The following is a 56607-nucleotide window of genomic DNA, read 5'->3' as shown; positions in this document are numbered from 1 at the left end:
AACTGGAACTGATCTGCCGCAAGCTCGGCATCGTCTCCGGCTCCCGGCTGCTGGACATCGGCTGCGGCTGGGGCTCGCTCACCCTGTACGCGGCCGAACAGCACGACTCGCAGGTCACCGCCGTCCCCCTGGCCCGCGAGCAGGCCATCCACGTACAGGAACAGGCACGCGAGCGGGGGCTGGAGCACCGGATCCAGGTCGTGAACCAGGACTACCGGGACATCACCGGAGGTCCCTACGACGCCGTCGCCACCGTCGAGATGGGCGAACATGTGGGGGACGCCGAGTACCCGGCCTTCGCCGCCGCCCTGTACCGGATGGTCCGGCCGCAGGGGCGGGTCCTGGTCCAGCAGATGTCCCGCGGAGCGAAGGCGCCCGGCGGCGGGGCGTTCATCGAGGCGTACATCGCCCCGGACATGCACATGCGCCCCCTGGGCGAGACCGTGGGCCTGCTGGAGGCTGCCGGCCTGGAAGTGCGCTCGGTGGAGTCGATGCGCGAGCACTATGTGCGCACCATCAACGCCTGGCACCGCACGCTGGAGGAGCGCTGGGACGACTTCGTACGGCTGGCCGGCGAGGAGACCGCCCGGGTGTGGCGGCTGTACCTGATCGGCGGGGCCCTGGCCTTCGAGGAGCGCCGGATGGGCGTCGACCAGCTGCTAGCCGTCCGCCCGACACCCCTGGGCGACAGCGGTCTGACACAGGCGCACACAGCCGACTGGTACCAGAAGCTGACAGTTCGGTGAACGCCTTCGCCTGGAGCGCCTTCGCCGCCAACCTCGGCTGGGCCGCGGCCACCGCTCTGGCCGTCATGCTCAGCACCTTCGCCGTGGCCCTCGCCCAGGGGATGCACCGGGTCGTCGACGTCGCCTGGGGAGCGGCCTTCGTCGCGGTGGCCCTGGTGACCTTCGTCCTCTCGGCCGGCCACGGCGATCCGGCAAGACGCGTGCTGGTGACCGGCCTCACCGTCGTATGGGGGCTACGGCTCGCAGCCCACATCGCCCGCCGGGGAAGCGGCCACGGTGAGGACCCGCGCTACGAGGCGATGACGGCCCGCGCGTCCGGGAACCGGAATCTCTACGCCCTGCGGATGATCTATCTGCTCCTGGGATCCCTGGTCTGGCTGGTGTCGCTGCCCGTACAGGCCGCCCAGTACACGCCCGCTCCTTTGTCGGCCCTGGCCTGGGCAGGAACGGGCGTGTGGGCCGTCGGGCTGTTCTTCGAGACCGTCGGGGATGCCCAGCTGGCACGGTTCAAAGCCGACCCTGCCCACCGCGGCCGGATCATGGACCGCGGGCTCTGGCGCTACACCCGGCACCCCAACTACTTCGGTGACTTCTGCGTCTGGTGGGGACTGTTCCTGGTCGCCTGCGACGCGGGATGGCAGCCCGCTGCCGCGTCGGTCCTCTCCCCGCTGGCCATGGGTCTGCTGCTGATCAAGGGCAGCGGGAAGCGGCTGTTGGAGCGGCACATGGCAACGCGGCCGGGCTGGCCCGCCTATGTGGCACGAACCAGCGGGTTCTTCCCCAGACCACCGCGTGGTCGAGGATGAGCAAGGTACCCACCGCAAGACGGGCCCCTCCCCACCTCACGCCCTCGTCGTCACAGCCGGCATGTCCAGCAGGGCGATCGGTGCCGAAGTCGGCTGCGGGGAACCACCGGCCGGCTCCACGGTGATGCCGACCCCCGATGCGCCGTCGACCGCCCCTTGCATCAGTACGGCCTGGCCGGTGCGGCCGAGGTCCATGAGGCCGGCGGAGCGCATCCGCCCTCCGTCGGCGAACCACAGCTGGTACACCTTTCCGTCGGGCGGCTCCGTCATCCGGGACACCACGAGAACGGCCTGGTCGCGGTCGGCGGAGACCACCAGCGTGCCCGTCCCGCCGGCCACCCGCGTCGAACGCGATCTGGCGTCGGGCGCGGCCAGTACCCCGGCGATGTCTTCGGCGTGTCGTTCCATCCGCGCCCCCTGCTGCCGGGCGTCCTGAGCGCGTTCGTACTGCCACCACGCCGTACCCCCGAACACGCCCGCGGCAGCCACACAGACAGCCAGGGCCCACCGGGTGACGGCCCGTCCGCGCGGCACTCCGAGGCGGACCCGCTCCAGCGGCGCGTCACCAGGCGGCACCTGGCGCACGGTGGCGATGCGGTGCAGGACGTGCTCCCGCAGCGCCGGGCGAGCCGCCACGGTGGAGGCCAGGGCCAGTCGGGCCGCAGTGGCCGAGAACTCCGCGACTTCCTGTTCGCACCCCTCACACTGCGCCAGGTGCCGCTCAAAGGCGACGCGTTCGCCGTCCGGCAGCGCGTGCAGCGCGTACGCGCCTGTCATGCTGTGCACATCGACGGCGGTCATGCGGTCACCCCCAGGCAGTCACGGAGCCGAATGAGACCGTCGCGCAACCGGGTCTTCACCGTGCCCAGCGGCAGCGCGAGCGACTCGGCGACCTGCCGGTAGGTCAGGCCGCGGTAATACGCCAGAGTGACCGACTGCCGCTGCAACTCGGTCAGCGTGCGCAGACAGCGCCGCACCTGCTCCTGCTCCAGCCTGGTTTCCACCTGCTCGGCCACCTGGTCGTACTCCGGCGCCCGCTCCAGCAGCGCGGCCTTCGTGTCGCGCGCCGCCGCGGCTTCCACCGAGCGGACCCGGTCCACCGCACGCCGGTGAGCCAGAGTGAGGATCCAGTTGATCGCCGTACCACGCTCGGGACGGTAGCGCGGGGCAGTGCGCCACACTTCCACCAGCACGTCCTGGGCCACTTCCTCCGACTGCGCATGGTCACGCAGCACGGCGCGGACGACACCGAGCACGGAGTCGGCCACCGCGTCGTAGAGCGCGGCGAAAACCTCCTGATCGCCCAGCGCCACCTCATGCAGCAGCTTCTGCAGATCAGGTTCGGTCGATGGATTTCTGCCGATATGTACTGCTTCCTTCACAAGGGTCCTCCCAAAGGCGCGACAGGCCGGAATCTCGCTGCGTAATCCGAGGCCACAACCCGTACGGATTGGTCGCGCCGCAGAAGCATCAGCCGCGCGAATGCGTACCGGCTGCCCGATGTCGCCCGTGCCCGGGGAACCATCTCACGGCATACGGGATCCGAACCCCACCCGTCCGCCGACAGCACGCCGTACCGCGTTCCCCCCCGTCGCAGACGCGATCGGCCGACTGCTTCCCGAAGTCGACCCGCCCGGGCGGGGCGCTGCCGGCCGGCTGTGCCGTCCGGATCCGGGGCTTGCTGGTGGGCACGCGATGAGCCACGCTCGGGCCACTGTTGTCGGGGACGGGGGAGATGGGATGTCTGTTCGGCCATTGGCGTGCGTTGTGGGGCGGCGCAACCTGCTGCGCTACCTCGCGGTCGGGGCCGGAGCCGTAGTCGTGTCCGCATGCAGCGGCAATGGCACAGGCGGGGGCCTGAGAGCCCAGGCGCTGAAGGCGTTCGCCGTCGGAACCTGGGGCTGGACGGCAAACAGGGACGGCGGCTCGGGCACGGTGACGATCGGGGACGGCACAGAGACGGTACGGTCGTCGATGAACTTGATGTCCGGAACCTGGACCTATGAGAACGGGACCGTTGACATCTCTGCCGAGGGCCTGTCCAGTTATCTGAAGATCCTGGACGTACCGGCAGACATCCCGAACGAGATCTCGAAGTTGCTTCGGTGCCGGGGCGAGTTGGGGAAAGGCGAGGCCAAGTGCAACGGCTCTCGACTCCGGCTCGCGTTCAACGACAACGATCTCGTACTGACGGGCCTTCGCTCGGGCTGATCCTCCGGCCCCGGGCTCTCCGCTGCGCGTGCGCCCCCGCCAGCCCCACGGAGCCCGGTGGATGAGCCGGAACCCGTGCTCGACGGGGCCACCCGGAGCGCGGGAGGGCCTGCCTCTGCTCGCCGAGTATGCCGGGGAGGCCGAGGGAATGGCGGACGGCCCAGGCCTCTGCTGGTCGGCCCGCCCCGGTGCCGGCCGGGCGCTCGTATCACCCATGCCGCCCGGAACTTCCCGTGCGGAGTACCTGAAAGCGCAGTACCCCACGTCCGGACGCGGCAGGCGCACCGGGACGCTCAAGCGCGATCACGACGGACCGTCGGCAGTTGCCGCGCCGGCTCGCGGGGGACACAGTTGAAGAGGAGCACACACGAGAACGGGATGGAGTGTGCCGCTGCCGTTCGATCCGGGCCCGGGGCGCGGGCGATCACGGTCTCCCGACGATGGAGCGACCGGAAGAACGACTGTGCAGTCGCTCGTGGCCACCGGTGGTCAGTCGGCCTGACCCATTGCCGGTTTCCGCTGGAGATGGTGACGGGGCATTGCATCTCCGGCAATTCCTCGATTCTCGGCAATCGGCGAGCGGAGGAGCAATGTCGACCGGAACTCTCATAGCGATCATTGTCGCGGTAGTGGTCGTCTTGCTGCTGTGCGCACTCGTGGCATGGCAGATCGCGCGCAGACGCCATCTGAAGAAGCAGTTCGGCCCGGAGTACGAGCGGCTCGTGGAGGAGAAGCAGAGCCGCCCGGCCGCGGAACACGAACTGCGGGAGCGGGAACAGCGTCATGACGCTCTGGAGATCAAGCCTCTCCCGGCGGCGGACCGGGAGAAGTACGCCCAGGGCTGGAGTCAGGCGCAGGAGCGGTTCGTCGACCACCCCGACGACGCGGTCCACGAAGCCGACCGGCTCGTGACCGCGCTGATGAGCGAGCGAGGCTATCCGACCAAGGGGTTCGAGCAGCAGGCCAGTGATCTGTCGGTCGAGCACGGCCGCACTCTGCAGAGCTACCGCACCGCCCATGAGGTCAGCGACCGCAGCAGCCGTCACCAGGCGACCACGGAAGAGCTACGGGGCGCGATGGTCCACTATCGGACTCTGTTCGACGAACTGCTTCACAACGGCGGGCGGCCGCGGGAGTAGCGGATGGAGGAAGCGCAATGGCGACGGGACACTCGGACCCGCTCGGGTCCGATGCAGGCAAACTGTCCACTGACGATCTACGCGGTGGGGCCGCCCCGACTCCGGGTGCCCGCGAGGCCCGGACCGAAGCTCCACCGACCTTTCCGGGCGAAGCCACGACGGCCGACCCCAGCCCCCTTCCGGGCGGCGAGCGCGAGACACAGCACGCACCGGCGCCCGATGCGGCCGCCACAGGCGTGGACGGGAATGAGCCTCTTCTCGGTGACGAACAGGATGCGTTCCGTAGCCGGTGGCAGCGGATACAGGGCGACTTCGTGGATGACCCCAGAGAAGCGGTCAGCGCTGCCGACACCCTGGTCGCGGAAGTGATGCAGGCACTCGCCCGGACCTTCTCCGACCACAAGCAAGGGCTTGAGGGGCAGTGGCAGCGCGGCGAGGAAGTGCCGACCGAGGAGCTGCGTGTCGCTCTGCAACGCTACCGGTCGTTCTTCAACCGGCTGCTGAACACCTGAGTGCGTAGTACCTACTGAGCGGAAGCCCTCACTCGGAAGAGCAGTGCGGGCTTCGGGCGAAGGTGTTGTGGAGGGCTCGCACGGCGGGCTCGCGAGGGTACTGGGCGAGGAACGGCTGATACGGGTGCGCGGCGCGGGCGGGGATGCGGACGGTGCAGCAGCCGCGCAGCATGGGCGGCCTCGTACAGCCACGGCGACGACGAAAACCTCGGAACCGCCTGCTACGACCACGACCTCGTCGTCCTCGAAGCCGTCGGCATCCACGAACCCGGGACCGTGCTCGACGAACCCCGCTTCATCGCATGGTGCGGCAGCCACGCCCACGGGCGGGGAGCCGACTGCGCCCGCACGGCCTGTGAGGCCGCCGCTGCAACGAACAGGTCTCACGGCAGGACGCGGCAGTGGCGTTGCCGGGCCGCCGGGCGGCGGTCGCGTCTCTGCGGCTGCGGCTGCCACCGATCGGGCCGGGAGGCGCCATCTCTGGGGGTAGCCCTACTTCCTCTCCCTCAGCCCGTCCAGCACCAAGTCCGTCAAGCGTTCCGGCAGGTCCGGCTCGATCGGGCGGTGGCCGAGCAGAGAGCGGGTCTGGAGTGGGGAGCAGAGCAGTTCCAGCGCCAGGGCCGCGTCCGTGTCGGCCGGGAGTTCCCCGCGTTCGACGGCGCGGCTGACGATGGTGCCGGCCTGATCGAGGCGGGACTGCCAGAAGGTCTGCCAAGCCGCGGCGAGGTCCGGGTCCTGGGAACTGAGCGAGGCCTCCCGGGCAACGGAGCGGCCGGTCGGGGTGGCCAGGTACTCGGCCAGTGCGCGGGCGAAGGCGGCCAGGTCGGTGCGGACGGCTCCGGTGTCGGGGACGGGGATGCCCTCGTCGCTGCCGACCAGCATGGCATCCAGTACGAGCTTCTCCCGACTGCCCCAACGCCGGTACACCGTGGTCTCGTTGACCCCGGCGCGGGCCGCGACCTCGGCGATGCTGAGCCGGGCGATGCCCTCCTCGGCCAGCACCTCCATGGCGGCTGCCAGAACGGCTTGGCGGACGCGCGCGGCGCGGCCGCCAGGGCGGCGGCGGATCGGCTCCGGTTCTTCCTCGGTCATGTGTTGATCACCTCGACCACCACCTTAACGCAGGATGGCTTGCATTAAGAGCCGCCCCGGCGCATAGTCACTAATGCAAGAGTTCCGGCTTTAAGTGCAGCAGGAGGCATCACCATGTCTTTCACCTGGCCCCTGGACCCTCAGGACCTGTTCGTCGAGCGCTACCCGCAGATGACCCTCGGTCTCCCCGCCGACGAGGTGGACGCGGTTCGCGCAGCCGTCACCGAGATGTGGCCCGACCGGCCCGGCAGCTGGGTGTACGAGTGGTCCGCCCTTGCCGCCCGGCACGCCGAGGCCGGGCGCCACCGCCTGGCCGCGCAGGCGTACGGCTGGGCCAAGTTCCCCTCACTGGCCGACGAACCGAAGCGCACCGCGCTCGCCCACCAGGTCGAGCAGTACGCCCTCGCCGCCCCCGGCTTCCCGGTGGAGTTCGAGCGCCGCACGCTCACCGTCCCGTACCGCGGCGGCGAGGCCACCCTGCCGGTCCACTTGATAGCCGCCCCCGGCCTGCCCGCCGACGCACCGGTCGTGCTGGCCAGCGGCGGGGTGGACTCCTGGAAGACCGACCTGCACGGGATGTGGGAGCAGCTCGCGCTCGCACTGCCGGTACGGCTGCTGCTGTTCGACATCGTCGGCACCGGCGAGACCGACCACCTGCCGATGACGCCGGACGGTGGGGCCGAGGTGATTGCCGGGCTGGTCTCCTTCGCCCGCAGGATCGGCAACGGAAAGGTCGGCCACTTCGGCATCTCGATGGGCGGTTACTACTCCGCCCGGACCGGACTGACCGGCGCGGTGGACGCCTCTGTGGTGCTCGGCGGCCCGGTGGAGCGTTCCTTCGCTCCGGGCCGCGGCTTCGCCTTCGGCATGGACGGCATCGTCGGCAACGCCCTCGGCTTCGACGCCATGCCGAGCACGGCCGAGCGCGAGGAGGCCTTCGCGGCCTTCGACCTGCGCCCGCTGCTGGACCAGAACGTCAATGGGCCGATGCTGGTGGTCAACGGCACCGAGGACGTCCACGTCCCACTGGACGACACCCTGGTGTTCGAGGGTCGACGGGACACCCGGGTCGAACTGATCCCGGACACCGGCCACTGCGCCATCTCTCGCTTCGGTGAGGCGATGGCCGTGATCAGCCCCTGGCTGAAGGGCACCCTGATCGGCTGATCCGGCAATCCAGCCGGGACACGCAGCCGCCAACTCGCGAGCGCCGCGCGTGGCGTCGCCGAGAGGAGACGTCCACTCACGGCGCTCGTGGGGCCCGCATCGATCCTGCGAAAGGCCAGTCAGTAGTGGTGTTCCACTTGGTGTTCCTCTTGGTGAGCGGGGTTGTTGCCCGGGCCGGGACCGAAGGAGCGTTGGAGGGCCGACAGCCTCGGCCCGGGTTGCACCGTCACCTGGCGCCGGCTTGTCCAGACCCTCACCGAAGTTCCCTGCGCCGCACGTGAGGGCAGGGGGTCGGAGCGGCCCCGCTCGGGGACCGGGGCGGCGATTGCGCGCGGCTTGAAATTGTCCTCGCCGACTCCTCGTCCACCAGCGCATCCCGAGCGCATCCAGGTCCGCACGCCGCTGTTCGGCGAGCCCGTCGGCGCCCTTCCGTATGTTGTCGAGCCATATGCCGAGCCCGACCACCGTACCCCTCAGCCCCGTTCTGACGGCCCGACGGGCTCGCCGTACCCTCCGCTGATCCCTCCAGGTGTTCGATGGTTTTCGGGGCGCTCCCAGGTGCACTTCGCGTGCCTGGTACTGCTGTGCGGATACCGGGCAGAGGGTCCATATGTCGTCCTGAGTCCGCTTCACCGGCCGCTGCTTCTCCTCCTGCCGCATCGATCCCGGGAGCGTTCTCCCATGGGCATTGCTGTCCGGGCAGGAGCTGTTCCCGCCCGTGCCACTGCGCGTTCACCCGGCGTCCGAGGTCTTCGCCCTGACGACATCGCCAGTGGGGCGTTCTTCGCCTGGGTGCGGTTCCGGACGAGGAGGCAGCAGCGCCGCCACCCGGTACCCCATGCCGGGTACCACCCCGGATCGGTCGAGTCCAGCTCATCCCGGCGTGCTTCGGTCGTCGCCCCGCTGCCGACGGGGCGTGGCGGCCGGCCGTGCGCGGCTCCTCGTTCTCCCGCGTCCTACGGGCCTCCCGGGCGTTCTTCGCACACATCCCGTCCGCCCAGGCCGTTTTCTGCCGTGTGCGCATGGCCAGGAAAGACAGTCCCGGTGCGGTAGTCGTCAAGGGGGCGAAAGGAGCCAGGAAAGAGCTGCGAGGTAGCGGAGGACTTGGCTGTACGCCGACAATATGGCCACCCTTCACCGCCCAGGGGTCACCGGACTCCCGGACCGAACAGAGAGGACCGACCATCACCATGCGCAAGCCTCTCCTCGCCACCCTCACCGCCGTTGCCCTCGGCGCCGCCGCCTTGACAGGCGCAACGGGCACGGCAACCGCAGCACCCAACCAGGTGAGCGGGGCGACCCCCACTGCCGCGACGGCCGCCGTGCGCCCTGTCGGTACGCCCGCCTCGGTGACAGCCTCCTCCTTCGCCGGCACCGTGGCGCTCAGCAACTGCTCAGGCTCCCTGATCCGCATGCCCAACTCGCAGGCGACGGACCCCGGACTGGTCATGACGAACGGCCATTGTCTCGAAACCGGCCTCCCGAGCGCAGGTCAGGTCATCACCAACCAGTCCTCCACCCGCAGCTTCACGCTGCTCAACGCCTCGGCCGGTACCGCCGGGACACTCAAGGCGAACAAAGTCGTCTACGCGACGATGACCGACACGGACGTCACTCTCTACCAACTGACCAAGACCTACGCCCAGATACAACAGTCCACGGGAATCGCGCCGTTGACACTGTCCGCGACCCACCCGGTGCAGGGTCACGCGATCGACGTGGTCTCCGGCTACTGGAAGCGCGTCTACTCCTGCTCCGTCGACGGATTCGCGTACCGTCTGAAGGAGGACCAGTGGACATGGAAGGACGCCGTCCGCTACACCCCGGAATGCCAGGTCATCGGGGGCACCTCGGGTTCCCCGGTCATCGACACAACGACCGGGCAGGTCACGGCGATCAACAACACCATCAACGAGAGCGGCGGAAGCTGCACCCTTGACAACCCCTGCGAGGTGAACGAGCAGGGCGCCGTCACCATCCGCCGGGGAACCGGATACGCCCAGGAGACCTACGGCATCCCTGCCTGCTTCACGACGGGCAACAAGCTCAACCTTTCGGCCACAGGCTGCACGCTCGCGAAGCCGACAGCAATAGCGGCACACTGAGTTGACACCTGAGGGGGCAAGCCGATCTGGCCCACGGCCGGTCGGGCCACTGCTTCGTCTGCAGCCGGCACACCGCAGGAGGGAGGCTGTTCCGGCTCAGTAGTGTCCCGCAAGATCTCGCGGTGTCCTGGACGGTCCGGGTCCGTCCGGGGCCTGGCGTGTGCGTCTTCGGTGCCGGAGCGGCGATGACCGCCTGGCTCCCTGCCCTAGCGTTCACGCCAGGTGTAGGAGGCGGCGGTGTCGATGTCGGTGTCGGGCCAGCGGTGGCGCAGCAGGGTCGCCGTGGACCGGCACCAGGCTGCCAGGTGGGGGAGTACCCGGTGCGCCTCGGCGGTGCGGGCTCCGGATTCCAGCAGGGTCACCATCTGGGTGCGGGAGTCGTCGCCGGGGCTGCGTGTGTCCAGCGTGTTCAGCCGGCCGGTGCGCGTCATCACCCAGACCATGGAAGCCGAAGTCAGGCCGAAGCCGACCCGCTGGTCGTCCTCGGCCTCGGGGACCGTCCGGGCAAGGGCTCGGCGGAACGCCTCGACCTGTTCCGGCCCCGATACTCCCAACCAGTCCGGGCCGGGGACCGTAAAGCTGGTCGCGGCGGTGAGGGCATGGCGGAAGCCCGCCCCTTCGAAGTCGATCAGTTTGCCGCCGCCGCTCGGCCCGGTCAGGTAGTTGTGCGACTCGGGGTCGCCGTTGGTCAGGGCCAGGAATGGGCCTGGATCTGCGAGTTCTGCCACGGCCGTTTCCAGATCGCGCTCCGCGGCGGCGGGCAGCGGGACGCCGAAGGCGGCGGCGCGGGCGAGCCCGTTCCGCCAGAGGCCGGCGTAGGCATGTTCCCAGTCGTCCAGCCGGTCGGCGCCGGTGCCCAGCGCCGTGCGGCGGGCGTTGAACAGCGCGGCCCGGCCGGCGGATGCAGCGGCCAGCTCGCCCAGCGAGGAGGCGAAGGCGGTCAGTTCGGCGTCCAGGGCCGCGGTGTGGCCGTCGCGGTGCAGCAGTGCGGCCAGCTCGGTGCGCGGGTAAAGGTCCTCCAGCACGAGCAGGCGGGAGTCCGGTGAGGCGGCGTGCAGGCCTGGTGCGAGGTCGAGGCGGAGGTCGTCGGCGATGAAGGCGAGTGCGGCGTGCTCGCACCGCGTCAGCTCCTCCGCGGAGCGGAGGCCGTACCCCTCGGGGCGGCGGCATTTCACGACGACCGTGTCGGGGAGTCCGCTCGTCTCCGCCAGGTGGGCGCGCAGCACCCAGGGATGGTGCAGCGGCTCGACGCGCTCGATGGTGGTCCGGGCACCGACGGAGGCCGTGAGCAGCGCCTCGATCTCGGCGGATGCGGGAAGGGCGGCGTCCAGAGGTGAAGGCATCGGGGGATCCTCGCACGGCCGGCCCGGATCGTGCAGAATTCCGCACCGATCGGCGTTCCGCCGCCGCAACGCCGTTGTTGAACATCCCGGCAACTTCCGCCTTCGTCATTCTGCCGACGAGGGCACCGCGCCCCTTATCGGGCGCCGACACCACCCGAACCAGGGATGGCACCAGACCTGTTGCACTCGATACGGTGGATGGAAACAGCACCGATCTGCGCGGACCCGCCCGTGCCGAATCCGCGCAGCGGTCCGTTCCCAAGAGAAGATGGAACCGCGCCCCGGCACGGTCCTGGACGGGGAGGCGGTGATCGGGCGGGATGGCCGGCTCGATTTCGCGGCCGCGCGGTCACGGGCCGCGTCGTCCGTGTCCCGGACCCGTGGTCTGGTACCCGGCCTCCTGCATCTGCTGGGACGTCCTTCAGGACGGACACCGGGCATTGCGGGGCGGCACGGACGGCGTAACGACCGCAATGGAGGTGGACCTGCCGTGGCAGACGCTGGACGGGATCCGGGGCTGAGGGCTCCGCTCAGCCGGTGGGAGTACTGCGTGTCCGCCGCGAACCAGTTGGTGCTGTGGCACGGACGCACGGCCCCGCACATCCTGCAGGAGCCGGCACGGACCAAGAGCGTCATTCTGCTGGCTGCCTGCCTCTACGACCGTGCGGCGGCCGCGGGCCTGGACGGCGCGGCGGTCGCCGAGGTGCAGCTCGAGCAGGCCGCGAACGTCCTGGAGCGGTACCTGGTCTCCGCGCTGCAGGCGTGCACGATGTTCCCGGCTGCGGAGGGAAGCGACGTCGTCGACGAGCTCTTGGCCGACTGCGGCACGGACGGTTTCGAGTGGGTCCGGCAGGGGGTGCGCCGGACCCTGGCACATCACCGGGCCGATGGCGGACCGCACGTCCGGATCGCCGACCGACGATCCGCTCTGCGGGAAACCGGCGCACACCCGTACTTGGACTACTGACCCGACAGGACGACACCGGATCGAGCCGTCCGAGCAAGGACGGGGCGGCGGTCGGCATCACCGCCCCGCCACCTTCACTTGTCCGGTGCGCCTGTCTTCCCTCCCTCCGTTCCCCTGATCGAACAACCCTGTCGAACGGCGATGTCAGTGGCGCGCGGTAGCTTCGGGACTGTTCGAGATCACGGGGTGAGAGGGGTGAATTCGTGGGTTTCAGGCATGCGTTGAGCGTCGTCCTGGTCGACGTCAACGAGGAGGTGGTGACGGCCTGGCGGTCCGCGTTCGCGGACACGCCGGAGGTCGAGATCAGGCGAGGTTCCCTTCTCGATGTGGATGCCGACGCCTGGGTCTCTCCCACCAACGAGCGTGGCCGGATGGACGGTGGGGTCGACGCCGTCGTCAAGCGGTACCTCGGTCCGGGCATCCAGGTGCGGGTGCAGCGGGCGATCCGTGACCGGTTCGGCGGACGACTGCCGGTGGGCAGCGCGGTATGCGTCCGGTCCGGGGCGGACATACCCCGGTACCTGATCTCGACGCCCACCATGCGCCAGTCGTCGCAGAACGTCAGCGACACGGTGAACGTGGCCCTGGCCTGCGCGGCCGCCTTCCAGGCGGTGCATCTGCAGAACCGGGCGAAGCCGGGCAGCATCCGGTCGGTGGCCCTCGTCGGGATGGGCGCACAGACCGGGCAGGTGCCCGCGAAGGTGTGCGCCAACCTGATGTGGACGGGCTACACCCTCTTCCACGACCACGGTTTCGCGGACTACGACGAGTTGCGGGCCGCCGTACTGGGGCAGCTCGACGACATCGAGGGAGCGGGGTCCGCACGGCGGGTCCGGATCAACGTGCCGCAGCGGCCTTCCTTTCGTCACTGACCCGAAGACCTCACAGGCCGGTGCCGCCCAGGGCGCGGACACCGACGACGACCATGCCACATCTGTTCAGCATGCCGGGGCGCCCCTGGAGGCGTCCGGTTCGAGTGTCGGGAGCGCCACCCTCATGAGTGATGTCGATGTGACGGCCGCAGGCGATGCCGGTTCGCCGGCCGAGGATCCGCTGGGACTGGCCGACCTGTTCACCGGTGGCGGCGAGCCGTGGCTGCCGCTGCTCGGACCGGTGATCGAGGCGCAGCAGGGAGCCGCCGACTTCATCGGCCCGAAGCGCAGCCCGGAAGTCGTTCCGGTTCGCGAGCTGACGTTCCAGGCCCTGAAGCCGCATCCGCCGGAGAAGTGGAAGGTGGTCGTCTTCGGACAGAACCCCTATCCGCGGGCGGAGAGCGCGACCGGCATCGCGATGTTCGACAACACCTTCAACGACTGGAAGGACAGCCAGTTCGGCCGGGTCGTCAGCATCCGTTGCCTCATCAAGGCGGCCGCGATGTGGAAATACGGCATCGTCAAGAAGACCCCGATCGCCGATGTCCGCGCCCTGCTGAAGAAGGAGGGCACGGTCCAGCCGCCCGAGTGGTTCCAGGCGATGCTCACCCAAGGTGTGCTGCTGCTGAACGCGTCCCTCACGGCGAGCGCGGACGGGGCGATGGCGACCGATCGGCACACGTTGTTCTGGCGCCCCGTGGCCGAGCAGATCGTCGAGGAGATCCTCCGGGCGAAGCAGGACGCGGTGGAGGAGGACGACCGGGGGGTGGTGTTCGCCTGGTGGGGCGCGCACGCCCGGAGTCTGAAGAGGGTCGTCCAGCGGCTGGAGAAGAAGTACCCGGGGGTGCAGGTCCGTCACCTGGACCACGCCAATCCGGCCGCGCAGGGGGATCTGTTCTGCGAGGGCGACCACTTCGCCCAGGTGAACGACGCCCTGGCGGCGGTGGGGGCCGAGCCGGTCGACTGGCTGCCGCAGAAGGGCTGGGACCAGGGGACGGGCGGGACGGGCGGGCCGGAGGACGGTGGTGTCGCGCAGCGGATGGGGGCGTTCATCGCGTCCACGATGGAGTTGCACCAGCTGTATCTGGAGCGGCTCACCAGCGTCAAGGACGAGGGGCTCGTCCTGCCGCCCGTCACCGGGGTGTTCGACACGCCATTGATGGACTTCCGCAAGGCCGTCGAGCCGGTCTCGCGGGTGCTCGCGCACCTGGATCGGCATATCGATCTGTCAAGCCGTTTCGGCGAGACGAAGGCCGTGGAGGCGGCGTCCGCGGGCGCGGTGTCCGGGGAGGCGGCGGGTGCCTTGTCGGCCGACGCGATCTCGGCCCTCTACCTGTATACGTGCGAGTCGGGCTTCTACCGCGAGATCAACGCCGTGCTGCGCTCCTCGGACCGCGAGCGCGTGGTGCCGTACCTGCCGTACCTGCGGTTGCTGTTCTCGGCGATGGAGGCGTTGCCGCCGCAGACGCGGCCGCTGTGGCGTGGTGTGGCGCTGGATCTGCGATCCCAGTACCCGCTGGGGCGAACGGTGACGTGGTGGGGCGTGTCGTCGTGCACCTCCGAGCTGGGAGTGGCCCGCGCGTTCCTCGGCGGGCGCGGCCGGCGGACCCTGTTCGAGGTGACACCCGCGCGGGCCGTGGGGATCCGGCGGTTCTCCGCGTTCACGGGTGAGGAGGAGTACATCCTCGCGCCCGGGACGCAGCTGAAGGTGACGGAGGTGAAGGCCGAGCGTGGAGGTCTGTGCACCGTACGGCTGACCGAGCTGGAGGGGGCCGGCATGGTGTCGTGACGTCCCCGGGCCAGACGGACTCACGGGCTGCCGGACTCATTCGCTACGGACATGAACCTCGCCGACGCCGACTTCTTCGAGACCGGGCGTGACATCGCGGAAGACGGCGTGCCGCGCAAACGGTGGAGGGCCTGGCACAGACCTGTGGGCCCGTACGCGGCGGCGTACGGGCCCACAGGCGGCGTACCTCCTCCGGGTGCGGCAGCGAAGTATTGCCCGATGGGCTGGCGGCGTTCCACGTCTCCCGAAGCGGAACGGAGTACCTGACGGATTGTCAGGATGGGTGCGTCACGGGTCTTGGTGCGGCGGTGTTTACGGTTTGTGGGTTACCCAGAGTATTTCTGCCGGCCAGCGGTATGCCCAGTCAGGCGGGTCGGTTTGGTTGTAGCCGTTGGCTGTTCCGGGTTCGGGCCGCGGCTCGATGAGGTCGTCGATGACGAGACCTGCGCCGCGCAGGACCTTGATCCAGTCGCCGTAGGTGAGCTGATAGCTGACCGCGCCCTGGTCTTCGGTGATGGTGTCCAGCCCGAAGTAGTCCTGGTGCAGCGTCGTGGTTGCGCGGCCGGCGGCTTCGTCGTAGCAGGCTTCGAACCATGGGCTGGCGACGTTGAACACCAGGCGCCCACCGCGGCGCAGGATGCGTGCGGCCTGCGGGACAGCCAGGTGCGGGGGCGCCCAGCTGAGCCCGCCGTAGTCACAGAACACCAGGTCGAAGCTGTCGGCGGCGAACGGGAGGTGTTCGGCGGCGCCTTGCACCAGCGGGTAGCGGGCCGCTCCCATCGCGCGAGCTGCTGCGGCGAGCTGCGCTTCGGACAGGTCGAGCCCGATTACGGTGGCGCCCTCGGCGGCGAGCGCCCTGGACCACTGGCCGGCGCCGCAGCCGAGTTCGAGGACGCGCTTGCCGGTGACGTCGCCCAGGGCGTGCAGGTGCGCGTCGGGGATGGCGTACGTGCCCCACAACCGGGGCGTTGCGCCGATCTGCGGGTCGTGCTTGTGCTGGTAGGCGCTGCTGATCTGGTTCCAGAACCGCCGGTTGGTAGAGATGCTGTCCACGCGCCGACTCAAGCACTGCCTGCCAAGGGCGGTCAACACGGTTGTGCTGCGACCGGGAGGGTTCACCGGTTCACGGGTGTCCTGTCCGGCTGCCGATGCGATCGGGTGGGATCGATTTGCCGGATCCAGCGTCAGGAGACGTGACAACAGCACGGGTTCAAGCCGCAGGATCGCCGACTACGAGGGGCAGAAGCTGCAGCAGACCGCACGACCCGCCACGCACGAGGCGCATCTGGCACCGACGCCAGGGACAGCACACCTACGAGCCGTCCGGGCGGTGGCTGCCTGTGTCCGCCGGTGTCGTCGGTGCCGCCCCGGGGCAGTGTGGTCTGGCAGAGGCCGACCGGGAACGGTTTCGGCCGCCCGGCCTCTGCCGACAGGACGTGTGGACGACGACAAGGGGCAGCGGAGATGAGTATGGCCGGAGTGTTGGCTACGGCACTGGTGGTACAGCACGATCCCGGAGGGGGACCGGGCCGTTGGACGGCCTGGCTGGCGGAGCGGGGTGTGACGACGCATGTGGTCCGGGCGTACGAGGCAGCCCCGCTTCCGGACCGGCTGGAATACCCCGCGCTCGTCGTTCTCGGTGGCGCCTACCTTCCTGACGACGACGTCCGCGCGCCCTGGCTGCCCGCGACCCGGGCTCTCGTACGTCAGGCCCTCACGGAAGAGACGCCGATGTTCGGTATCTGCCTCGGGGGCCAGATGCTCGCTCACATAGCCGGTGGCGAAGTACGCGGGAAGCATGGACCGCCCGAGTTCGGCAGCACCCGGCTCAGCCTGCGCCCCGAGGCGGCCGGGGACCCGCTGTTTCACGGGCTGCCCGCACATCCACCGGCCATCGAGAACCACGTCGACGCCATCACTGCGCTTCCCGCCGGCGCCCACTGGCTGGCCCGCAGCGAGCGGTGCCCCTACCAGGGATTCCGCGTCGGCTCCGCGGCATGGGGTGTTCAGTTCCATCCGGAGACGACTGCTGAGCGGATCCGCGGCTGGAACCGCGACCGGTTGAACCGAAACGGTGCTCCGGCCCCGGAGACTCTGCACGCTCTCGCGCTGCGAGATGAGCCGACAGCCACCGACACGTGGCGCACCGTCGCCCACCGCTTCGCGGACATCGTGACCGCGAGGGCCCGGAGCTCGGCGCCACAGGTCCTCTGACCGGTTCGCCGACCGTCGCCGGCGAACGCGGACAGGAGGCATTCGGCGTCCGAGCCGCCGGCTGCCGCCGCCTGGGTCACGACCGGTGACTTCACCCGGCGCGGCCGGGCCCGCGCGGTGTGGTCCCGGGATGATGGCCTCTCGCCGTCCGGGCCGCGGTCCGGACGGTGTCCGAAGAGCGTGGTCCGCCGCTCCGTCACCGCGAGGAACGGGATGCGGTAGCGCGGAGGCGATGCCCGTGCCGACGGGGCCGGCGCTTCCTGGCGGCACGCCACGCGCCGCACTGCTGCTCCGATGGTTGGCCTGGCCGACCGACCTGCGCCTCGGAAACACCGTTAACGGGGAAGTTGAATCTTTGTTTTCGATGGCCTAACGTTGTGAACGTGAATACGGAAACGAGGATTCTGGAAGCGGCCGCGGCACTGCTCGTCGAATCCCCGGCAGGTGACATCTCGATCCGCGCGGTGTGCGAGGCCGCGCAGGTCGGAGCGCCAACTCTCTACCGGTTGTTCGAGGACAAGGACGCGTTGCTGGCTGCGGTCGTCGACCACGGCTTCGAGCAGTACCTGGCCTCCAAGCGTGCCGCGGCGACTTCCGACGACCCGGTGCAGGACCTTCGCGACGGCTGGGACAGCCATGTGGCTTTCGCCCTCGCGCAGCCCGCCTGCTACAAGCTCATGTACTCGCCGGCCCTGGCCGGTCGTCCGGGGGCCGCCGGTGAAGCTCACCGGATGCTGGTCGCGGTGATCGAGCGGATCGCGGTCGCGGGCCGGCTGAGTGTGCCGGTCGACCGGGCCGCGCAGATGGTCATGGCCGCGAACGTCGGCCTGGCTCTCTCGCTGCTCTACCGGCCCGACGTCAACCAGGACCCCGTCCTGTCGGACAGCGTCCGGGACGCCGTCGTCACCACCATCACCACGAGGGCTGCCGCTCCGGAAGTGGCCGCCTCACCGGTGACGACCCTGCGCACCCGGCTGCGGCAGGCCCCGCCGCCCGGATTCACCCCCGCTGAGACCGCCCTGCTGCACGAATGGCTCGGCCGTCTGGAGACCCCCATTACCTGAGAAGGGCCCACCGAGATGAACAGCGCCAGCGAAACCACCCCACGGATCGCCTTGGTCACCGGAGCCTCCGGCGGCATCGGACATGCCACCGCGCTGCGCCTTGCGCGCGACGGAATGACCGTTGCCGTCCACTATGCAGGCCGCAAGGCCGCTGCCGAGCAGCTGGTCGAGGAGATCACCGCCGCAGGCGGACGTGCCGTCGCCCTCGGCGGCGACATCGCCGACGAGGCGGCCATGACCGAGCTCTTCGACGAGATGGAACGCACCCTCGGAGGCATCGACGTCGTGGTGAACACCGCCGGCATCATGATCCTCTCGCCGGTGGCGGAACTCGACCTGGACGCACTTGACCGCATGCACCGCACCAATATCCGCGGCACCTTCGTCGTCTCCCAGCAAGCAGCCCGCCGACTGCGCCCCGGCGGTGCCCTGATCAACTTCTCCACCACTGTCACCCGGACCGGCTTCCCCGGCTACGGCGCTTACGTGGCGTCCAAGGCCGCTGTCGAAGCCCTGACCCCGGTCCTGGCCCGCGAACTGCGTGGCCGCGACATCACCGTCAACACCGTCGCCCCGGGCCCCACCGCCACCCCGCTGTTCCTCGAAGGCAAGGACGAGCAGACCGTCGCCCAGCTGTCCAAGGCCGCCCCGCTGGAGCGGCTGGGACAGCCCGAGGACATCGCGGAGACTGTCGCCTTCCTCGCCGGACCCGCCCGTTGGATCAACGGACAGACAGTGTTCGCCAACGGCGGCCTGGCCTGACACCTCCACCCCGCCGAGAACTTCCTTCTCGCACGTGCCGGGGAGGGGCGCCGCAGCAGGCACACCGCGCGCAGCGGACCCGTACAGTCGAACGGGTACGGGTGGGAGCAAGTGGCCGCATGGCGCCGGGTTGTTCGGGTCGGGAGCGGCGTCCGCGCTGGCGGACGCCTTTCATCTGCGCGGCGGCACCCTTCAGTTGCGGCCGTCCACCGGGGCCACGTGATCATGTCGGTGCTAGGCTGACGATCTTTGGCGGAATGACGGCCACCGCAGAGATGGGGTCGGTGGGTGGCGCCGTGCGCCGCCGCCGGGTTTGGGGTGACATGCGCACACTGCGCCCGCTGCAGGCTCTCGGCCTCTCCGCGACGGCGGAGGCCGCCTACCTCGCGCTCGTCGAATGGGGCCCGCAGATCCTGACCGAGCTCACCAGCCGGCCGGGACTGGTCGGTGCGCCGCTCGACGGCCTCGAGGACGCCGTCGCCGAACTCAGCGACATCGGCCTGGTGTCCCGTACGGACGGCAGGCTGGCCGCCCAGCCGCCACGCGCGGTGCTGGAGGCGGTCGCCGAACGGCGTGCGCACGAGGCCCGGATCGCCTACGAGAGTGCCACGGCCCTGTCGCAGTACTGGCTCGACCACACCGCTGGAGCGAGCTACGTCGAGGTCGTCGACACTTCCGAGCGGCACGGGGAGATCCAGGCGAGGGTGCACAACGGAGCCGTGTCCCAGGTGCGCGCGCTGTCGATCGGGCCGGTGGGCGGAGGGGACCGGATGCCGGAGGTCGGCCCCGGCACGCTGGAGGCCCTGGACCGTGGCATCGCCTACCGCGTGGTGTACAGCGCCAACATCCTGCAGGATCCCAAGGCGATGGACGTGGCGCACGAGTGCGTCGCCCGGGGGGAACAGGCCCGGGTCTTCCCCGATGTCGCGTTGAACGTGCTGGTCTGCGACGAGCGTTTCGCCGTGGTCTCCGTCGCCGCCCCGAACCGTACGGGACACCACAGTGTCGTCGTTCAGCCGTCGGGGCTCCTGGACGGGCTGATCGGCGTCTTCGAGTCGTACTGGCAGATCGCCGTTCCGCTCCCGCCGGCCGGTGAGGCCGTCAACAACGAGGCGACCCCCGAGAGACGGCGGCTCCTGAGCTACCTCAGCATGGGGCTGACCGACGAGTCGATAGCCCGTGAGCTCGGGGTGAGCGAGCGTACCGTCGCCCGGCGTATCGCTCGCCTCCAGGAGATGCTCGGTGCCAAGACCCGGTTCCAGCTCGGTGTCCAGGCCAGCCGTCGCGGCTGGCTGTGACCCTGGGCCGCGGCCCGGCTCGCGGCGTAGGTGCGGGGGCGGGTCGGTGCGTGATCCGGCCCGCCCCCGCAGGCCCTCAGCCGCTCAGGTGCTCATGGCCCCGCGGTGTGGTGGGGACCGTTACTTGCTGTCCGGCTTGACCAGGTCGGGCAGCTTGGCTTCGAAGAGCTTGTCGAACGTGAGGGCGGGCAGTATGTGGCCCTGGTTCGGCGCCTCGTCGACCACGCCCGCAGCCCAGCTCGCCGAGTTGAACCGCTGGTCGGGCGTGCCGTGGTGACCGGAACTGGTGAAGCTGCAGTCGCCGACCTGGTAGAAGGACTTCTCGGACTTGAGGACGCGGGCGGCGTTCAGGGACTCGCCGCGGGAATGGGTCAGGTAGTACGTGCCGAATGCGTCCGCCATGAGCTCGGTGCGGCGGGTGGCCTCCGGGCCGGTCAAGTCGCTCTCGAAGAGGTTCTTCTGGTACTGGACGTGATGGCCGAACTCGTGACCCAGGATGCCGCGCGGCGCTACGTCGCCCAGATTCACCGCGCTCATGCCTTGAAGGATGCCGTCACCCATGATGATCCGGTCCGTGATGCCGAGCGGCTGCGGATCGTCCTTCTCGCTGTAGGCGAAGGCGTTGAAAGTGAAGATCGGGTTGGCGCCGCCCTGGAGGACCGGCTCCGAGTCGACCAGCTCGATGAGCATGTCGGCCAGGTCGAGATTCTCCTCGGCCGTGCCGCCGTACAGCACGGAGAGCGTGCGGGCGAGCCGGTCCGGGCTGGTGAAGACGTCCGCGCCGTGCATGGGGATCAGCTCGATGCGCGCCGAGTCGATGTCCCAGAAGCGCTTGAGGTTCTTCATCTCGGAGTTGAGCTGGTGGGTGTACTCGCCCTTGACGCCGAACGTGTTCGACGACGATTCCTTGCCGTAGATCAGCGCGTCGTAGGTGGGCATGTCGAAGCCGCCGAAGAGCGAAAGGATGAAGATGGCCCAGGGGTCCTGGGCGCCGTCGAGGAGGGAGTTGGCGTACTTCGACAGATCGGTCGTCTGGCACTGGTAGTCGCCGGGGTTGATCGCGCTGTCACGGAACTGCTGCCATTCCTCCCCCTTCAGGCCGTACTTGGCTCTGGCCGCGTCGAGGCGTGCCTCCCAGTCGGCGGGCAGCTTGGCCAGGATCCGGTCGACGATGGCCTGGTGCTGCGGGTCCATGGAGGAGGTGTCGGTGGAGGACTGCGGCGACTGGCTCGCCGTGGCCGTGACGCCGGTCGCGTCAGCGGCGTGTGCGGGAAGCGCCATGCCAAGGCCGCAGGTCGCGGCGATCGCCAGGCTCGCTACCACAGACAGGGTCTTCTTCACGAGATCTCCTTTCGAGGGTGCCCGGTAGGGCATCCAAGGGCGACGCTCAGTCTGTAAGTCCAACTACCGAATCAAGAACCGTCGTTCACTGTCCGAAACCGGCATGTCTGGAACCTGACAGCTTCATGGATCCCGTCACACGTGCGCTGCCGGCTGCCCGGCCTGCGCTCCCGACCGGTACGACCGCACCTGCCCCAAGTACGCGACGGGCGGGGCGGCGGCCGGTCAGCGGGACCGGTATCGCCCAACAGAGCCGACGGCCAATCTCGTTGAGGGTGGCGGCCACTCACTTCGTCACGGCGTTCGACGCGTTCACGATTCCCCGAGCGGGTGCCGGCCCGTCGACCATCTCCTGTCGGCCTACGGCGTCATACTCGCCGTGGCCATGGACTCCGGAGCCACCGGCGGCCCCAACCCGGCGGACCGGGAGCGCTTGGGCCCGCGGCCGCTCGGCGTCGAGGTGGGACCGTTGCGGTCTTTCGAGGCGGCCGTCGACGAGCGACCGTCAGCCGCCGTTCGACTGGCGGATGTCCTCGGCGAGCGAGGTGAACCTCTCGGCCCTGTCTTCTTGACCGTCTACAGACTGGGGCGTTTGAGGGTGGTCCATGGTGGTGCCGTCAGGATTCCGCCCGAAGGCGGCCTCTAGAACGTCGGGTAGGTCTTCCTCGGGGACCGTGGTGCGCACGTCCGCCAGGACCTGGGGAAAGTCGTCATCGTCGATGACACCCATGTGCTCCTGACGGAGTTGGTAGATGATCTCGACGAGCTCCGGTCTCAGCCGCATCCAGGCACGGGAGGTGCGGATCTCTTCGTCGACCTGGTGCATGAACCAGCGCATGACCTCGTACGGAACGTCAGCGTGCCCTGCGTGCGGGTTGAAGCACACCGTGGCTTCCCGTGCCGGATCCTCGTCGGGGACGATTGCGGTCACGAGCGTCCGTTGCCCGGCCGCGAGATCCAGTTCCAGATACCAGGCGTCATCGGGCACGGAGTACATCGTGGTGATCGCGTAGTTGCCGTCGGGGTGTCGAAAGACCATTGCCGCATGCTGCCACGCTGGACTGAGAAGGTCGCCTCCAAATTATGCAGCCCGACGCCCCTATGCCCAGGCCCAGATGAGGATGGCAGCGAAGCCGAGCGCCGCCTGGCAAGCAACGGCGAGCTTGTCCGTTCGCATGGCCAGTCCCTGCCACTGCTTGAGTCGGCTGATGCATCGCTCGACCGCCCTGCGCTGCTTGTACACCTCGGCGTCGAAGGCGGGCGGTCGGCCACCCGAACGACCTCGGCGCCGACGGTGACCGGCCTGGTCGGACGGCTGGGTAATGACAGCGCGGATTCCGCGTTGCCGGAGATGCTTCCGGATCGCGCGTGACGAATACGCGCGGTCTGCCGGAACGGTGTCCGGTCAGGCCATGCGGCGCCTGGCAGGGGTTGCCGACGGCGTCCACGGAGATGGAGTCGGTCCGGGCCAGGCCTCCGTCGACATGGATGGCCTCGTGCCGCGAGGTCACGGCAGCCTCGTCGATGTCGAGCGGCTGCCGATGCTCGACGAGACCGGCTACGCACCCGAGTGGAAGTACGCCCCGGGCGAGGAGCTCCGCCGTCATGCGGTATACATCTCCGAGCAGTTCGGCCTGTACGAGGACGCCTTGTTCGCTACTGCCGTCACCTCCCTGGCCCGGGACGGCACCGCGCAGCAGTGGGTGGTCGCCACCGGCCGCGGCGACGAGTTCCGCGCCACTTACGTCATCGGCGCCACCGGAACCCTGACTGAGCCCAAGCTGCGCGGCGTCGCCGGCGTCGAGGACTACCGGGGCCACACGTTCCACACCTCCCGCCGGGACCACGTACACCGGCGGCAGCCCCGAGGGCGGGACGACGGTCCTGGCCGGCAAGCGGGTCGGCATCGTCGGCACCGGCGCCACCGGTGTGCAGGACATCCCGGTGGTGCCCGAGGAAGCCCCGCGACGGGGTCCGGCTCCTCGACGCGCGGCACGGCCCGCGCATTTTGCACGGCTCACCGGCAATGGGTTCCCGAACCTGATCCGGATGGGCTCGCTGCAGAACGCCGGCAGCGTGAGCTTCACACACATCCTGGACGGAGCAGGCTGTGCACGCCGCCGCCCTCGTCTCAGCCGCGGAGGAACACCGCGCCGTCGTGGAGCCCGCTCGTGAGGCCGAGGACGCCCGGATCGGAGCCAGTGCCCAGGGCGCCACCGACCGTGAGTGGTTCCACGCCGAGCGCACCCCCGGCTGTTGCGACCGGGAGGCGGCAGTCGCCTGAACGGTGCCGTCACCTTCCACGACCTCCCGCGCCGCCGGCGAGCGGAGAGCATCGGCGAGGTGCCACAGGCCGAGGTCTCCGCCTCGGTCCGAGGCCTCCCCGACGCCCCGGGTGGGGCACGTCGGGCGAGCCGGGAAGGTGCCTGGTCTCCAGGGGACCCGTCACCCCGGCGACGCACATGATGACGTCACCGGGCCGGTGTCGACACCTCCGGGCCGAGGGCGGCGCACTCGGTCGGGCGCGGCTTCGCGCCGGAGCAGGTGGCAAGGACTTGTGTCCGTACCCGGTGGAGCGCTCCTATCAGTACGTCGTCAACAGGCCCGGATCGGTTGGTGCGATCCGGGCCCGCTGCGTCCGGCAGGCTGCCGGACGCAGCGCCGTCCTTCATGCCGACGCAGAACAACAAGGCCGCACGCCCTTGGTAGCCGAATGGCGCAGTCCGCAGGCAGCGGCCAGGACACCCGCCGAGCATGAACACATGAGCGGCGCGGACAACACTTTCGACATGGCGGCGGACCATTCCCTTCTGGCAAGGCTGCCCGAGCTGAGCGACGGGCTCGCGGACCTCTACCGGGACCTGCATGCCCACCCCGAACCGTCCTTCGCCGAGACCCGCACCTGCGGCATCGTCGCCGAACGGCTGCGGAAGCTGGGCCTGGTCGTCACCACCGGTCTCGGCCGCACCGGCGTGGTGGGCGTCCTTGCCAACGGCGAGGGCCCCCACGTCCTGCTGCGCGCCGACATGGATGCCCTGCCCGTCACAGAAGCCACCGGGTTGCCCTACGCCAGCCGGACGGACGGTGTCATGCACGCCTGCGGCCACGACATGCATGTCAGCTGCCTTCTGGGCGCTCTCGACCTGCTGGCCGGTGACCGCAAGCGGTGGGCCGGAAAGATCACAGCCGTCTTCCAGCCCGCGGAGGAGGTCGGCTCCGGAGCCCAGGCCATGGTCGACGACGGTCTCTTCGCCAAGATCGGCACTCCCGACATCGTCCTCGGTCAGCACGTCGGCCCGTTCCCCGCCGGTACGGTCGGATGTCATCCCGGACCCGCGCTCGCCGCCACCGACGCGCTCAGGGTCACGCTGTACGGCAGGGGCGCGCACGCATCGCGTCCCGAGGCCTCCGTCGACCCGGTGGTGATGGCCGCCTCCACCGTGATGCGTCTGCAGACCGTTGTCTCGCGGGAGATCGCGGGTGGCGACACGGCCGTTGTCACGGTCGGCGCCCTCAACGCCGGTACGAAGGACAACGTCATCCCGGACACCGCAGAATTGAAGATCAATATCCGCACCTACACCGAGGAGGTCAGGGGAACCGTCCTGGCCGCGGTCAAGCGCATCGTCGAGGGCGAGTCGACGGTGGCCGGTGCCACACGCACCCCGGAGATCGAACCGATCGACTCCTTCCCCGTCCTCGTCAATGACGAGGACGCCATGGCTCGGACGGTTGCCGTGTTCCGCAGCCATTTCGGCGCCGACCGGGTCTTCGACCCGGGCCCGGCGACCGGCAGCGAGGACTGCGGCGTCCTCGGCACGGCTTCGGGCGCCCCGGTCTGTTACTGGTTCTTCGGCGGAGTCGACCCCGACACGTACAAGAAGGCGGCGGAGGCGGGGACGACGGCCCGCGACATCCCCACCAACCACTCCGCACGCTTCGCGCCCGTCATCGAACCCACCCTCTCCACAGGCATCGAAGCGATGACCCTCGCGGCACTCACCGTTCTGTCGGCGGGCGAGTAGAGCCGCCGACAGAACGGTCCGTGCAGACGGAGAGCACCTTGCCCGCCGTCGGTGGCACGGCTCGGGCGTGAGGTCAGGGGTTCCGGTAGATGCTGGCGGCCATCGATCCCAACTGCTTGTTGGCCTTGAGTGCCAGGTCGATGGCGTTGTTCACCGGCAGGAGGTTGGCGCCGAGATTGTGGCTGACCTTGTTGATCAACTTTGCGTATTCCTTGAAGGGCGGCGATGTGTGGGTTGCCGAAGTACGGTCCGGGCAAAGGCCGCTGGGTCGGGGATGTAGTAGGTCGCCGCAAAGGGGGCGGTGGCATCAGCGGGCACCGAGCCTCGTACCCGGATGTGTCCGGGGGAGGTGCTGTCCGTCCTTACCGCCGGTGCTGTCCCGGCAGCGGTAGTGGTGACCCTCGCGTCGACGGTGAAGGCGGCTGTCTTGGGCCGCCAGTCGAGCGTCGCCTGCTCACGTGGCGCGTTCGGGGTGATGGGCACGTCGATGAGGTTGTCGTTGACGACCGTCGGGGTGATGGGTGTCCCGCCGATCGACACCGGGTCCCAGAGCCGATTGTCGATGATCACGTCGTCGTCGATCCGCCGGATGCCGCTTGCCGCGACCTGGCGAGCGAGGTCGTCGATGCCGACCCGCGGATCTTCGGGGGCGAGGGCCGCCATGCCCGGTACGGCGTTGGCGTCGTAATGGTCGAAGTCGGGGACGTCCAGATCTCCTGCCGCATTTGTTCGTCCACCGAGCGTCGGGTCTCCACTGCCCACCCTGATCAGGTCGCCCGAGAGCCGTCCGTCGCCCGATACCTGGATCGGGTTCGTGTTCCGGTCCTGGGACCTGTTGCGTTCGCTGACCGATACCCAGGATGTTTTGCTGCCGCAGCGGCCGGCCGGGGTGCGGCAGGACCGGCACCGGGCCCAGGAACTGCTGACCGAGATCGGCCTCCCCGCAAAGAGCGCAGGGTCCGGGCACAGGCGCTCGGCTCCTGCGTTGCTGCTCCGCCGGGCCCCGGCGAGGCTGCGCCGAAGTGTGCCCCGGTGCGCCGACTCCGTGCCGGTGCGAGAACCGGGCCACGCGGATTCGTCGGCTCGAACGAACAGCGGCCCCGCCCTTCCTCCTAGAGTCGCCTCGGAGACCACCAGGCGCTCCAGCGCGTCCTCGACGAGGAGACGAAAACATGCAGACTCTCTTGCGTGGCGGCCGTGTCATTGATCCGGGCACCGGGCTCGACGCCGTCGCCGACATCCTCGTATCCGACGGCATGGTTTGCGCCGTCGGCATCGGGCTCGACGCGCCGCCGGGATGCACGGTGTTCGACGTCACGGGCCTGCTCGTCGGACCGGGATTCGTCGACCTGCACAGCCATGTGCACTCGATCGCGGGGCAACGCCTGCAGGCCATGGACGGCGTGACGACGGCACTCGACCTGGAATCGGGCCTGATGCCCATCGGGCGGGCCTACGCCGAGGCCGCCGCAGCAGGACGCCCCCTGCACTACGGCTTCTCCGCCTCGTGGGGCGGTGCCCGGGCCCAAGTACTCGCCGGTATCGAGCCCGACGCACAGGTGGCGAGCGGACTCGCGGTGCTGGGGAACCCGGCATGGCAGCGCTCCTCCTCCGACCGTGAACTCGCCGATTGGCTGGCTCTGCTGGAAGGCGAGCTGGCCGAAGGAGCACTCGGCATCGGCGTCCTCCTCGGATACGCGCCCCACAGCGACCCCGGAGAGTTCCTCGCGGTCGCCCGGCTCGCCGCGAGGGCCGGAGTGCCGACCTACACCCATGTCCGCGAACTGGTGGAGGTGGACCCCCGCACACCGAAGGACGGCTCCGAGGAGATTGCCATTGCCGCAGCCGAGACCGGTGCCGCGATGCACCACTGCCACGTCAACAGCACTTCGGGTCACCACATCGAACGGGTGCTCGGCGTACTGGACGACTCACGGCGTTCCGGATCTCGTGTGACGGTCGAGGCGTACCCGTACGGCGCGGGCAGCACCGCCATCGGCGCCGCGTTCCTCGACGCCGAACGGCTACGGATGAAGGGCCTGTCCGCTTCGAGCGTCGTGATGCTCGAATCGGGAGAACGCATCGCCGACGACGGCCGGCTGCGCCAACTGCGTGAGCGCGACCCCGGGGCGCCGTGCATCCTGGAGTTCCTGGACGAGAACGATCCGCGGCAGCGGGCGATGCTGCACCAGGCACTCGCCTTCCCGAACGCGATCGTCGCCAGTGACGCCATGCCCGTCTTCTGGCCCGACGGCGGCAGCGACAGCACCCTGTGGCCGCTGCCGCCCGGAGGCACCACACACCCGCGCACGGCAGGGACATTCGCCAAGACCCTGCGCGTCATGGTGCGGGAGAGCGGAGCCTGGGACTGGCCGGAGGCGTTCCGGCGGTGTTCCCACCTGCCGGCCAGGGTCCTCGACGAGGTCGCACCGGCTGCCCGCGCGAAGGGACACCTCGGGGTCGGTGCGGACGCCGACATCGTCGTCCTCGACCCCGACACGATCACCGATGCCGCCACCTACTTCGACCCCACACGCCCCTCCGTGGGAGTCCGGTACCTGCTCGTCGGCGGTGTACCAGTTGTCAGCGCGGGGGAGCTGCAGACCGATGTGCTCCCCGGGCAGCCGCTGAGGGGCGAGCCGACATGACAGCCGGTCCTCCGATCCCGGTCACCGGCGGCGAGGAGATCGGCCCACAGCCGTCGCGGCTCTGATCGGGGAGGCGCGCCGCCGTGACGCGTCTCCCCCTGCCGGATCGGTGCGGACGGCCGGGCCGCGCGCCGAGGGCTGCGGCCTTCGACTTCCCACGTACCTTCCACCAGGCCCCCAAGAGCAGGCAGTCCACTTCGGACAGGCAGGAGTGAACACCCCATGGTCACCGAATCGGAACTGGTCGAGACGATCAACGCCCGCGCCGCGGAGGTCGGTGTACGGGTCCGGATGCACGCGGCCGACGTGGACGGTTCGCGGCAGGTGGGCATCCACGCCTCGGAGGCGGTGGTCACCGCCTCCGTGTTCAAGGTTCCGGTCGCGCTGGAACTGGCCCGGCAGGCGGCCGCCGGCCATGTCGCCCTCGCCGAGCGGATCGAGGTGGCACCCGGGCATCCGACCGCAAGCCCCTACGGACTGGCGACGTTCCGTCACGCGGTCACGATGTCCTGGTACGACCTGGCCCTGTTGATGATCGGCATCAGCGACAACGTCGCCACCGACCTGGTGGTCGGGAAGGTGGGCAAGGACGCGATCGCCGAATCGCTGCGGCGACTCGGACTCCCGCGCACGGCCGTCCCGCACGACTGCGGGGAGTTGCTGCGTACGATCGGTGAGGATCTCGGCGTCGACTACCAGGACGACGAGCGGGTCCTGGCGGCGTTGCCGCCCGAGCGGCTCGACGCACTGAGGGCGCTGACCCCCGAAGCCACCTGCCGCACCACCGCCGAGGAGAGCACCCGCCTGCTGGGAATGATCTGGCGGGACGAGGCGGCGCCCGCCGCGGCATGCGCCGACGTCCGGCGTTGGCTGGAGCTGCAACTGTGGCCGCACCGGCTGCGTTCCGGCTTCGCGGACGACGACGTGAGGATCAGCGGGAAGACCGGAACACTGCCCTCGCTGCGCAACGAGATCGGCGTGGTGGAGTATCCGGACGGTGGCCGGTACGCGATCAGCGTGTTCACCAGGGCCGTCGACAGCCGCTCACGGGTTCCGGAGCGGGACGCCTTCATCGGGTTCGTCGCCGCCCGGGCAGTGGCCTGGCTGAGGCAGTGACCCGCCCGCGGCCGACCGCTCTGCCGGCCGCGCCGACGGCATCGCCCGCCCAGGCCGGTCGCCAAAGGGCTCAGGGTGGCACGGCTCGGCCGAGCCGGAGCTCCAGCATCGCGGCGAAGCGCGCCTCGGCGTCGTTCAAGTCCATCCCTGCGATCTCCGCCGCCCGCCGGAGCCGGTACCGGAAGGTGTTCGGATGCACATCCAGCGAGGCCGAGGCGCTGAGAACGTTCCCCTGACCGTCCAGCCAGGCGGACAGGGCGTCGAGCAGAAAGGTGCCGTGCTGCGCGTGCCGGGCATGTTGCGGCACGCCGCGGCCGAGGATCGTCTGGATGCGTGTTCGATCCGCTTCGTCCTGGCCGCCCGGGAACGCCAGGACCTGCGAGTCCTGGTCTTCGATGGTGATCGGTGCACCGAGAAGCGCGCCGATGGCGTTGGCCAAGGCGAACGAGTCCTCCGCAGGAAATCCGGCGAGCAGTTCCTCGGTGCCCTCTCCTCAGACGCTGGTGGCCAGCAACGATCTGAGGAGCACCACCAGTTGGGCCCACGTCGCCCCACGAGTCAGCGCGAGAGGAGCGATCCCGCTGTTCTCGACAGCGGTTCGGGTTTCTGCGTCGAGGACGACCGGTCCACGCACGACGACCGCGGCTCGCCCGGTTCACGGCAGCCCGCCCGATCAGCTCCGGCACGTCTCCCTCATCGGCGCCGGCACACAGAAGGACCGCCCCGGGCCGAAGCGGCTCGTCGTCACGGCGGTCATCGATGACGACATCGGTGAACACAGCCGTGGGGTGGACGCGCCCCGCCACTTCCTCCAGCAATGTGCCGCCCAGGTGGCTCAGGATGCTGTCGAGCCGGGTGCCGTGGCCATCCACCATCAAGAACCTCCAGCCGGATCGGTCAGCGGCGAGACGGGCGTTCACCGACGGGCCGGAGAGAGCGCGTGCTCCGGACAGGGCCACTTCACCAGCAGTTTCCAGGGTACTCAGCGCGCTGCCTGCCCAACGACCCGCGAAGTGGCCGGGCTTGCCGCCCCGCCCCTGGGCCACGGCCGTTCAAGCCCGGGCAGCCGCATCGTCGTCAGGCACGGCGTCGAGCCATGCCGCGATCGCCGCACCTCCGATGAACCCGCCCTGCCACGCCGCACGGGCGTCCGCGGCGTGCGCGTCAGCGGGAGGGTTCGATTCCCCAGGCGGCGGCTCGGGCGGCGGCAGCCGCGCGATTGGGGAGGGCGAGCTTGGCGAGGATGTGCTCGATGTGGGTCCCCACGGTCCGCGGCGTGATGTGCAACCGCCCCGCTATCTCCCGGTTGGTGCGGCCTGCGGTGACTTCGGCGAGCACCTGGAGTTCCCGCGGCGAGAGCCCGCCGGGCCGCCGCGCGTCCGGGCGCGGTGCCTCCGCCTCGGGGCCGAGCGCGGCGACCTCCTCGGGCGGCAGGCCCGTGCGGGGGTCGACGGCCGCGGCGAGTGCCTCGGTGAGCAGGGTGATCGCGGCGCGTGCCGGATCGGGTCCGTGCCGCGGCCGGCGGGTGCTGACGTTCAGCATGCCGACGTACCGGCCGTCGGCGGCGAACAGGCACTGGGCCACGCCGTCCTCGATGCCGAGCGGAGACAGCACCTCCTGGAAGCCCGGTGATGCCGCCAGGAGGTGCCGGGGGACGTCCCTGAGCCAGAGACCGTCCCGGGCCGGGCCGCGGAGCACACGGAACACCGGGTCGTGGTGGAGGCGGGTCTCGATGTACGTCGTGGCGTCGTCCGGATAACTCCCGGCCAGGGTGGTGTGGCGCCGCAGCTGCGGATCCCACCGGGCGAGGGAGGCGTGGTCGTACTCCACCACCTGCGACAGCGCCGCCAGGACCGTGCCGATGCCGGTCCCGCCGCTCCTGGCGGCCTCACGGACCTGCACCGCCGCGTCCAGGATGTCCGCCGTGCTCCGCCGCGCTGCCATGGTCCAAGGATGATCAAGCGTCCGGAATACGTCAATCGCGAAGCGTGTCGTGCACGATCTGCCCGTCCACGACGGTGAGGACGACGGGCATCTCCGGGATGTCATGGGGGTCGGCCGTGAGCAGGTCCCCGTCGAGCACACAGAGGTCGGCGGCCTTGCCCGGCTCCAGGGAGCCCTTCCAGTCGTCGGCGAAGTCCTGCCAGGCCGCGCCGATCGTGTACGTACGGATCGCCTCGGCCAGGGAGATGCGTTGCTCGGGGCCGCTGACCCGGCCGGCTGCCTTCGACTCGCGCAGCACCATGGTGGCGACGCCCTGGCGCCAGTCCGGATAGGTGACGGGAGCGTCGGAGCCGCTGGCGACCCGTACCCCGGCGTCGATGGCATCGCGGTAGGGCCACGCGTACGCGGCCCGTTCGGCGCCGACGAACTCCTCCTCCATGTCGGCGACGGTCCACTTGATGGTGGGGTTCATGTTGACACCGAAGCCGTGCGCGGCCAGCACCTTCATGCTGTGCGCGGTGAGGAAGTCGCCGTGGATGACATAGTGCCGGGCGTCGGGCCGCGGATGCTCGGACGCGGCCGCGGCGAAGGCGTCCGCGACGGTGTCTATCGCCCGGTCACCGGTGACGTGGACACCCAACTGGTGCCCGGCGGCGTGGGCATGCCGGATCATGGTGTCCATCTCGGTGATTCGTTCGCCATCGGTCTCGCCGCCGACGCAGAGGGCGCCGCAGCCACCGCCGACGTACGGTTCGTGCATCCAGGCTGTCCTGTTGGGGACGATGCCGTCGGCGAAGATCTTCACCCCGTGGATCGCGAGGCGGCGCGGGTCGGCGTCGCCGGTCTCGTCGGGCACGGCGAGGGCACGGGCGAACTCCTCCGCGGTGCTCGCCATGCCGGTGGGCAGGAGCAGGACACCGACCCGGGCGGTCAGTTCGCCGTCGGTCAGCAGCCGACGGTAGACATCGAGAGTCTCCGCGCCGAGCGCGCCCCGCATGATGCCGTCGCCGCCGGGACCGAGGCCGGGCTCGGTGTAGCTGGTCACGCCGAGCCGGGCCAGCGTGGTGAGAGCCGACCTGATCGCGTCGGTCCGTTCCTGCCGGCTGAGCGCCGGCAGCGCGTTCTGGACGAGGGCCTGGGCCCCCTCGTGGAGCAGCCCGGTCGGCTCCCCGGAATCGTCCGCGACGATGGCCCCGCCGGGCGGCGCAACGGTGTGCCGGTCGATCCCGATGAGCTCCAGCGCCTTGGAGTTGACCCAGGTGGCGTGCCCGGAGAAGGAGTACAGGACGACGGGGTGGTCCGGGCTCACGGTGTCGAGGTCGCGCCGCGAGGGCAGCCGCGACGGATCGGCCAGGCACTCGTCGAGGTAACCGGGGTCCCAGCCGTGCCCCGTGATCCACTGCCCGGCCGGAACCCGCCCGACAGTCTCCCGTACCGCCTCGGCCACGTCAGCGAGGGACGACACGGCGGGGTGGCCGATGTCGAGGGAGAGCGGCGGCGTCGCCATGCCGAAGGCGCACGCGTGCAGATGGGAATCGTTGATGCCGGGAAGGAGGGTTGCACCCCGCAGATCGACGACGCGGGTACCGGGGCCGATGAGCGGCGCGACATCGTCCTGCCCACCGACGGCGCTGATGATCCCGCCGGTCACCGCCAGGGCAGAGGCGACGGAGAACTCCGCGTCGACCGTGATCACCCGACCGCCGAGAAATACCAGATCCGCATACGTGTCCACAGAAGGTCCTTCCGATATGCGGGCGTACCAGGGCTGCCCGCGAACGATCTCCCGAGGACTATGTCCGTGCGCCCGGCCTCCGCACATCGGTCATCCCACCGATACCCGCACTCGCGGGGGACGGGCGGGACGGCCACTCTTCGACCCGCAGACCAGCCGGACACCGAACGCGACATCGTCCCGGCCGCCCTTCGGACCTGCAGGATCCGGTCGAGTCCCCTGAAGATCTGCGGCTGCTCGCGCCGGGCGGCGCCACCCGGCCCTTCACCGCCAGGTCACCGACCACGCGGTCGCAGTCCCCCAGGCCACGCCGCACGCCGGCCGTGGCCGATACCGGCAACGGCCCTTGTGGTCCTGCCGGGCGGAGGCGCGGAGCGGTTCCTGTCGGTGTCCGCTTCCGCCGGGCCCCGCCGTCCGGATCACGGCCGGTGCGGGCCCGGCAGGCCGGAGCGGCCGGTTCAGGTGATCGGGGTGGTCAGGGTGCCAATGCCGTCGATGGTCACCTCGACCACATCGCCCGTCTTGAGGTACCACCGCGGGGTGCGGGCCCGGCCCACGCCGCCGGGGGTGCCGGTGAGGACGAGGTCGCCGGGCCGGAGGGGGAGCATGGTGGAGATGTACGCGATCAGCCGGGCGGGGGTGAAGAGGAGGTCGGCGATCGCGTGTTCCTGGACCGTCGTGCCGTTGACCGTGGTGCACAACGTCGCGGTGGTGGGGTCGAAGACGTCGGACGTGGTGAGGACCGGGCCCACCGGGGTGGAGCGGGCCCAGATCTTGCCCTGGAGCCATTCCGTGGTGCGGTACTGCCAGCCGCGCATCGAGATGTCGTTGGCGACCGTGTATCCGGCGATGCAGTGGGCCGCCTCCTCTTCGTCCACCCGGTACGCGGTGCGGCCGACGACGACGGCGAGTTCACCCTCCCAGTCCATCTCCGGGTCCTCCGGCACGGCGGCCACGGGGTCGGACGGCCCGGTCAAGGTGTCGGCGAACTTCGCGAAGAGGGTGGGGTGGGAGGGGAGGCCCCGGCCCATCTCCTCGATGTGGCTTGTGTAGTTGAGGCCGGTGCACAGTACCTTCGACGGCTTCGGCACGACCGTGTCGAGTGTGGCTCCGGCGGCCGGGACGCGGCGCCCGTCGGCGTCGGCCGCGAGCCGACGCCAGTTCTCGTTCGCCAGCAGGGTGCCGACATCGGCGTGGCCGGGGATCTCGGTGAACGCATCTCCGTCCAGACGGGCCGCGATCGTCCCGTCGGCGGTGCGCACGGTTGCCAGTCTCATGTCTTCTCCTTCTCTTCCGGCAGGGCGTGTTCAGGCGTCGACGGCGGAGTGCTCGGGGACGACCAGGTCGAAGAATCCCCAGTGCGCGCCTGCGGGCAGGGTGCCCGACAGCATCCGGCCGCACTTCTGCGTCACGATGTGCGACGAGCCCCGGTGCTGGCTGCCGGCGTGGCTGTCGCGGAAGAAGCGTTGCAGCACGCCGTCGCGCATGACCCGTGCTCCGGCGAATCGGTGCACGAGTTGGCTGATCTCCACCGCGGTCCGGCCGGCGAGGCTGCACGCGAGGCGCGACATGGTCTCCTGCTCGTCGCTGAGGCGTGCCCCGGTCGAGAGCGTCGATTCGTTCTCGCGCCACGTCTCGCGGAGCAGCGCCATCGTGCCGCGGACGTGTGAGAAGTGGCGGGCGAACTCGCCGAAGAACTCGTCGCTGGTGACCGGGGACTCCTGCGCCGGGTCCTTGCGCAGGGTCAGCTCGCGCAGCTCGTCGAGCATGCGCCGGCCGACCCCCTGTGACCAGGCGGCCTGGTGCAGGCCGGCGGAGAGAGCGGGGCTCAGGCGGTTCGCTGGGCGGCCCCGACGGGCGTTGCCCGGGCCGATGCCGTACACGTACGCGTCCTCGACCAGTACGTCCTCGGCCCGGTAGTCCAGGCTCGCGGTCGCGCGCAGCCCCAGCATGTCCCAGTTGTCGCTGATCCGTACGGCGGACCGGGGGACGAGGCAGACCACCCGTTCCCCGGACCCCTCGACCGTGGCGGAGAGGTTGAGGTGCGTGGCCATGGACACGCCGGGGGCGAACTGCCAGACGCCGCTGACCCGGTAGCCGCCCGTGACGCGCACGGCCCGGCCGGTGAACGAAGCGGACTGGCCCGCCACCAGCGGATCCGCGCCGGCGGTGAAGAGTTCGGCCACGGCCTCGTCGCCCAGGTGGGCGGCAGCCGTCGCGGTCTCGCTCGTCAGGGCCCGGACGAGCCAGCCCAGCGAGGCGTCCGTGTGGGACAGCTTCTCCATCACTTCCAGGGTCTGGAGTGGGGAGGCGTCCAGACCGCCGAGTTCGGCGGGCACGGTCAGCCTGAGGACGCCGCTGTCGCGCAGGGCATCCTGGACCGCGGGCGTCGGGCGGCGCAGCCGCTCGCTGTCAGGGGCCTCGCTCAGCAGGAGGGGGCGGATGGTGTCCAACTGCGCCAGGAGGGCCGGGAAGTCGGCGGGTGCGTGGGTGGTGGGGCGGGTCACGGCCGGCTCCTTTCGGACCGGGCGCCGTTTTCGGTGCCGTCGTCGGATTCCTGGGCCAGTGCGCTCCACTGGCCCCGGTAGAAGAGCAGTGGCCGGGCGTCGTCCTGCTGGCCGTAGGCCGTCACGCGGCCGAGCACCAGGACGTGGTCCCCGCCGTCATTGGCTGCCCAGGGCGTGCACTGGAAGTAGGCGGGCGAGCCGCCGATCCGTGGTGCCGGGCCGTCCGTGATCCAGTCGATCGGCCGGTCCTGGGGCTTGCCCGCGAAGTGAAGTGCGGTGTCGAGCTGGTTGTCCCCGAGGACGTTGACCGCGAAAGGGCGTTCCAGCAGGTGGGTCAAGGCGCGCGAGGTGCGTTGCATGGACACCAGCACCAGCGGCGGGTCCAGTGACACCGAGGTGAAGGAGTTCACGGTGACGCCGTAGTGGTCGTTGCCCGACCGGTAGGTGAGGACGACGACGCCGGTGGCGAAGTTGCCCAGGGTGTTGCGGAGTTGGCGGGGATCGGGGAGCGGAGGGAGTACGGCGTCCGACGGGGGCGGTGCGGCGTCGGCAGCCTTCTCGTAGATCTCGGCGTCCCACATGATGTCGGTCATCGGCGAACCTCCTGGATGAGTCGCGGGGTCCCGTGTACGGGGCCGGAGCGGGTGGGGAGCGTGGGGAGTGAAGGTCGGGAAAGGGAGTGTCGGCCGTGTGCGCCGGACGGACAGGGCCGGAGGGGAGGGACATGGGCCGGCAAGGTGGGCGGAGGCCGGCGGCGGCCGCGTGAGGTGCGTTCGGACGCGGCCGCCGCCCCGGTTTCAGAGGGCTTCTTCGACGGCGTCCTCGCTGGCGGCGAAGGAGGTACCGGTGCCCTCGGGCAGCCAGGTCCGCAGCAGCGGGTAGAGGAGGAGTGCCGAGGCGAACGACACCAGGAAGCCGAGGGCGAAGACGTCCGTGGCCATCAGGACCATGCCGACGGAGGCGGACACGACCAGCGTGATGACTCCGGCCCAGTTCCACTTCTCCACCCGGTGGGTGCGTCTGTCGTACCGCGCCCTGCGCACCAGGTAGTAATCGGCGATCATCACGCCGCACATGCCGAGGGTCATGGCGCCGAGGTAGGCGAGGTAGGTGGAGAACTTCTCCAGGATTCCGGCGCCGATCATCACCAGGGCGATGAGGTTTCCGACGACCACCATCGCCGCTCTGCCCGGCTTCTTGTCGGTGAGGGCGTTGACCAGGTTGACCAGCGAGAGCGAGCCGGAGTAGGCGTTGATGGCCTGTGCCTTGGCCTGGGCCGCGTAGATGGTGACGAAGCCCATCCAGGCGGCGAAGATCACGAAGAAGGCGCCGGTGTTCTGCATGACGAGGTCGCTGCCGGCCGCGCCTGCCGCCTCCGCGGTCATGCTCCCGTCGTGGTCCATGAGGTACGTGACGACATCGGGCATGCCGCCGATGACGACGAGCGATCCCAGGACGGTCATCAGGACGTTCTGGGTGATCGGACCTGCCGCGGCCAGAATCGTGACGTCGCGGCGGGTCCGGCAGTAGCGGGCGAAGTCCGTCGTGACGAGGGCGATGGTTCCGGCCGTCGCGCCCATGACCGATGTCGCGGCCTCGAACTTCGGCCACAGGCCGCCGGGTACGACCCCCGCGTAGCGGAACACGTTCATCGGGTCGGCGCCCTCGATCACATAGATATGAATGATCATGTAGATCGTGACGAGGAGCGTGACCGCCGTCAGTACTCCGGACGCGCGCAGTGCGAGCTTGAGCCCGAAGATGGCGAGCCCGATCCACAACAGGGTCATGAGCCCGTAGAGCAGGATGCGGATCGCCCAGGAGTCGGGCAGGTCGAACATCAGCAGTGTGCCCTGGTAGAGCAGGGCTGACTCCATGGCCAGGAAGCCGAGGATCATGAACGCGAAGATGGCCGAGCCGATCGACGATCCCCGCAGGCCGAACCCGAAGAACCGGGAGGTGATCGTGCTGGACATGCCGGTCTCGAAGGCCATCCGTCCGAGTGCCTTGCCGAGGAAGACCCCCAAGGCCGCGACGAGCGCACCGACGATCAGTCCCACGGTGAAACCGGCGAGGACGACGGTGAAGCCGGCGATGGCGAAGACGACGAGCGCGGTGGCGACGCTGACCGGGCTGAGAGCGAGCTGGTAGCCGCTTCGGCGCTCGGCCGCCGGAACGCTCACCAGGGCATGGTCCTCGGCTGCGGCGGACAGCGCCGAGTCGGTGGGCCCTGGGGGATTCGTTGTTGATGACGACACTGTTCCTACCCATCGGAGAAGAGAGGGCGTCCGCGGCGCGTTCCGCAGGGGAACGCGCCGGGCGTCGCCGTGTTCGGTCAGTCCTTGCTGCAGCCCGCGATTGCGATGGCCTCGATCTCGACCAGGATTTCCGGCTTGGCCAGGGCGGCGACCTGAACCAGCGAGCAGGCCGGGAAGTTACCGGTGAAGAACTCCTCGCGGGCCTTCCACACCTGGGCGTTGTCACTCATGTGCGTGACGAAGATGGTCATCTTGACGACGTCGTCCATGACGCCGCCGGCCGCCTCGACCAGGTCCTTGATCTTCTGGAAGACGACCCTGGACTGCTCGTGGGCGGTGTCGCCGACGAGGGTTTCCCCGTCCTTGCCGCGCGCGGTCATGCCGGAGATCAGGATCAGGTCGTCGACGCGGAGGCAGTTCGACCACGTCTTGTCCGCCGGCTCACGTACGGCGTCGGAGAAGAATCGTTCCTTCTTCATGGTTTCGTCGGTCCTCACAGGTCGATCCGGCTGTCCCAGGCGGACGTTCCGCCCCAGTTCACGCACACGCTCTGGCGGCGCATGAATCCCTGCCACGCGGTGGAACCGGCGGTACGGCCGCCGCCGGTTTCCTTCTCCCCGCCGAACGCGGCGCCGACGTCGGCACCCGTGGTGCCCATGTTCACGCGCACGATGCCGCAGTCGCTGCCCCGGGCGGAGAGGAAGGTCTCGATGTGGTTGAGGTCGGTGCTGTGCATGCCCGAGGCCAGACCCTGGGCCACGCCGTTGTGGATCTCGATGGCCTCGTCGAGGTCGTCGTAGACCAGCACGGAGACGATCGGGACGAAGGTCTCGGACTGGGCGATCTCGAAGTGCGGCTCCACACCCGTGACGATCGCCGGTTCCACGTACAGCCCCGGCCGGTCCATGACCCGGCCGCCGTGCACCACGGTGGCCCCGTCGAGCTCGGCGCGGGCGAGGACGCTGCGGTAGTCCTCCACCGCCTGCGCGTCGATCAGCGGGCCGACGACGGTGTCCGGATCCCTCGGGTCCCCGATGGTGATCTGGTCGAAGGACTTCTTCATCAGCTCCACGAGCTCGTCGGCGATGCTCCGGTGGGCGATGACCCGGCGGGTGCTGGTGCAGCGCTGGCCGGTGGTGCCGACCACGCCGAACGTCAGCGCCTTCGCCGCGAGTTCGAGGTCGGCGGTTTCGTCGACGATGCAGCCGTTGTTGCCCGAGCACTCCAGCTGGTACCGGCGCCCCAGCGTCGATCCGACGATCTCGGCCACCTTGCGTCCGACGCCCGTGGAGCCGGTGAAGGAGATCATCGCGACCCGGGTGTCGGCGATCAGCCGCTCGGCGACGGAGTTGTCGGCGGGGATGAACAGGGAGAAGACGCCCTCGCACCCCATCTCCGCCGCCGCCTGGTTGACCAGCTTCTGCACCGCGATGGCGGTGAGCGGCACCTTGGGGCTCGGCTTCCAGATCACGGTGTTGCCGGCGATCGCGGAGAGGAACCCGTTCTGCGCCCATACGGCAGCCGGGAAGTTGTACGCGCTGATCAGCCCGATCACGCCCAGCGGCAGCCACTGGTCGTACATGCGGTGCTCGGCGCGCTGCGACTGCTGGGTGAAGCCGTACATCATCCGCGCCTGGCCGGCGGCCAGCGTGGACATGTCGACGGCCTCGCGCAGCTCGCCCTTGGCCTCCATCGTCGACTTGCCGGTGTCGAGAGAGACGACAGCTGCCAGGCCGTCGATGTTCTCCTCGATCAACTGGCCGATCCGGCGCACGAACTCACCGCGGCGCGGCGCCGGAACCATGCGCCACTTCTTCTGCGTCTCGACGGCGGCGGCGACGATCCGCTCGTAGTCCTCGGCGTCGGAAGCGGCGATCCGTCCCACGAGCTTTCCGTCGGCGGGGCAGACCGCCTCGATGACCGGACGCTCCTCGACGGCGCCCCAGCCGAGGGCGTCCGCGTAGGTGCCGGAATGCACCTGGTCCAGGCCGAACGCGGCCAGCACCTTCCCGGTGTCGAACAGGGCTCCGGCCCTACCGGCCGTGCCGTTGGTGTTGTTGGTCTCGGTCATCGTCACTTTTCCTCACTCCCCGCAGATGGCGCGGTTCCGGCGAACTCCTGGCTGCGCTTGGGCACCTCAGTCCTTCGCAAGGAAGTCCCCGATCGTCTCGTCGGTGTGGTACTCGGGCTTCTCGTAGTAATGCGGGCCGTCGTAGATCTCGATCAGCACGCTGCGCTCGTGGGCGAGCGTCGGGCCGTGGGGGTGGTCCTTCGGGTTCATGTAGAACGAACCGGGGCGCAGCCGCAGACCGGAGTCGGTGTACTCGTAGTCGCCTTCGAGGCAGTACATGAACTGGTTCGAGGCGTGCGTGTGCCTGGTCGGGATCGTGCCGCCCTTCTCGTACTCCAGGAGCGCGATGCTGGCGCCGGTCCCGGGGTTCTTGAAGAGGAAGTACTGGCGGAACCCGTAGTCGGGGTAGTCGATCCAGTTCGCGTCGTCGAGGTCTGCGGCGTGGATCAGGACTTCGAGCGATTTCATGGTCGTGGGATCTGTGTTCACCGTTTCACTCCAAACCCGGGCGGTTCGATGCCACCCATGTGTCGTATTCCTGGCGGCTTTCCGGCGTGGCGGGGAACAGCCCGAAGAGGGACCGCCCGCGTCGGATCTCAAGAGCCGCGAACTCTTCGTACGCGGCGGCATCGGCGGCCAGGGCCGCCACTTCCGCGGTCAGACGGCGAGGGATCACCGCGACCCCGTCGTCGTCGCCCAGCACCACGTCGCCGGGGTAGACCGCCACTCCACCGCAGCCGATCGGCTCGTCCAGCGCGACCGGGTGCAGGGCGATCGGCGTCGCGGCGGGCGCGTTGCCCCGGTGGAAGCAGGGCAGCCCGGTCTCGGCGATGGCGCCGGAGTCCCGGTAGCCGCCGTCCGTGACCACACCGGACACACCGCGCCGCTGGAGCCGCGCCGCCATCATGTCGCCCATGGACGCCCCAGCCCTGGAGCCGAACGCGTCGATCACGAGCACCGAGCCGGAGGGGCATTCCTCGATCGCGCGCCGGTGCAGGTTCTCGCTGCCGGCGTAGTTGGCGAGGGTGTCCAGGTCCTCGCGCGCCGGGATGAACCGCAGCGTGCTGGCCGGCCCGACCATCGGCGCTCCGCCCCTGATCAGGGGCCGGACTCCGGTCATCAGGACGTTGCGCAGGCCGTGCCGGAGCAGCATGTTGGCGACGGTGGACGAGCCGGCCCGCGCCAACTGCTCGCGGACGGTCGGTGACAGCGGCTCGTGAATCGGCCGCGGCAGCGGTTCGCCGGACGCCGCCGGTACTGGTTCGGCGTGCTCCGTGCGCCTCTCGCCGCTCACTGGAAGAACTCCAGCGGCGGACGGTTTCCCCACTGCGTGGTGTCGCTGGCGGTGCCGTTGAACCTTCCCGGCCGGTGACTGCCGTCCACGGTGTCGCCGTCGGTGTAGTGCTCGATACGGAAGCCGAACGGGTCCTTCCAGTAGTCGAAGATCTGGCTTCCGAGCAGATGGCGGCCGACCCCGACGTCCAGGCTGTAGCCCTGCTGGAGGAGGTAGTCGTGCGAGGACATGACCGCGTCCATGTCGGTGACTTCGAACGCGCTGTGGTGCACGCCCACCCAGTCGGACTGGAGCACGAGCATGAAGTGGTGGTCCACCAGCTGCTCACCCAGGTCGAGCCGGACGAAGGTGCCGACGACGGGACCGTCCTGGTCCGGCGGCAGGAAGTAGTCGGAAGGCAGGAAGTTGAAGCGCTCGTTCAGCCAGGTCATCGACGCGTCGTGGTCCTTCACGTGGAGCACGAAGTGGCCGAGCCGGGCGATGGTGCAGGGTGCGACGGGCTGACGGACGAAGGAGTTCACCCGGTTCTTGTCCCGGATGTTGTTCATCACGAACGGTTCACGGTCCGCGATCGGCTCGGCCTTGTCCCGGTTCCAGATCGCCCGGATCTCGATGCCGTCCGGCATGGTCATCGAGACGATCTGGCCGCCTCCGGGCTCCGTCGACTCGGTGATCGGGGAGGACCCCGGTCTGGCGGAGAGTTCGACCAGGTCCTGGTGTGTGGCGACCTCGATCGAGGCGCCGACGAAGCGCTGCCTGGCGGCTTTGCGGGTGACGTGGATGTGGTGCTGGGTTCCGGTTCCCCGCATGTACAGCGTCTGGTCGTCGCTGCCCTCGGCCCTGGTCATGCCGAACGCGGTGAGGAACTTCTCCATCACCTGGAGATCAGGCGCCTCGTAGGTGACTTGGGCAGCATCGATTGCCGTGGCCACGGATCCTCCTGTGGTGGGTGGGAGCGCGATGCCGCGCTCGGTTCATCGCCGATGGACTGGGCCGTGTCGTCGAACTGTCGTCTGCTGCGCGACGCCCGGCGTGCACGCTCCTCGCACGGCTGGGGGCGCTCCCGTCGGTCTGGTACGGGCGCGATTCTCTGCCTCGCGTCCGCACGCGCCGGATGCCGCACAGCCCGGCCTCCTGCCGAACGGCTGCGGTTCGACGGCACGGCCCGGTGGGCTCCCCGGCCGGGGGCCCACGGGCGGTCAGCGCTTCTTGAGGATGCTGACGTCGTCCGGTCCGACGAGGTCCGGCACGGTCCAGCCGTCCAGGTCGTACTCGTCCATGGCGCTCTGGGCGAAGTCCTTGCAGTAATCGAGGAGCCCGCTGCCCCGCGCGCCGAAGAGATTGGTCTGCCGGGTCACGTCGTTGCTGCCGATGTAGTTGATCTCGTACAGCTCGTGACGGGCCCCGAACTCGGTGCCGATGGAGTCCCACAGCATCTTCATGACCTTGACGCGCTCCTCGGCGTCGATGCCGCCGGTGCCGCGCACGTAGGTGTCCAAATAGCCGCGGATCTCGGGGGTCTTGAAGTCGTCGGCGTGCGAGTTGAGGTAGATCAGCCCGCTGGCCACGACCTGCTCGATGATGTTCTTGATCTTCGGCATGGCCAGCTGGTTCATCACCCGGTACGCACCGGCGAACTGCGGATCGGGCTGGATCATGCCGCCCTTCCACGGCACCGCGCTCTTCGCCATCGCGTCCGACAGCGCCCAGAACGTGTTGCGCCAGGCGATGACCTCGCCGAGCTGCGACATGACGCCGTGGAACTGGCCGGCCCCCGTGACGTCCAGGGCGCGGGCCAGCATGCCGACCAGGAAGTCCATCTTGACGGCGAAGCGGGTGCAGCCGTGCAGGGAGGCGCGTTCCAGGTAACCCGAGTGAATGTTGTACTTGTTCGCCTGCTCCAGGTCGTTGTAGATGAACGCGTTCTCCCAGGGGACGAACACGTCGTCGAGGACCAGAATGGCGTCGTTCTCGTCCAGCCGGCTGGACAGCGGGTAGTCGAACGGGCTGCCCAGCACGGCGGCCCGGTACTCGTTGGACGTACGGCAGAGCAGTTTCACACCGGGGGAGTTCGTCGGCATGATGAACACCGGCGAGAAGGCCGGGTCCTGCACGGCGACCTGGCCGACGTGGCCGACGAAGGTGTAGTGGGTCAGGGCCGAGCCCGTGGCAACCACCTTGGCGCCGGTGACGTAGAAGCCCGCGTCGGTCTCCCGGGTGACCCGGATGAACACGTCCTTGCCCGCGTCGGCGCCGAGACCGCGGTCGACCGGCGGGTTCATGATCGCGTGGTTGATGTACCAGGTCTTCTGCTGGGCCTTGCGGTACCAGTTGCGCGCGTTGTCCTCGAAGCCGCGGTAGAACTCCGCGTTGGCGCCCAGGGTGCCGAGGAAGCAGCCCTTGTAGTCGGGCGAGCGGCCCATCCAGCCCCAGGCGATCTTCTGCCACTCGGCGATCGCGTCGCGCGAGGCCACCTGCTCCTCGACGGTCTTCGGCGCCTGGTAGAAGCGGTGGGTGAAACCGCCGTCCTCGGTGGGCGCGGTGAGGATGTCCTTGCGTGCCGGGTCGTGCAGCGCGTCGTACATGCGGGCGATCATGCGGGCCGAGTTGCGGAACGCGGGATGCTCGGCGACATTCTCGACGCGCTCGCCGTAGATCCAGACCTCGCGCCCGTCGTTCAGGCTCTCCAGATACTCGGAACCGGTAAAGGGGACGTTTTCACGGCCGGTCAGACCGGATGGCGACTGATTTGCATTCTCCGTGCTCATGGAACGAAAACCCCATCTTCTCCCCGACGGCAATGGTGCACGCCGGATTCAGATCTTGCGCGATCAGCTGCCCGCGAAAAGGGAGTTGAGTCGCCGATCCGAAGTTTCCTGCGGCTTCGAATTGCCGGAAGGCTTCCACGGGGGTTAGTCACGGGCAATAGGAACCGGGAGCGGGTGAGGGGCGCGAGGGTGGCGGCGGACGAGCCGGACACCAGTCGGTGAACGGCAGGCAAAGTGCCCCTGAACTGGCATTTCCTGCTCCGATGGGCAGGGCGAGGGGTGGCCGGGACAACCCCGGAAGTGAGGCACGTCACAGGAAATTCATCTCGTTGCGCGAGATGAGCCATCGCTTTTTCCCGCGTGACCCATACCCGACGCAACGGAGGGGGCCATAGTTTTATGTATGGCTCCCTTTCGGCGGGGTGTCCTCGCGTAGGACGCGCCTTCGCACAACGCCGCGTCCGCCGTACGGCTCCGCTCACGGCCCCGGCGGGGTTCGTGTACCACCCCTACTCATGACCTGAGTGCACGCCGGTGCTCGGCGACGACGCGGGTCGCCTCCATCCAGTGCCGCATCAGCGGGCTGATCTCGGCGTCCCGCCGCCACAGCAGCGTGGCCTGCATCGGGGCGAGCCAGCGCGGGGGATCGAGAAGGGCCACCGCGTCCGTCCTGCCCGCGATCCGCTGGGTGACGGGGGCCACGCCGAGCCCCGCGGCGACGAAGGCGACGGCGGTCTGCGGCGTGGAGACCTCCAGTACCTCGAAGGTCTCGTCACCCACGAGTGCGTTCTCGACGACCTCGGGCATTCCCACGAACGCGGGAATGCGATAGGGGATGATCCAGCGCCCCCACCCTTTTCCGCCGGGGTGGTCCTCGCGCGCTCGATACCGGGGAACGGCGAGTTTGATGTCGATCCCCAAGATGGGGTAGGAGTCGCAGAAATCGGTAACGAAGCCGGCGAACTGGCTGAGGCCGAAGGGAATGCACCCCATGTCCAGCCGGCCGTCCCGAATTCCCTGCACGATGAGGTCGGGAGTGACGTCGGTCAGGCTGACTCGGGCACCAGGGGCCTGGTCGAGGAACTCGGCCAGCACGTCGGCGACGATCTCGTTGATGACCATGGGCTCCACGCCGATACGCAGGTCCCCGACCGCGCCCTGGCCCATCAGCTTCAGCGTCTCCACGGCACGGTCCCGGTCGGCCACCAGACGTTCGCCCTTGGACAGCAGGTAGAGCCCGGCCTGGGTGGGGTGGACGCCCTTCGCCGTGCGTTCGAGGAGGCGTACCCCGAGCTCGCCCTCCAGCTTCGCAACGGCGTGGCTCACCGGCGGCTGCGTCATGTTGAGGTTCTTGGCGGCCTGCGAAACCGAACCGGCCTCCACGACGGCCCTGAAATACTCGATCTGACGAAAGTCCACGCCTTTTGACCTTCCATGGCCCCCGACCTGTGCCGACACGCAGAGGTTAGCCCTGGGCCGGTGTCCTGTGCCGGAGATCCGCTGGCGGAAGCGGGCGAGGGAGTCGAGGATCTCCTCAGCCGTCTTGGTCCAGAAGTGGTATTGGTTCTTCGTTGCACTCCGTGACTCACTCATGAATGACGGCTTCCAGGGAACGCATGCTTCTGCGGGGGCCGCCGCGGACCTTTTGGTCGGCGAGGAAGCCGAACCACCGCTCCACCTGGGTGATCCAGGACGAACCGATCGGTGTGAAGTGCAGCGTGTGGTGGGCGATCGGCCTGGCCGCGACCAGAACACCAACCCGTCCAGCCGGGCGGTTGGGAAGCGCCGATGCCACTTGCGGACCGTGTTCGCCGCTACACGAAATTCCCGCGTCACCACGACAATCGGCGGAACGTCAGAGTCTGCACACGCCGGTGCGATCCGCCCATGCATTGCCATTGCCTGCGCAGATGCTGTCCGCCGGGCCGCTTCCGTTGGCGACAGTCGGACCACCCCACTCCGCAGGTCCCGGAATGCTCCGATTTCCCGACCGTCGAGAGGGCCGGCGCGCCGTCGAGGGGCCACATGACCGAGGGAGCGGCAGACTGGGCCGTATGAAACGACTATTGGTGGACGTGGAGAGCGTAACTACGCGGCTGGTGCGTCGATTTGGTCCGCAGGTTGCTCAATGGTGCGCTGACACTCCGTACCTGATTGCACGCTTGACGTCCCGTTGGAATCTTTCCCTCGGTGAATCCCTCCCGGATGGTGCTTCGTCGATCACGTTGCGGTGCCAATGGCCCGACGGCACGCCCGCGGTGCTGAAGCTCAGTCCGGATCGGGCCCTTCTGGCTGAGCAGGCAGGCATGCTGGGGTGGTTCGCTGCCTCGGGCCGGGTGCCCTCTGTACTGGCCGTCGACGAGGACGCGGGCGCAATGGTGTTGGAAGCGGTCGTGCCCGGAACGCCGGCGGAGGACATGCCTGCTGCTTCGCTTTCCGGGCAGTGGTCGGCTCTGCTCGCCGCATTGCACGGGGTCGCTCCGCCTCCGCGGCCGCGTGTGCTGCGCGGCCGGTGCGAGGAGGCCTTCGCTCGTGTGGGCAGGCGGCTGTCCGAGCCTGCGATCAGTGCACGTATCGACGTCACCACGTGGAGCAGGGCCATCCAGCGGTGCGAGCGGCTGCTGGACACGCAAGCGACAACCGTGTTGCTCCACGGTGACCTGCACCTGGGCAACGTGCTCGACGGTGGCGCGGGGCGCGGTCTGATGGCCATCGACCCAAAGGCATGTGTGGGTGATCCGTGCTTCGACGCCGTGGACTACGTCCTGGCCGGCGCCGGGCTGGAAGGCGTCGAGACCCGCTGCGCGCGCGTGGCGGCGGCCTGCGGGCTCGATGACGACCGCCTCCACGCCTGGAGTCAGGTGATCGCCCCGTTCGCGGCCATCGCCCACCTCGGAAACGGTGGTGAGGAGCCGGTGATCGATGAACTGCTCGCGTTGACCCGATGAGAACACCTGACATTCCCCAACACCTCGTGCCCCGCGCGCTGCTCAGCCCCCCGAGGTACAGGACAAGACCCGGCTTGGTGGCCCATCCTGTCCCGCGTCTCGCTCAGGTACGGCCAGGTGAGGTTCTGGCCGACCAGGTTCCGCGTGCCGGTGTGCGCGGTGCGCAGAGGCACCATCACCGCCACCAGCAGCCGCGTCCGCGGGCCAGACAGCGGGGTGTTGTCGGCCGCGTGAGCGAGGACGGCCCGTGCATGCCTTCACAACGGCGGGCAGAGGCCCGACCGCCGGATCGACGCCCTCACTGCGGCCGGCCGCCGCCGGATCCTTCCTCGGCCAGTCGTCGCGGTGGGTGGTGGGCGTTGAGGTCGCTGGGGTTGGGCAGCGCCCACACCCGGGTGGCGGCCAGGGGCAGGGGCCGGGGGCCGACCACGGCGTGGGGTGCGTCGAAGACGACGCGGCAGGCGGTGATGCCGAGCACGGCGAGCCACGCCGGGCGTCGTCGCCGGACGCCGGCGGCGGGCCTGGTCACCAGGCTGGTGATGCGGATGCCGATGCCGATGCCGATGCCGAGGGGGAGCAGTTCGTGCTCGTCGGTGGCGGTGAGGCGGCGGGGGTGAATCAGGCCTGGTGCAGGGCGGGCCGCAGCCGGCTGCCGGGGTTGGCGAAGTGCAGTCCGGCGGCGGAGGCCAGTCCCGGGTTGATACCGCTCAGGAACAGGGCGAGGTAGTCGGCGATGAGGTCGGGGAGGTCGGCCGTGCGGGAGGGGCCGTGTTCGGCGCGGGTGAAGCGTGTGCGCCGGAGGGCGGGGTTGTCCGTTGTCGACAAGGTCTGGCCCTTCAGCGGGTCGGGATGGCGCGCCGGGTTCACAGGTCGAGTGTCACATCGCCGTCGGGTCGGGAGCAGCAGATCAGGATGTCGCCGGTCGTGGGCGGTTCGACCGGATCGGGGTCGTACGTGACCGCTCCGGAAAGCAGCCCGGACTCGCAGGTGTGGCAGACCCCGGTGCGGCACGACCAGCGGACGGGGACGTCGCAGGCCTCGGCGAACTCCAGCAGGCTGCCGTGGCCGTCGTGCCAGGGCACGCTGAGCCCGCTGCGGGCGAAGGACACCAGGGGGCCGGTGCCGGGTGGGCCCTGCGGCGCGTGCGGCGGGCGGGAGGGCCCGGCGGCGATGCCGGGCGTGAGGGAGGCCCCGGCGCCGAAGACCTCCGTGCGCACCCGTTCGGCGGGCAGGCCGAGCGATTCCAGGGCGGCTCGTACGTCGTCCATGAAGGAGGACGGCCCGCACACGTAGGCCTGGGTCGTGTCCGGGAACGCCAGCTCGGCGAGGGTGTCCCGGTTCAGGTGCCCGCGGTCGGTGTAGTCCGTTCCGAGCCGGTCCTGCGCGGCCGGGTGGCTGTAGCACACCCGCGAGCGGGCTGCGGGGAGCCGTTCCAACAGCTGGGCGGCCTCCCCGGCGAAGGCGTGCTCGCGGCCGTCGCGTGCCGCGTGGACCCACCACACCTGGCGTGCGGAGCTCGCGTCGGCCAGCGCGTGGAGCATGGCGAGCACGGGTGTGGCGCCCACGCCTGCGGACGCCAGGAGCACGGGTCCGTCCTCCTCGGCCCGCAAGGTGAACGCCCCGCGCGGAGCGGCGGCTTCAAGGGTGTCGCCGGCCTTGGTGCGGTTGTGCAGCCAGGTGCTGGCCGCTCCGTGCGGTTCCCGCTTGACGCTGATGCGGTACTCGGGTGCTCCGGGCCGCCCCGACAGCGAGTAGGAGCGCACCGGTCCGGACGACTCGTCCCCTTCGGCGGGCAGACGCAGCGTCAGGTACTGGCCGGGCAGCGCCGTGGGCAATGGTGCGCCGTCGGGGTCGGCCAGGTGGAAGGAGGTGATCGTCCGGCTCTCCGGGGTGGTGGCGGTCACGCGCAGCGCGCGGAATCCGGGCCAGGCCGGCGGCGGGGACACGCTGTTGCGCTGCAGCCCGGGATTGCCGGAGGCCGACTCGCTCTGGTCGAGCATCGAGTTGAACGACTCCCGCCAGCCGGGGCTCAGGGCGGCGAGGTCCCGTGCGGCCCTGATGCGCTCGCGTGGCGGCCCGGGAAGGTAGAGCAGGGCGTCGACCTCGGCGACGGTCAGGCGCCCGGGTCCGTCCGCGATCTTCACGATTTCCTGGCCGGCGGCGACGTCGCCCTCCTCGACGACGCGGAAGTAGAAGCCCGGCCGTTTGTGTGCAACGAGCAGCGCGGCCATGCGCGGTTCGTCCATCCGGATCCCGACGCGGTAGCACGTGACGCGGGGCTGGCTCACCTCGAACACGGCGCCGCCGATGCGGTAGCGGTCGCCGATGCACACGTCGCCGTCCGCGAGGCCCTCCACGGTGAAGTTCTCGCCGAACTGGCCGTGGACGAAGTCGTTGCGTCCCAGTTCCTTTGCCCAGTATCGGTAGGAGTCGAGCTGGTACACCATGACGGCCCGCATCTCCCCGCCGTGGCCGGCGGTGTCGCCCTGGCCGTCACCGTCGAGGTTCAGGCGCCGGGCCGTCACCGGCCCCGCGACGGGTGCCTTCCAGATACCGGTGTGAACGGTGCGTCCACGCCAGGTGACATCACGCGGCAGCCCGACGTTGACGGACACCAGCACAGCCATGAACCGCACCTCGCATCTCGGCACCGCCCCCGGCGGATCGTAGAACGGACACGGGGCCCGGACGTGGCACCGATCGAGGGCGCGGTTGACCTGCCCCCGTTCGGAGCAGTCGGCGTCGGACCCCGGGATGCGGTGTCGCGGCAGGTCGCCTCACGCGTGCGGGGCTTCACGGGCGGTGGCCCGGACCGCCGGCCCCGGGGGGCACGCCTGGACGGGGTTCCTGGACGCCTTCGCGCACTTGGGCGACGGCCGTACCCACATGAAGCACCTAACCACTCCGGTCGTCGCCCTGCTTGTGAGCGAGGCATGCACCATCGGCATGACCTCGGTCATCAGCCCGAATCCATGAGGCGCTCACCCGGGTCCGGCTCGTCCACGTCGACCAAGTACTACCTGCGCGCCGACACCGTCGCCGCGGCGAACGCCGCACTGATCGACGCCCAGGCCCGGGTACCGATCGTGCAGCACTGGGGCAGGGGACTGCTTGCCTCCGTCGACGACCTGCACTTCCTCGTCCCCGGCCGCACCATCAACGCCGCCCCCGGTCCCAAGTACTCCACGAAGAGGAGCAGATGGCGGTGCCTGGTACTCCGTGCGACTCCCCGTTCATCCTGGACGCCCTGCTGAACCTGGACGGCGGGGTGAAGCCGGAGACGGTCACCACCGACAACTCCTCCTCCGAGTGCCACCAGATCCGCAACGAGAACGCGGCCCGGCTGTCTCCGTCCAAGCACAAGAACTTCAACGTCCCGGGGCGCTACAGCTTCATCGCAACGCAGTTGGCAGGCGGCTCTCCCGGTGCCCGCTGCGGGACCCGGACGCGGCCGTGCTCGATGACGACGAGGAGGCCTGACAGGCACCTGGAGGCGACCAGGGCGTCGATCAGCGTGGGCCGTCGCCCTGGTCAGCCGCTTCGCAGCCGTGGTCACCGCTGTGACCGAACGCTTCTGCTGGCGGGCTTCGCCACCTGAAGCGCTCAGAACGTGGTCGTATGCCGGCAGCGGCTCGTGGACGTCGAAATCCAGTGACCGTTCGACTGCGGTTCGGGGCAGGATGTCTCGCTGTGAACCATGTACTGTGCGGCCTCGCCGTCAATGAGTCTCTGCCATTCGAGCTGGTTGCGCGCCTGATGGCAATCGCGGACGCGGACATCGCCGACTGCCTCGCCGGCCGCGCCGACCTCAGCCGCGAGCAGGCGGTCGACCTGGCCACGCGAGTCGAGGAAAGCGCTGTACGACTTGCGTACGAGGGCCGGCTGACCGCTGCCGACATCAACCCTCTCACTCAGCCGCAGGCCGCGCTCGCCTTGCTCGACGAGTGTTCCGGTGACCCGGAGTGGGCGCGGCTCTTCGCCCAGGACCCCGACGCCGGGCGCCGGGAGAAGCTGGCCGCCTGCCCCGGACTTCCGGCCGATGTGAGAGAGACGCTCGCCGCCGACCCGGACGTACGGGTCGTCGCGGAACTCGCGTTGTGGGCCACGGCGGACCTGGCGGCCCGTCTTGCGCGCCATCCGCATGCCGAGGTCCGCCGCGCGGTAGCGGCCAATGAAGCGACACCACCGCAGGTCCTGGCCATGCTGATCACCGGAGAGGGGCTGCCACCGGCAGAGCGGTGCCTGGTCTGCGACGACGAGGAGACGCCCTACACACACGATTCGTACTGTCCGCGGTTTGACTGCGACCTGCGGTCCGGTACCTCATGCGCTGGCGCACACGAGTCCACCATCCACGAGATGACGGAGCAGGCGCTGCGGAATCCCGCCACACCGGTCGAGGCTCTGCTCGGGTTCGCCGACCACCCTTCGGCGCTGCTGCGCTGCCAGCTCGCTGCCCGCTCCGACCTGCCGCCGGAGACAGCGGCGCGGCTCGCTGGTGACCCTGCTCCCGGTGTTCGAGCCGAACTCGCGGAGAACCCGGCGATCGACGACGCACTGATCCGAGTGCTGGCGGCCGACCGCGGTCACGACGTGCAGCGCAGACTGGCGCACAACCCCCGCGTGCCGCTCGACGTGCTTTTCGACTTGGCCGCTGCAACCAAGATCGGCTCGGCCCTACTGCCGCGGATCACCTCCGCTTCTCCTTCCGAGATCGAGTGCTTGTCCAGGTCGTCGAGTTCGGTGGTTCGCATGCTCCTGGCCGAACGGCCCGATCTGCCGGCCGAGATCCGCAATGTGTTGGCCGACGACCCCGACGCGAAGGTGGTCAAATCCATCGCGCGGCATCCGGGCCTCTCGGAGACCCAACTGCGGTCCATGGTCGAACGCCACGGAGTCCGAGTCGTCGCCAAGGTGGCTGCCAACCCGGAGACTCCATCCACCCTGCTGGACGCCCTGACCAGACACCTACCGCCTGTTCGGAAGGCGCTGCGCGAGATCGCTCGGCACCGCAACGCGACCGGCCCAGCACTGCTCGCTTGTTTGACGGACAGGCAGGCACGGCGGGTGGCTGCCGGGCATCCGGCCCTGCCGCCAGAAGTCGTCGTCGAACTGCTCGCCGACGATGACTGGCAAGTGGCGCGAGCCGCTGCCGCCAATCCGTCGCTGCCGGCGGCCGTAATGGTGGAACTGGTACTTGGGCTCAACGGGGCATAGGCCCGGCGCAGCGCGCCAGTGCCCAGCCAAACTGGTCACCCGACGGACACAGAAAGGAAAGCCGGACATGGATCGCCACCCATAACTCCGGCCGCGCATGGAAGCAGGGCCCTGTGCTTGCCGTCGTATCCGCGCCCTGTGCCGAGCGGCCGGTACGCATCGGGTACACGAGGACGTCGACCGCGCGGCGGGAGCCGGAGAGCCGGCTCGAAGTCCTTCGTGTGGCTCCGCGATGGGCCTTCGGCCTTCGGGCCCGGAGGCATCGACGGACCACGGATGAGGGGCTTGAGCACCGGCTTCACCTGGGTCGGAAGAGCTCTCCGTACCGTGGATGTGGCAGCTCGGTGTCTTGGTAGGCCGGACGAAAGCGTGCTGGACGGGCCGGCACGTGATCGACACTCGGCGCCGACGGTACAGCTTTGTTCTCGAAGCCCATCTGGTGCTGCCGTCACGGGATGGGCCAAGCTGGCCCGCATGGACTGGTTGCCACTGCTCTCCACCCTGGCCGGGGCCGCGATCGGCATCGTCGCCACTCTCGTCGCCGACCGGAATCGGTGGAAGCACGAGGACGGCAAAGAAGCCCTGCGGCTGCGGCTCGACATCTACACGCAGTACACCACCACTGTGAAGATCCTCGGCGAGGCCCTGCGGTCTCTGGCCGAGCGGGAGCATCCTTCCGACGGCGAGCGGGCGCTCGCGCTGCGCGAGGCCTTTCGGGATTCAGGCATAGGCACCGCGTCGGAACGGATGTGGCTCATCGCGCCCCAACCCGTCGTCCAGGCATCCAACAGCGTTTTCCACTGCCTGCGACGCATCTGCGACGGCTACATCGACGGCACTGCCGTCAGCAGCCCGGAGGATCGCGCCCGCTGGGAGGCACGCGGCATAGCAGCCGCCAGGATGCGCAAGCTCATGCGCGAAGATCTCGGCTTCGGCCCACTCACCGAACGCCACAGCCCCCTCCTCGACGACCAGAACAACCCCGCCGCGCACTGACCGGGACCGTGGCACCTACAACATGAGGTGGCACACCGAGGGCTTTGCCTCTCCACACCGCCTCGCATCGCCGAGACGGGCCGACGCGGTCGAGTCCCGGCGTCATCCCGCCACCGGAACGACCTTGCTCAGTCCACTGTCCGATCCTCGACGGGGATGCCCAGGCGCTCGGCCACGGTGGTCAGAACCGTGCCCAGCGGGAGCGCGACCCGGGTGAGGGCATGCGCGTCACCCCGGGTCGGGTCCCGGTTCACGATCAGTACTGGTGTACCGGCCCGGGCCGCCTGACGGACGAACCGGAGGCCGGACATCACCGTCAGCGAGGAGCCCAGGACCAGCAGCGAGGCCGCCGCGTGCACCAGCTCGCGACAGTGCTCGACCCGCTGCGGGGGAACCGACTCGCCGAAGAACACCACATCCGGTTTCAGGATGCCGCCGCAGATCGTGCACGGCACCACGTGAAAGTCTCCGACCTGTTCGTCGGTGAGGTCGGCGTCGCCATCCGGGTTGATTCCGGTGGCCACCGGCGCGAAGCCGGCATTGGCCTCCTCCAGCCGCCGGGCCAGTTCACGCCGCGTACTGCGAGCACCGCAGGAAAGACAGACGACCCGGCCCAGGCTCCCGTGGAGCTCCACGACGCCCTCGCTGCCGGCGGCCTGGTGCAGGCCGTCGACGTTCTGCGTGATCATCCCGGAGAGCAGACCGTGCTGCCCGAACGCGGCCACGGCCCGGTGCCCGACGTTGGGCCGTGCGCGGCCGAAGACGCGCCAGCCGAGGTGGCTGCGCGCCCAGTACCGGCGCCGGGCCTGGGGGCTCGCGATGAAGTCCTGGTAGGTCATCGGGGTGTGCCGGCGGAGGCTGCCGCCCTCGCCCCGGTAATCGGGGATGCCCGACTGTGTGGAGATGCCCGCCCCGCTGAGCACCAGCACACCGCCGGCGCTCAGTGCATCGATGACCGATCCGGGATCCGTGGTGCCCGGCGGCAGATCCTCGGGAGGCGTCCAGTGCAGAGTGGGGCGCATACGCATGCTGCCAGGGTACGGAGCCGGCTGCCTCCAGTGCGTGAGTCGGCTCGGGTGGCCGGTCGTGGCGTGGCGGTAGAAGCCTTCTGCAGCATGTGGAAGGTCTTGCCGGTGGGGGAGGGGCGTGCGGTGGCGGCGTGTGCGCAGGTCGGCGGCAGCGCGCCCGGCGGCTTCCTCCGCGAGTACGGCCCGGACGACTTCGGCGGGTCCCAGCGCCGGGCTTTGGCAACCGGGACGGTCTGGGGCGGGGGCCCGGCGGCTGTGCGGGAGCTTGAGCTTGCGTGTCAGCGCGATTGTCTCGTCCCGGGCGGCGCCGGAGGTCGCGGCGGCCGCGGACGCCGGGGCCCGGGTTTCGAGGACGCGGGAGGGACGGGGTGCTGCTGGCGTCGTTCACGGGCAGGGTCTTCCTGATCGGCGCGGACAGCCCTCGGCTAGGCTGCCGAGATGTTGGAAAAGGCGGGTGCTGAGGTTCTGGCCGAGCGCGAGCGCATCGCGGCCCGGGTGCGGGACGAACTAGTGGCCGCCGGCTTGCCGGTCGTGGCGTCGGGGCTGGATCCGGCGCTGTCACAAGGCGTTGAGGTCAACGTCGACCCGTTCGACGACGACGCCGGCGGGGTGTCGGTGGGCTGGAGGTCCAGCCCGCGGCTGGAGAGTTGTGTGGTGCGTGCGGTGAAGCTCAACCTGCTGGACGATCCGGCGTTCGAGCATCAGCGGGTGGTGCTGGAGGCGATGCTTGCGGCAATCACCGCGATCCTGGTCTCGGCCGGGTTCACGGTGCGCGACAGCCTCAACGACTACGCGCCGTTCACTCTGGAGGTGCCGGCCGGCCCCGGTGGCAGTCCGTCGTGGGGGTTGCGCGAGGAAGAGCTGACCGTGCCGGGCCAGCCGGCCGGTGCCGACGGGGCCTCAGCCGTCGGATCCGAATCCTGACCAGGCCGAGCCGCGCGGTTGCAGGCTGTGTTGTTGCTCGCCGGGCCCGGTCGGCTCGGAGTCGTTGTGCTCGACCTGGTGGACCGGCATTGCCATCACGTCGCCTTCGGTGAACCGCTCGACGGTCGCCGCGGTGCCCAACGCTCGATCGACCGCGTCGATGCCGTAACTGGCCCACCCAGCGGAGTTCGGCGCGTTCACGCTTTTTCGTCGTCGCGTGGGAGGGCGCACGGCGGTCGCCCGCGGAGGCGTGGTGGTCGCCGAGCTCTTGGACCCTGCCGAGGCGCACTGGCTCCAAGAACAGGCCCGCAATGTCCGCCAAGGCTTCATGGATCCGAAGCAGAAGGCGGCGTTCGAGGAGTTCCTCGCTCGACAGCCATCCCTTGACGAGCGGTGATGTGTCGATTCATTCTTCGGCCGCGTTTTGTGATACTCGATCATCAGGAGTCATCCGGCTGCGCGAGCCTCCTCGCAGCGGTGCAGCAGCCCCGCGGTACCCGCTGCGGGGATCTGGGCGTGCTCCCAACGCTGGGTCGGGGTGCCGGGTACGGTCAGGTGCTCGATGCTGCCGAGACTTGCTGCGGGCCCTCAGGTGCCGGGCGGCACCCCTCGCCAGATCGCCAGACGTGACCGCACCACAGAAGTGGTGCCAGAACGACCGAAGAGCATCGAAGGCACCCGCGCCAAGCTGAAACGCCTGGTCGAACTCGACATCCTTATCGAGATCGACACTGATAGCTTCGCCAGGAAGCAGTAACCACCCGAATAGCGCGACGTCTGCCCTGACTCAGCTCCACCCGAGAATGACGAACCCCACGAACCGTCTCCTGACAGGTCGCATAAGACAGGTGCCGAGCGTCACTGTGCACCGCTCGATGGCGATCGAAAGCTGCTCACGATCCGGTGCGCGTACTGATCGTCCGGGCCGAGGTTCTGGGCCGTTCGATGGGCCTCTTGGGCCCGACTCGTCTCACACAGCAGCCGAACAAGAATGTACAGAACACCATGATCACCGTCTTTGGCACGGTTGCGCAGCGCCGCCTCCATTCCCCGCTCGCGAAGAGATCTGTTGAGGCTCCTACGTGCGTGGACATCCGTGAGCGCGCGCTGTGTGAACTCCGAGAGCCGTTCCGCACGAGCGAGAAGATCCATGTGCCACAGATGGTTGTCGTGCCTGTCGGGATCGGGGGAACAGCACTCGGCGTGTGCGCTTACCAACGCGATGGCTGTAACCCAATCCCGGAGCTGTTCCGCTGCCCGGGCCTGCTCGAACCGCTCCACAGGACGAGTATCGTCCAGCACTGTTTCGTACAGCATCGTGGGAGCCGTCGCCGACGGACGTTCGCCAGGATCCCGCACCCTCGGCCTGTCGAATGCCTTCAGCGCGACCTCTGAAAGATTCCCCGATGCCTGTCCCGTCCACCCGCGGCCGGTCTGCGATGGGCCGATGTCGCCACAGCGCTGCGCACCCGCCTGGAAGGCGCCCTCGGCGCTCCCGACACCCGCCATCAGCCCTCGAGCCGCCACCGCGCGCCTCACCGCACTCACCGGCCACTGGCACCGCAGCGCCCCAAACCTGCACTCTCGGAGCCTCGGAGTGCGCGCCTAGGGCCATTCGTTTGGATCATGCGCGGAACAGGGGGTGGACTCGGGTGAGGACACTGCTCGTTTGAGGCGCTGGGACGATCGCGAGGCGCCGG

52 protein-coding genes and 4 pseudogenes (1 of these 56 only partly in view) are annotated in these 56607 nt (G+C 69.5%); 25 read left to right on the top strand and 31 right to left on the bottom strand.

What is annotated here, in order from left to right; all coding sequences use genetic code 11:
- Both AB0D53_RS35895 and AB0D53_RS35890 read left to right on the top strand, forming a co-directional pair.
- Positions 1–746: the 3' portion of a cyclopropane-fatty-acyl-phospholipid synthase family protein gene (locus AB0D53_RS35895; protein WP_362453529.1), read on the top strand. 559 nt of this gene lie to the left of the window's left edge; 746 of the gene's 1305 nt are visible here — the last part of the coding sequence; its start codon lies beyond the left edge, outside the window; the stop codon is at positions 744–746.
- The gene (locus AB0D53_RS35890) at positions 743–1552 is read left to right on the top strand and encodes a DUF1295 domain-containing protein (RefSeq protein WP_362453528.1); all 810 of its coding nucleotides are present in this window, start codon (positions 743–745) and stop codon (positions 1550–1552) included. The genes AB0D53_RS35895 and AB0D53_RS35890 overlap by 4 nt, the downstream gene beginning before the upstream one ends.
- A 36-nt stretch (positions 1553–1588) precedes the next feature.
- Here the strand turns inward: AB0D53_RS35890 and AB0D53_RS35885 are convergent, their stop codons facing one another.
- Together AB0D53_RS35885 and AB0D53_RS35880 are read right to left on the bottom strand one after the other, a co-directional pair.
- A complete protein-coding gene (locus AB0D53_RS35885; protein WP_362453526.1) occupies positions 1589–2353 on the bottom strand; it encodes an anti-sigma factor in 765 nt (254 codons plus the stop codon).
- Positions 2350–2934, bottom strand: a complete 585-nt coding sequence (locus AB0D53_RS35880; RefSeq protein ID WP_362453524.1) for a sigma-70 family RNA polymerase sigma factor — start codon at positions 2932–2934, stop codon at positions 2350–2352. The genes AB0D53_RS35885 and AB0D53_RS35880 overlap by 4 nt, the downstream gene beginning before the upstream one ends.
- A gap of 358 nt (positions 2935–3292) precedes the next feature.
- Here AB0D53_RS35880 and AB0D53_RS35875 point away from each other — a divergent pair, with 358 nt between their 5' ends.
- The 3 genes from AB0D53_RS35875 to AB0D53_RS35865 all read left to right on the top strand — a co-directional run bounded on the left by AB0D53_RS35875 (position 3293) and on the right by AB0D53_RS35865 (position 5414).
- Positions 3293–3763, top strand: coding sequence for a hypothetical protein (locus AB0D53_RS35875; protein ID WP_362453523.1), 471 nt, complete (start codon positions 3293–3295; stop codon positions 3761–3763).
- A gap of 590 nt (positions 3764–4353) precedes the next feature.
- Entirely contained in the window at positions 4354–4902 is a 549-nt protein-coding gene (locus tag AB0D53_RS35870; protein WP_362453522.1) for a hypothetical protein, read from the top strand.
- Between the two features lie 314 nt (positions 4903–5216).
- A complete protein-coding gene (locus tag AB0D53_RS35865) occupies positions 5217–5414 on the top strand; it encodes a hypothetical protein (protein ID WP_362453520.1) in 198 nt (65 codons plus the stop codon).
- A gap of 492 nt (positions 5415–5906) precedes the next feature.
- On the opposite strand, the gene AB0D53_RS35860 is transcribed toward AB0D53_RS35865, so the two are convergent.
- Entirely contained in the window at positions 5907–6506 is a 600-nt protein-coding gene (locus tag AB0D53_RS35860) for a TetR/AcrR family transcriptional regulator (RefSeq protein ID WP_362453519.1), read from the bottom strand.
- Positions 6507–6620: 114 nt separating this feature from the next.
- Between AB0D53_RS35860 and AB0D53_RS35855 the strand changes: the two genes are divergently transcribed.
- Together AB0D53_RS35855 and AB0D53_RS35850 are read left to right on the top strand one after the other, a co-directional pair.
- Positions 6621–7673: an alpha/beta hydrolase gene (locus tag AB0D53_RS35855; RefSeq protein ID WP_362453517.1), complete on the top strand. Its 1053-nt coding sequence runs from the start codon at positions 6621–6623 to the stop codon at positions 7671–7673.
- Between the two features lie 1190 nt (positions 7674–8863).
- Complete coding sequence (locus AB0D53_RS35850) at positions 8864–9778, top strand: serine protease (RefSeq protein ID WP_362453516.1); 915 nt, start codon at positions 8864–8866, stop codon at positions 9776–9778.
- A gap of 206 nt (positions 9779–9984) precedes the next feature.
- On the opposite strand, the gene AB0D53_RS35845 is transcribed toward AB0D53_RS35850, so the two are convergent.
- Entirely contained in the window at positions 9985–11121 is a 1137-nt protein-coding gene (locus tag AB0D53_RS35845; RefSeq protein WP_362453514.1) for a hypothetical protein, read from the bottom strand.
- 550 nt (positions 11122–11671) lie between these two features.
- Between AB0D53_RS35845 and AB0D53_RS35840 the strand changes: the two genes are divergently transcribed.
- From AB0D53_RS35840 to AB0D53_RS35830, 3 genes are all read left to right on the top strand, one after another.
- On the top strand, positions 11672–12088 hold the full coding sequence (locus AB0D53_RS35840; RefSeq protein WP_362453513.1) for a hypothetical protein: 417 nt from the start codon (positions 11672–11674) through the stop codon (positions 12086–12088).
- Between the two features lie 203 nt (positions 12089–12291).
- Positions 12292–12960 carry a macro domain-containing protein gene (locus tag AB0D53_RS35835; RefSeq protein ID WP_362453512.1) on the top strand — a complete coding sequence of 223 codons (669 nt, stop codon included), beginning with the start codon at positions 12292–12294 and terminating at the stop codon, positions 12958–12960.
- A 124-nt stretch (positions 12961–13084) separates the two neighbouring features.
- Positions 13085–14749, top strand: coding sequence for an ADP-ribosyltransferase domain-containing protein (locus tag AB0D53_RS35830; RefSeq protein WP_362453510.1), 1665 nt, complete (start codon positions 13085–13087; stop codon positions 14747–14749).
- A gap of 312 nt (positions 14750–15061) precedes the next feature.
- Here the strand turns inward: AB0D53_RS35830 and AB0D53_RS35825 are convergent, their stop codons facing one another.
- Positions 15062–15802 (bottom strand): class I SAM-dependent methyltransferase, encoded by a 741-nt coding sequence (locus AB0D53_RS35825; protein WP_362453509.1) that lies wholly within the window; start codon positions 15800–15802, stop codon positions 15062–15064.
- Positions 15803–16213: 411 nt separating this feature from the next.
- Between AB0D53_RS35825 and AB0D53_RS35820 the strand changes: the two genes are divergently transcribed.
- From AB0D53_RS35820 to AB0D53_RS35805, 4 genes are all read left to right on the top strand, one after another.
- Complete coding sequence (locus AB0D53_RS35820; RefSeq protein ID WP_362453507.1) at positions 16214–16963, top strand: type 1 glutamine amidotransferase; 750 nt, start codon at positions 16214–16216, stop codon at positions 16961–16963.
- Between the two features lie 383 nt (positions 16964–17346).
- Complete coding sequence (locus AB0D53_RS35815) at positions 17347–18027, top strand: TetR/AcrR family transcriptional regulator (protein WP_362453506.1); 681 nt, start codon at positions 17347–17349, stop codon at positions 18025–18027.
- 15 nt (positions 18028–18042) lie between these two features.
- On the top strand, positions 18043–18789 hold the full coding sequence (locus AB0D53_RS35810; protein ID WP_362453505.1) for an SDR family oxidoreductase: 747 nt from the start codon (positions 18043–18045) through the stop codon (positions 18787–18789).
- Positions 18790–19112: 323 nt separating this feature from the next.
- Positions 19113–20087 (top strand): helix-turn-helix transcriptional regulator, encoded by a 975-nt coding sequence (locus tag AB0D53_RS35805; protein WP_362453504.1) that lies wholly within the window; start codon positions 19113–19115, stop codon positions 20085–20087.
- A 120-nt stretch (positions 20088–20207) separates the two neighbouring features.
- On the opposite strand, the gene AB0D53_RS35800 is transcribed toward AB0D53_RS35805, so the two are convergent.
- From AB0D53_RS35800 to AB0D53_RS35790, 3 genes and pseudogenes are all read right to left on the bottom strand, one after another.
- Entirely contained in the window at positions 20208–21428 is a 1221-nt protein-coding gene (locus AB0D53_RS35800) for a hypothetical protein (protein WP_362453503.1), read from the bottom strand.
- 505 nt (positions 21429–21933) lie between these two features.
- Entirely contained in the window at positions 21934–22425 is a 492-nt protein-coding gene (locus AB0D53_RS35795) for a hypothetical protein (RefSeq protein WP_362453502.1), read from the bottom strand.
- Between the two features lie 102 nt (positions 22426–22527).
- Positions 22528–22833: pseudogene (locus AB0D53_RS35790) on the bottom strand (transposase); the annotation flags it as partial.
- Between the two features lie 130 nt (positions 22834–22963).
- Between AB0D53_RS35790 and AB0D53_RS35785 the strand changes: the two are divergent.
- Together AB0D53_RS35785 and AB0D53_RS35780 are read left to right on the top strand one after the other, a co-directional pair.
- Positions 22964–23894, top strand: a pseudogene (locus AB0D53_RS35785) (hypothetical protein); the annotation flags it as partial.
- A gap of 296 nt (positions 23895–24190) precedes the next feature.
- Positions 24191–25453 (top strand): amidohydrolase, encoded by a 1263-nt coding sequence (locus AB0D53_RS35780; RefSeq protein ID WP_362453501.1) that lies wholly within the window; start codon positions 24191–24193, stop codon positions 25451–25453.
- Between the two features lie 73 nt (positions 25454–25526).
- On the opposite strand, the gene AB0D53_RS35775 is transcribed toward AB0D53_RS35780, so the two are convergent.
- Both AB0D53_RS35775 and AB0D53_RS35770 read right to left on the bottom strand, forming a co-directional pair.
- Positions 25527–25652, bottom strand: coding sequence for a hypothetical protein (locus AB0D53_RS35775; protein WP_362453499.1), 126 nt, complete (start codon positions 25650–25652; stop codon positions 25527–25529).
- Complete coding sequence (locus AB0D53_RS35770; protein WP_362453498.1) at positions 25649–26587, bottom strand: D-alanyl-D-alanine carboxypeptidase; 939 nt, start codon at positions 26585–26587, stop codon at positions 25649–25651. The genes AB0D53_RS35775 and AB0D53_RS35770 overlap by 4 nt, the downstream gene beginning before the upstream one ends.
- A 38-nt stretch (positions 26588–26625) precedes the next feature.
- On the opposite strand from AB0D53_RS35770, the gene AB0D53_RS35765 reads away from it, so the two are divergent.
- Together AB0D53_RS35765 and AB0D53_RS35760 are read left to right on the top strand one after the other, a co-directional pair.
- Positions 26626–28101, top strand: coding sequence for an amidohydrolase family protein (locus AB0D53_RS35765; RefSeq protein ID WP_362453497.1), 1476 nt, complete (start codon positions 26626–26628; stop codon positions 28099–28101).
- Positions 28102–28323: 222 nt separating this feature from the next.
- Positions 28324–29217, top strand: coding sequence for a serine hydrolase (locus tag AB0D53_RS35760; protein ID WP_362453495.1), 894 nt, complete (start codon positions 28324–28326; stop codon positions 29215–29217).
- Between the two features lie 70 nt (positions 29218–29287).
- Here AB0D53_RS35760 and AB0D53_RS35755 read toward each other — a convergent pair whose 3' ends face one another.
- The 15 genes from AB0D53_RS35755 to AB0D53_RS35685 form a co-directional block, all read right to left on the bottom strand.
- On the bottom strand, positions 29288–29656 hold the full coding sequence (locus tag AB0D53_RS35755; RefSeq protein ID WP_362453494.1) for a helix-turn-helix domain-containing protein: 369 nt from the start codon (positions 29654–29656) through the stop codon (positions 29288–29290).
- Positions 29657–30381: 725 nt separating this feature from the next.
- Positions 30382–31161: a LuxR C-terminal-related transcriptional regulator gene (locus AB0D53_RS35750; RefSeq protein WP_362453492.1), complete on the bottom strand. Its 780-nt coding sequence runs from the start codon at positions 31159–31161 to the stop codon at positions 30382–30384.
- A 31-nt stretch (positions 31162–31192) separates the two neighbouring features.
- The gene (locus tag AB0D53_RS35745) at positions 31193–32896 is read right to left on the bottom strand and encodes an amidohydrolase (RefSeq protein WP_362453491.1); all 1704 of its coding nucleotides are present in this window, start codon (positions 32894–32896) and stop codon (positions 31193–31195) included.
- 458 nt (positions 32897–33354) lie between these two features.
- Positions 33355–34173, bottom strand: a complete 819-nt coding sequence (locus tag AB0D53_RS35740) for a fumarylacetoacetate hydrolase family protein (RefSeq protein ID WP_362453490.1) — start codon at positions 34171–34173, stop codon at positions 33355–33357.
- A gap of 30 nt (positions 34174–34203) precedes the next feature.
- A complete protein-coding gene (locus tag AB0D53_RS35735) occupies positions 34204–35403 on the bottom strand; it encodes an acyl-CoA dehydrogenase family protein (protein WP_362453489.1) in 1200 nt (399 codons plus the stop codon).
- Positions 35400–35996: a flavin reductase family protein gene (locus AB0D53_RS35730; RefSeq protein WP_362453488.1), complete on the bottom strand. Its 597-nt coding sequence runs from the start codon at positions 35994–35996 to the stop codon at positions 35400–35402. Before AB0D53_RS35730 ends, AB0D53_RS35735 begins: the two co-directional genes overlap by 4 nt.
- A 204-nt stretch (positions 35997–36200) precedes the next feature.
- A complete protein-coding gene (locus tag AB0D53_RS35725; RefSeq protein ID WP_362453487.1) occupies positions 36201–37586 on the bottom strand; it encodes a hypothetical protein in 1386 nt (461 codons plus the stop codon).
- A 152-nt stretch (positions 37587–37738) separates the two neighbouring features.
- Complete coding sequence (locus AB0D53_RS35720; protein ID WP_362453486.1) at positions 37739–38140, bottom strand: RidA family protein; 402 nt, start codon at positions 38138–38140, stop codon at positions 37739–37741.
- Positions 38141–38154: 14 nt separating this feature from the next.
- On the bottom strand, positions 38155–39732 hold the full coding sequence (locus AB0D53_RS35715) for an aldehyde dehydrogenase family protein (protein ID WP_362453485.1): 1578 nt from the start codon (positions 39730–39732) through the stop codon (positions 38155–38157).
- Positions 39733–39798: 66 nt separating this feature from the next.
- Positions 39799–40221, bottom strand: a complete 423-nt coding sequence (locus tag AB0D53_RS35710; protein WP_362453483.1) for a cupin domain-containing protein — start codon at positions 40219–40221, stop codon at positions 39799–39801.
- A 4-nt stretch (positions 40222–40225) separates the two neighbouring features.
- On the bottom strand, positions 40226–41026 hold the full coding sequence (locus AB0D53_RS35705; protein WP_362453481.1) for a dimethylmenaquinone methyltransferase: 801 nt from the start codon (positions 41024–41026) through the stop codon (positions 40226–40228).
- On the bottom strand, positions 41023–41958 hold the full coding sequence (locus AB0D53_RS35700; protein ID WP_362453480.1) for a VOC family protein: 936 nt from the start codon (positions 41956–41958) through the stop codon (positions 41023–41025). Before AB0D53_RS35700 ends, AB0D53_RS35705 begins: the two co-directional genes overlap by 4 nt.
- Positions 41959–42225: 267 nt before the next feature.
- Complete coding sequence (locus tag AB0D53_RS35695) at positions 42226–43794, bottom strand: 4-hydroxyphenylacetate 3-hydroxylase N-terminal domain-containing protein (protein ID WP_362453478.1); 1569 nt, start codon at positions 43792–43794, stop codon at positions 42226–42228.
- Between the two features lie 513 nt (positions 43795–44307).
- The gene (locus AB0D53_RS35690) at positions 44308–45213 is read right to left on the bottom strand and encodes a LysR family transcriptional regulator (RefSeq protein ID WP_362453477.1); all 906 of its coding nucleotides are present in this window, start codon (positions 45211–45213) and stop codon (positions 44308–44310) included.
- 166 nt (positions 45214–45379) lie between these two features.
- Complete coding sequence (locus AB0D53_RS35685) at positions 45380–45589, bottom strand: hypothetical protein (RefSeq protein ID WP_362453476.1); 210 nt, start codon at positions 45587–45589, stop codon at positions 45380–45382.
- Between the two features lie 259 nt (positions 45590–45848).
- Between AB0D53_RS35685 and AB0D53_RS35680 the strand changes: the two genes are divergently transcribed.
- Positions 45849–46742, top strand: a complete 894-nt coding sequence (locus tag AB0D53_RS35680) for an aminoglycoside phosphotransferase family protein (RefSeq protein WP_362453475.1) — start codon at positions 45849–45851, stop codon at positions 46740–46742.
- Between the two features lie 298 nt (positions 46743–47040).
- Here AB0D53_RS35680 and AB0D53_RS35675 read toward each other — a convergent pair whose 3' ends face one another.
- The 3 genes from AB0D53_RS35675 to AB0D53_RS35665 form a co-directional block, all read right to left on the bottom strand.
- Positions 47041–47271 (bottom strand): hypothetical protein, encoded by a 231-nt coding sequence (locus AB0D53_RS35675; protein WP_362453474.1) that lies wholly within the window; start codon positions 47269–47271, stop codon positions 47041–47043.
- A gap of 89 nt (positions 47272–47360) precedes the next feature.
- Positions 47361–47609 (bottom strand): hypothetical protein, encoded by a 249-nt coding sequence (locus tag AB0D53_RS35670; RefSeq protein WP_362453473.1) that lies wholly within the window; start codon positions 47607–47609, stop codon positions 47361–47363.
- Complete coding sequence (locus tag AB0D53_RS35665) at positions 47606–49369, bottom strand: MOSC and FAD-binding oxidoreductase domain-containing protein (protein ID WP_362453471.1); 1764 nt, start codon at positions 49367–49369, stop codon at positions 47606–47608. Before AB0D53_RS35665 ends, AB0D53_RS35670 begins: the two co-directional genes overlap by 4 nt.
- Positions 49370–49571: 202 nt before the next feature.
- Between AB0D53_RS35665 and AB0D53_RS35660 the strand changes: the two are divergent.
- From AB0D53_RS35660 to AB0D53_RS35650, 3 genes and pseudogenes are all read left to right on the top strand, one after another.
- A pseudogene (locus tag AB0D53_RS35660) lies at positions 49572–50046 on the top strand (Tn3 family transposase); the annotation flags it as partial.
- Between the two features lie 386 nt (positions 50047–50432).
- A complete protein-coding gene (locus AB0D53_RS35655) occupies positions 50433–51959 on the top strand; it encodes a hypothetical protein (protein WP_362453469.1) in 1527 nt (508 codons plus the stop codon).
- 474 nt (positions 51960–52433) lie between these two features.
- Positions 52434–52955 (top strand): hypothetical protein, encoded by a 522-nt coding sequence (locus AB0D53_RS35650; RefSeq protein WP_362453468.1) that lies wholly within the window; start codon positions 52434–52436, stop codon positions 52953–52955.
- A 128-nt stretch (positions 52956–53083) separates the two neighbouring features.
- On the opposite strand, the gene AB0D53_RS35645 is transcribed toward AB0D53_RS35650, so the two are convergent.
- Complete coding sequence (locus AB0D53_RS35645) at positions 53084–53983, bottom strand: NAD-dependent protein deacetylase (RefSeq protein ID WP_362453467.1); 900 nt, start codon at positions 53981–53983, stop codon at positions 53084–53086.
- A gap of 438 nt (positions 53984–54421) precedes the next feature.
- On the opposite strand from AB0D53_RS35645, the gene AB0D53_RS35640 reads away from it, so the two are divergent.
- Positions 54422–54907 (top strand): hypothetical protein, encoded by a 486-nt coding sequence (locus AB0D53_RS35640; protein WP_362453466.1) that lies wholly within the window; start codon positions 54422–54424, stop codon positions 54905–54907.
- Here AB0D53_RS35640 and AB0D53_RS35635 read toward each other — a convergent pair.
- Positions 54884–55108, bottom strand: a complete 225-nt coding sequence (locus AB0D53_RS35635; protein ID WP_362453465.1) for a hypothetical protein — start codon at positions 55106–55108, stop codon at positions 54884–54886. The two genes, AB0D53_RS35640 and AB0D53_RS35635, sit on opposite strands and share 24 nt — an antisense overlap.
- Between AB0D53_RS35635 and AB0D53_RS35630 the strand changes: the two are divergent.
- Together AB0D53_RS35630 and AB0D53_RS35625 are read left to right on the top strand one after the other, a co-directional pair.
- Positions 55077–55304 (top strand): annotated as a pseudogene (locus AB0D53_RS35630) (hypothetical protein); the annotation flags it as partial. The gene AB0D53_RS35635 and the pseudogene AB0D53_RS35630 sit on opposite strands and share 32 nt — an antisense overlap.
- 165 nt (positions 55305–55469) lie before the next feature.
- Positions 55470–55664, top strand: a complete 195-nt coding sequence (locus tag AB0D53_RS35625) for a hypothetical protein (RefSeq protein ID WP_362453464.1) — start codon at positions 55470–55472, stop codon at positions 55662–55664.
- A gap of 101 nt (positions 55665–55765) precedes the next feature.
- On the opposite strand, the gene AB0D53_RS35620 is transcribed toward AB0D53_RS35625, so the two are convergent.
- Entirely contained in the window at positions 55766–56224 is a 459-nt protein-coding gene (locus tag AB0D53_RS35620) for a hypothetical protein (RefSeq protein WP_362453463.1), read from the bottom strand.
- Positions 56225–56607: the final 383 nt, after the last annotated feature.

The sequence above is a fragment of the Streptomyces sp. NPDC048295 genome (assembly GCF_040652135.1).
Lineage (GTDB): Bacteria > Actinomycetota > Actinomycetes > Streptomycetales > Streptomycetaceae > Streptomyces.
The sequence above is the reverse complement of the archived record's forward strand: the minus strand, read 5'-3'. Positions and strand labels throughout refer to the sequence as shown.

What these genes read in the sequence shown, in the direction of transcription:
- AB0D53_RS35885 (WP_362453526.1), bottom strand. Translation starts at nt 2,353, where the DNA reads ATGACCGCCGTCGATGTGCACAGCATGACAGGCGCGTACGCGCTGCAC.
- AB0D53_RS35875 (WP_362453523.1), top strand. Translation starts at nt 3,293, where the DNA reads ATGTCTGTTCGGCCATTGGCGTGCGTTGTGGGGCGGCGCAACCTGCTG.
- AB0D53_RS35870 (WP_362453522.1), top strand. Translation starts at nt 4,354, where the DNA reads ATGTCGACCGGAACTCTCATAGCGATCATTGTCGCGGTAGTGGTCGTC.
- AB0D53_RS35860 (WP_362453519.1), bottom strand. Translation starts at nt 6,506, where the DNA reads ATGACCGAGGAAGAACCGGAGCCGATCCGCCGCCGCCCTGGCGGCCGC.
- AB0D53_RS35855 (WP_362453517.1), top strand. Translation starts at nt 6,621, where the DNA reads ATGTCTTTCACCTGGCCCCTGGACCCTCAGGACCTGTTCGTCGAGCGC.
- AB0D53_RS35850 (WP_362453516.1), top strand. Translation starts at nt 8,864, where the DNA reads ATGCGCAAGCCTCTCCTCGCCACCCTCACCGCCGTTGCCCTCGGCGCC.
- AB0D53_RS35845 (WP_362453514.1), bottom strand. Translation starts at nt 11,121, where the DNA reads ATGCCTTCACCTCTGGACGCCGCCCTTCCCGCATCCGCCGAGATCGAG.
- AB0D53_RS35830 (WP_362453510.1), top strand. Translation starts at nt 13,085, where the DNA reads ATGAGTGATGTCGATGTGACGGCCGCAGGCGATGCCGGTTCGCCGGCC.
- AB0D53_RS35820 (WP_362453507.1), top strand. Translation starts at nt 16,214, where the DNA reads ATGAGTATGGCCGGAGTGTTGGCTACGGCACTGGTGGTACAGCACGAT.
- AB0D53_RS35810 (WP_362453505.1), top strand. Translation starts at nt 18,043, where the DNA reads ATGAACAGCGCCAGCGAAACCACCCCACGGATCGCCTTGGTCACCGGA.
- AB0D53_RS35805 (WP_362453504.1), top strand. Translation starts at nt 19,113, where the DNA reads ATGCGCACACTGCGCCCGCTGCAGGCTCTCGGCCTCTCCGCGACGGCG.
- AB0D53_RS35795 (WP_362453502.1), bottom strand. Translation starts at nt 22,425, where the DNA reads ATGTACTCCGTGCCCGATGACGCCTGGTATCTGGAACTGGATCTCGCG.
- AB0D53_RS35780 (WP_362453501.1), top strand. Translation starts at nt 24,191, where the DNA reads ATGAGCGGCGCGGACAACACTTTCGACATGGCGGCGGACCATTCCCTT.
- AB0D53_RS35765 (WP_362453497.1), top strand. Translation starts at nt 26,626, where the DNA reads ATGCAGACTCTCTTGCGTGGCGGCCGTGTCATTGATCCGGGCACCGGG.
- AB0D53_RS35760 (WP_362453495.1), top strand. Translation starts at nt 28,324, where the DNA reads ATGGTCACCGAATCGGAACTGGTCGAGACGATCAACGCCCGCGCCGCG.
- AB0D53_RS35750 (WP_362453492.1), bottom strand. Translation starts at nt 31,161, where the DNA reads ATGGCAGCGCGGCGGAGCACGGCGGACATCCTGGACGCGGCGGTGCAG.
- AB0D53_RS35740 (WP_362453490.1), bottom strand. Translation starts at nt 34,173, where the DNA reads ATGAGACTGGCAACCGTGCGCACCGCCGACGGGACGATCGCGGCCCGT.
- AB0D53_RS35730 (WP_362453488.1), bottom strand. Translation starts at nt 35,996, where the DNA reads ATGACCGACATCATGTGGGACGCCGAGATCTACGAGAAGGCTGCCGAC.
- AB0D53_RS35720 (WP_362453486.1), bottom strand. Translation starts at nt 38,140, where the DNA reads ATGAAGAAGGAACGATTCTTCTCCGACGCCGTACGTGAGCCGGCGGAC.
- AB0D53_RS35715 (WP_362453485.1), bottom strand. Translation starts at nt 39,732, where the DNA reads ATGACCGAGACCAACAACACCAACGGCACGGCCGGTAGGGCCGGAGCC.
- AB0D53_RS35695 (WP_362453478.1), bottom strand. Translation starts at nt 43,794, where the DNA reads ATGAGCACGGAGAATGCAAATCAGTCGCCATCCGGTCTGACCGGCCGT.
- AB0D53_RS35680 (WP_362453475.1), top strand. Translation starts at nt 45,849, where the DNA reads ATGAAACGACTATTGGTGGACGTGGAGAGCGTAACTACGCGGCTGGTG.
- AB0D53_RS35665 (WP_362453471.1), bottom strand. Translation starts at nt 49,369, where the DNA reads ATGGCTGTGCTGGTGTCCGTCAACGTCGGGCTGCCGCGTGATGTCACC.
- AB0D53_RS35650 (WP_362453468.1), top strand. Translation starts at nt 52,434, where the DNA reads ATGGACTGGTTGCCACTGCTCTCCACCCTGGCCGGGGCCGCGATCGGC.
- AB0D53_RS35645 (WP_362453467.1), bottom strand. Translation starts at nt 53,983, where the DNA reads ATGCGTATGCGCCCCACTCTGCACTGGACGCCTCCCGAGGATCTGCCG.
- AB0D53_RS35640 (WP_362453466.1), top strand. Translation starts at nt 54,422, where the DNA reads ATGTTGGAAAAGGCGGGTGCTGAGGTTCTGGCCGAGCGCGAGCGCATC.
- AB0D53_RS35625 (WP_362453464.1), top strand. Translation starts at nt 55,470, where the DNA reads ATGCTGCCGAGACTTGCTGCGGGCCCTCAGGTGCCGGGCGGCACCCCT.
- AB0D53_RS35620 (WP_362453463.1), bottom strand. Translation starts at nt 56,224, where the DNA reads ATGCTGTACGAAACAGTGCTGGACGATACTCGTCCTGTGGAGCGGTTC.